The 57,671-nt window shown below is 60.4% G+C and carries 32 protein-coding genes, 3 rRNA genes and 1 pseudogene (1 of these 36 cut by a window edge); 11 read left to right on the top strand and 25 right to left on the bottom strand.

Features of this window, described 5'->3' with window-relative positions; all coding sequences use genetic code 11:
- Positions 1–26 precede the first annotated feature (26 nt).
- The 18 genes from J2Y90_RS06840 to J2Y90_RS06755 all read right to left on the bottom strand — a co-directional run bounded on the left by J2Y90_RS06840 (position 27) and on the right by J2Y90_RS06755 (position 20,884).
- Complete coding sequence (locus J2Y90_RS06840) at positions 27–1,469, bottom strand: efflux transporter outer membrane subunit (protein WP_253497777.1); 1,443 nt, start codon at positions 1,467–1,469, stop codon at positions 27–29.
- Positions 1,466–2,353, bottom strand: coding sequence for an efflux RND transporter periplasmic adaptor subunit (locus J2Y90_RS06835; protein WP_253497774.1), 888 nt, complete (start codon positions 2,351–2,353; stop codon positions 1,466–1,468). The genes J2Y90_RS06840 and J2Y90_RS06835 overlap by 4 nt, the downstream gene beginning before the upstream one ends.
- The gene (locus tag J2Y90_RS06830; RefSeq protein ID WP_016772264.1) at positions 2,350–2,559 is read right to left on the bottom strand and encodes a DUF1656 domain-containing protein; all 210 of its coding nucleotides are present in this window, start codon (positions 2,557–2,559) and stop codon (positions 2,350–2,352) included. The genes J2Y90_RS06835 and J2Y90_RS06830 overlap by 4 nt, the downstream gene beginning before the upstream one ends.
- Positions 2,556–4,619, bottom strand: coding sequence for an FUSC family protein (locus J2Y90_RS06825; protein ID WP_253497771.1), 2,064 nt, complete (start codon positions 4,617–4,619; stop codon positions 2,556–2,558). Before J2Y90_RS06825 ends, J2Y90_RS06830 begins: the two co-directional genes overlap by 4 nt.
- Positions 4,616–5,044, bottom strand: coding sequence for a MarR family winged helix-turn-helix transcriptional regulator (locus J2Y90_RS06820; RefSeq protein ID WP_016772266.1), 429 nt, complete (start codon positions 5,042–5,044; stop codon positions 4,616–4,618). The genes J2Y90_RS06825 and J2Y90_RS06820 overlap by 4 nt, the downstream gene beginning before the upstream one ends.
- 189 nt (positions 5,045–5,233) lie before the next feature.
- Positions 5,234–6,703 (bottom strand): Fic family protein, encoded by a 1,470-nt coding sequence (locus tag J2Y90_RS06815; protein ID WP_253497768.1) that lies wholly within the window; start codon positions 6,701–6,703, stop codon positions 5,234–5,236.
- A gap of 178 nt (positions 6,704–6,881) precedes the next feature.
- On the bottom strand, positions 6,882–7,127 hold the full coding sequence (locus J2Y90_RS06810; RefSeq protein WP_253497765.1) for a type II toxin-antitoxin system prevent-host-death family antitoxin: 246 nt from the start codon (positions 7,125–7,127) through the stop codon (positions 6,882–6,884).
- Between the two features lie 88 nt (positions 7,128–7,215).
- A complete protein-coding gene (locus tag J2Y90_RS06805) occupies positions 7,216–7,461 on the bottom strand; it encodes a DUF2789 domain-containing protein (RefSeq protein ID WP_253497762.1) in 246 nt (81 codons plus the stop codon).
- 77 nt (positions 7,462–7,538) lie between these two features.
- Positions 7,539–9,107, bottom strand: coding sequence for an efflux transporter outer membrane subunit (locus tag J2Y90_RS06800; protein WP_253497759.1), 1,569 nt, complete (start codon positions 9,105–9,107; stop codon positions 7,539–7,541).
- Positions 9,104–10,171 (bottom strand): HlyD family secretion protein, encoded by a 1,068-nt coding sequence (locus tag J2Y90_RS06795; RefSeq protein WP_253497756.1) that lies wholly within the window; start codon positions 10,169–10,171, stop codon positions 9,104–9,106. Before J2Y90_RS06795 ends, J2Y90_RS06800 begins: the two co-directional genes overlap by 4 nt.
- 27 nt (positions 10,172–10,198) lie before the next feature.
- A complete protein-coding gene (locus tag J2Y90_RS06790; protein WP_253497753.1) occupies positions 10,199–11,737 on the bottom strand; it encodes an MFS transporter in 1,539 nt (512 codons plus the stop codon).
- Positions 11,738–11,936: 199 nt separating this feature from the next.
- On the bottom strand, positions 11,937–12,854 hold the full coding sequence (locus tag J2Y90_RS06785) for a LysR family transcriptional regulator (RefSeq protein ID WP_016772273.1): 918 nt from the start codon (positions 12,852–12,854) through the stop codon (positions 11,937–11,939).
- A 132-nt stretch (positions 12,855–12,986) separates the two neighbouring features.
- Complete coding sequence (locus J2Y90_RS06780) at positions 12,987–13,853, bottom strand: ABC transporter permease (protein ID WP_253497750.1); 867 nt, start codon at positions 13,851–13,853, stop codon at positions 12,987–12,989.
- Positions 13,854–13,873: 20 nt separating this feature from the next.
- Positions 13,874–14,734 (bottom strand): ABC transporter ATP-binding protein, encoded by an 861-nt coding sequence (locus J2Y90_RS06775; RefSeq protein ID WP_253497748.1) that lies wholly within the window; start codon positions 14,732–14,734, stop codon positions 13,874–13,876.
- Positions 14,735–14,751: 17 nt separating this feature from the next.
- On the bottom strand, positions 14,752–15,648 hold the full coding sequence (locus J2Y90_RS06770; RefSeq protein WP_253497745.1) for a TauD/TfdA dioxygenase family protein: 897 nt from the start codon (positions 15,646–15,648) through the stop codon (positions 14,752–14,754).
- A 336-nt stretch (positions 15,649–15,984) separates the two neighbouring features.
- On the bottom strand, positions 15,985–17,352 hold the full coding sequence (locus J2Y90_RS06765) for an HlyD family type I secretion periplasmic adaptor subunit (protein ID WP_253497742.1): 1,368 nt from the start codon (positions 17,350–17,352) through the stop codon (positions 15,985–15,987).
- Positions 17,342–19,498, bottom strand: a complete 2,157-nt coding sequence (locus tag J2Y90_RS06760; protein ID WP_042610144.1) for a type I secretion system permease/ATPase — start codon at positions 19,496–19,498, stop codon at positions 17,342–17,344. The genes J2Y90_RS06765 and J2Y90_RS06760 overlap by 11 nt, the downstream gene beginning before the upstream one ends.
- A 33-nt stretch (positions 19,499–19,531) precedes the next feature.
- Positions 19,532–20,884: a TolC family outer membrane protein gene (locus J2Y90_RS06755; protein WP_253497739.1), complete on the bottom strand. Its 1,353-nt coding sequence runs from the start codon at positions 20,882–20,884 to the stop codon at positions 19,532–19,534.
- 360 nt (positions 20,885–21,244) lie between these two features.
- Between J2Y90_RS06755 and J2Y90_RS06750 the strand changes: the two genes are divergently transcribed.
- Both J2Y90_RS06750 and J2Y90_RS06745 read left to right on the top strand, forming a co-directional pair.
- Positions 21,245–36,283 (top strand): LapA family giant adhesin, encoded by a 15,039-nt coding sequence (locus J2Y90_RS06750; protein WP_253497736.1) that lies wholly within the window; start codon positions 21,245–21,247, stop codon positions 36,281–36,283.
- Between the two features lie 143 nt (positions 36,284–36,426).
- The gene (locus J2Y90_RS06745; RefSeq protein ID WP_042610141.1) at positions 36,427–36,765 is read left to right on the top strand and encodes a hypothetical protein; all 339 of its coding nucleotides are present in this window, start codon (positions 36,427–36,429) and stop codon (positions 36,763–36,765) included.
- Between the two features lie 190 nt (positions 36,766–36,955).
- Here the strand turns inward: J2Y90_RS06745 and lapD are convergent, their stop codons facing one another.
- Together lapD and lapG are read right to left on the bottom strand one after the other, a co-directional pair.
- The gene (gene lapD / locus J2Y90_RS06740; RefSeq protein ID WP_253497733.1) at positions 36,956–38,908 is read right to left on the bottom strand and encodes a cyclic di-GMP receptor LapD; all 1,953 of its coding nucleotides are present in this window, start codon (positions 38,906–38,908) and stop codon (positions 36,956–36,958) included.
- Between the two features lie 14 nt (positions 38,909–38,922).
- Positions 38,923–39,615: a cysteine protease LapG gene (lapG, locus tag J2Y90_RS06735; RefSeq protein ID WP_253497730.1), complete on the bottom strand. Its 693-nt coding sequence runs from the start codon at positions 39,613–39,615 to the stop codon at positions 38,923–38,925.
- A 197-nt stretch (positions 39,616–39,812) separates the two neighbouring features.
- On the opposite strand from lapG, the gene J2Y90_RS06730 reads away from it, so the two are divergent.
- The 5 genes from J2Y90_RS06730 (at position 39,813) to J2Y90_RS06710 (ending at position 46,818) form a co-directional block, all read left to right on the top strand.
- Entirely contained in the window at positions 39,813–40,523 is a 711-nt protein-coding gene (locus J2Y90_RS06730; protein ID WP_253497727.1) for a GntR family transcriptional regulator, read from the top strand.
- Positions 40,524–41,222: 699 nt separating this feature from the next.
- Positions 41,223–41,999 carry a DUF3050 domain-containing protein gene (locus tag J2Y90_RS06725; RefSeq protein WP_253497723.1) on the top strand — a complete coding sequence of 259 codons (777 nt, stop codon included), beginning with the start codon at positions 41,223–41,225 and terminating at the stop codon, positions 41,997–41,999.
- The gene (locus J2Y90_RS06720; protein WP_253497720.1) at positions 41,996–42,925 is read left to right on the top strand and encodes a diiron oxygenase; all 930 of its coding nucleotides are present in this window, start codon (positions 41,996–41,998) and stop codon (positions 42,923–42,925) included. Before J2Y90_RS06725 ends, J2Y90_RS06720 begins: the two co-directional genes overlap by 4 nt.
- 10 nt (positions 42,926–42,935) lie before the next feature.
- Positions 42,936–46,328 (top strand): amino acid adenylation domain-containing protein, encoded by a 3,393-nt coding sequence (locus J2Y90_RS06715; RefSeq protein WP_253497717.1) that lies wholly within the window; start codon positions 42,936–42,938, stop codon positions 46,326–46,328.
- A 22-nt stretch (positions 46,329–46,350) separates the two neighbouring features.
- Positions 46,351–46,818 carry an SRPBCC family protein gene (locus J2Y90_RS06710; RefSeq protein WP_253497714.1) on the top strand — a complete coding sequence of 156 codons (468 nt, stop codon included), beginning with the start codon at positions 46,351–46,353 and terminating at the stop codon, positions 46,816–46,818.
- Positions 46,819–46,949: 131 nt separating this feature from the next.
- Here the strand turns inward: J2Y90_RS06710 and J2Y90_RS26705 are convergent, their stop codons facing one another.
- Positions 46,950–47,735 carry a methyl-accepting chemotaxis protein gene (locus J2Y90_RS26705; RefSeq protein ID WP_429462265.1) on the bottom strand — a complete coding sequence of 262 codons (786 nt, stop codon included), beginning with the start codon at positions 47,733–47,735 and terminating at the stop codon, positions 46,950–46,952.
- 69 nt (positions 47,736–47,804) lie between these two features.
- A pseudogene (locus J2Y90_RS26700) lies at positions 47,805–48,830 on the bottom strand (HAMP domain-containing protein); the annotation flags it as partial.
- A 311-nt stretch (positions 48,831–49,141) separates the two neighbouring features.
- Between J2Y90_RS26700 and J2Y90_RS06700 the strand changes: the two are divergent.
- From J2Y90_RS06700 to J2Y90_RS06685, 4 genes are all read left to right on the top strand, one after another.
- Entirely contained in the window at positions 49,142–49,642 is a 501-nt protein-coding gene (locus J2Y90_RS06700) for a sigma-70 family RNA polymerase sigma factor (RefSeq protein WP_253497709.1), read from the top strand.
- A complete protein-coding gene (locus J2Y90_RS06695; RefSeq protein WP_253497707.1) occupies positions 49,642–50,643 on the top strand; it encodes a FecR domain-containing protein in 1,002 nt (333 codons plus the stop codon). The genes J2Y90_RS06700 and J2Y90_RS06695 overlap by 1 nt, the downstream gene beginning before the upstream one ends.
- 87 nt (positions 50,644–50,730) lie before the next feature.
- On the top strand, positions 50,731–53,235 hold the full coding sequence (locus tag J2Y90_RS06690) for a TonB-dependent siderophore receptor (RefSeq protein WP_253497705.1): 2,505 nt from the start codon (positions 50,731–50,733) through the stop codon (positions 53,233–53,235).
- Between the two features lie 74 nt (positions 53,236–53,309).
- On the top strand, positions 53,310–54,488 hold the full coding sequence (locus J2Y90_RS06685; RefSeq protein WP_253497704.1) for a PepSY-associated TM helix domain-containing protein: 1,179 nt from the start codon (positions 53,310–53,312) through the stop codon (positions 54,486–54,488).
- A 66-nt stretch (positions 54,489–54,554) separates the two neighbouring features.
- Here the strand turns inward: J2Y90_RS06685 and rrf (J2Y90_RS06680) are convergent.
- The 3 genes from rrf (J2Y90_RS06680) to J2Y90_RS06670 form a co-directional block, all read right to left on the bottom strand.
- Positions 54,555–54,670 (bottom strand): 5S ribosomal RNA (gene rrf / locus J2Y90_RS06680).
- Between the two features lie 105 nt (positions 54,671–54,775).
- Positions 54,776–54,891 (bottom strand): 5S ribosomal RNA (gene rrf / locus J2Y90_RS06675).
- A 167-nt stretch (positions 54,892–55,058) separates the two neighbouring features.
- Positions 55,059–57,671, bottom strand: a 23S ribosomal RNA gene (locus J2Y90_RS06670); it runs 281 nt beyond the window's last position.

Genomic DNA, 57,671 nt, shown 5'->3' with positions numbered 1-57,671 from the left:
CAACACTTCAAAGCATAGCAATGGCCTCAGGGTTTGCTGACGTCCGAGGTGTTCGTTCGTCCGCTTTCCCAGCCACCGCCCAGGGCAAGGAACAAATCGATCTGGCTCATCGCAACCTGGGTATTGGCGGCGGCCAGTTGCGCGGTGACATCGGTGTAGGTGCGGGTTGCTTGCAGGTCGGCAAGGAACGACTCGCGGCCAGCCTGGAAGAAGCGGTGCGTCTGCTCGGCAGCAAGCTTGGCCGACTGCTCGGCTTCGGCCAGCGCATCGCGGCGCTGCAGCAACGCGCTGTACTGGGCCAGACCGGTCTGGGTCTCGCGAATGGCGTTGAGCACCACGCCGTCGAAATGCGCCAGCGCGCCCTGGGTGTTGGCTTCAGCTTCACGAATCCGCGCGCGGGCGCCGTTGGTCGGCACTTTCCAGCTCAGCGACGGGCCGAAGCCCCAGCGGTTGGTCGAAGGATCGCCTAAATCGTCGATCAGACCGACAGTGCCAATCGTCGCGCCGATGCTGATGTCCGGGTACAACTCCCCAGTGGCGATACCGATGCCCGCCGTTGCTGCCGCGAGACGGCGTTCAGCCTGACGAATATCCGGGCGACGCTTGAGCAGCGCAGCACCGTCCCCCACCGGCACCCGTTGCGCGATCTTCGGCAACTCGGCGCAACTGGCCGTGCCCGCCGGCAATTGCTCGACCGGTTTGGCCAGCAGCATCGACAAACGGAACAGCCCGGCCTGACGCGCCGCTTCATAACGCGGCAAGTCGGCGCGCAGGGATTTGAATTGGGTCTGCGAACGGGTGACCTGGGTTTCGTCGCCACGCCCGGCGTCACGCAGACGCTGGATCAGCGTGGTGCTTTGCGACTGCAGATCGAGAGAGTGCTCGGCGATTTCGCGCTCTTCGTTGGCGGCGCAGACCTGAGTGTAAGCGCGAACCACGTCCGCCACCAGCGTAATGCGTGCGGTATCGGCGGCGGCTTGGGTCGCGTCGGCATTGGCTTTGGCCGCTTCGATGCCGCGCTGCAAGGTGCCCCACAGGTCAAACTGATACGAGGCACTGATGCCGATGTCGCCGACGTTATCTACCGGCACTTTCTCCGGCAGCAGGAACGCCTGACCGGATTCCTGCAGACGTTGGGCGCCCATCTTCACCCCGCCGCTCCAACCGCCAGCGGCCTCGGCTTCATCCACCTGAGCGCGCGCCCGCGACAGATTGGCCGCCGCCACGCGCAAGTCGGTGTTGGACGCCATGGCCTGCTGCACCAGTTGATCGAGGCGCGGGTCTTTATACAGGCGCCACCAGTCCGCCGGCACCGGCGCCGAGACCACCGGTTTGCCAGCGATTGCCAGCTCGCCCTGAATATCCTTGCGCTGAGCCGCGGCGTCGGCGGGCACCTGATAATCCGGGCCGACCATCTGACAGGCCGAGAGCATCACGCCCAAACCGGCGATCAACCAGGCCCTGCTCATGGCTGCGGCTCCTCATGCTGATCGTCGATGATCGACACAGTGGCAGTACGCCCGGCGATCATGCGGAAGTCGGCCGGTACATCATCGAAGGCGATGCGCACCGGAATCCGCTGCGCCAGACGCACCCAACTGAACGCCGGGTTGACGTTCGGCAGCAGGTTGCTGCCACTGGTGCGATCGCGGTCTTCGATGCCGGCGACGATGCTTTCGACATGCCCGCGCAACCTGGCGCGGTCACCGATCACGCGGATATCCACCGATTGTCCGACGTGAATGCCGTCGAGTTTGGTTTCTTCAAAATAACCGTCGATGTGGAAGGAATTGCTGTCGACCACCGACAACACCGGACGCCCCGCAGTAACGAACTCCTGCGCACGCGGCGCGCGGTCGTTGACGTAACCGTCGACCGGACTGCGGATCACCGAACGATCGAGGTTGAGCTGCGCACTGTCGACCGCCACCAACGCTTCGGCCAGCGCCGATTGCGCACGGGCCACCCGCGACTGGCTCTCTTCCAGTTGCTCGGCCGGCACCAGGTTGCCGAGGCCACGGTTACGCTTGGCTTCACGCTGCGCCTGGGCGAGGGTTTCCTGGCGATCGGCAACGGCGGCCCTGGCCTGGCGCAGGGCCAGTTTGAAGCGGTCCTGGTCGATGCTGAACAGCACCTGGCCGCGCTTGATCAATTGGTTGTCCTTCACTTCGACCTGCTGGATCAGCCCGGACACGTCCGGGGCGATCTGGATGATGTCGGCACGAATGTGGCCGTCGCGGGTCCACGGCGCGAACATGTAATACATCACCATGCGCCAGACGAGGACAACGGCAAAAGTCACGATCAGCAGGGTCAGAACCACGCGACCGATAGTCAGAAACGGTTTTTTCATGTCATCAGGTATCGACTGAGTGAGTCCACGCCGTACAGCAGCACGGCATAGAGCGCCACGTTGAACAATGCCCGGTGCCAGACCAGACGGTAAAAGTGCAGGCGTTGCAGCACGCCATGCACCAACAAAAACAGCACGTAAGTGATGCCCATCAGCACCAGCAGGGTCGGCAGGAAGATGCCGCTGATATCCAGATCACCGATCATAGGGGCGCTCCATCGGGCAGCGGTTCTTCGGGCTCGGCGCTGGAGACGAATTCGACGCCGGGCAGCAAGGCCAGACGCAAACCGCTCAAGGCGTGCAACAGATGCAGACGGGTTTCATCGTCGCCTTGGCCGTTCAGCGCACGGCGGGTGCGATCCAGAGTCATCAGCAGACCGCTCGGCGCCGGCAGGCGTTCGTCGGCTTTGAGGCAGGCGCGGAAATACTCGCCAACCTCGGCCACCACTTGTCGCAACAAGACGTTTGGCACGCCAGTGACGCGCGGGGTGTAGGCGAGCAAATCGAGCATATTCAGACCGACGCGCACTTCGCGCATGGCAATGCCGGTGTCCTGGCCGGTCAGGGCCAGGCGCGGCAGGTGCTGCATCAGCCGATCGAGCAACTGCACGCCCAGTTGCCGATGCTCGGCGAGGCTGGCCGGTTCGGTCATGCTGACGATGTCTTTCCAGCTGAACCGGGTCAGGCGCTTGGCAGCCAGCTCGGCACCGAACGGTCGCGCTACCAGCGTCCAGATAAACGCGAACAACAGCCCCAGCGGTCCAGCCAGATTGGAGTTGGCGAAGGCGAAAAAGTCCGCGTCGTAGGCACCCTGAATACTGATGAACGACGAGGTGTTGACCAGCGTCAGCAGCATGCCCAGATAGAAACGCGGCTGCACCGTCAGCGTGCCGATGCAAATGAACGGCACGGCAAACGCCAGCACCAGCATCGGGAAATCGTGCAGGTTGGGCAGAATCAGAAACAGGTAAAGACTGGCGAACAGCACCGACATCCCGGTCCAGAAGAAGAACCGGTAAATCTGCGGCGCCGGGTCGTCCATCGAGGCAAAGAAGCTGCACGCAACCGCCGCCAGAATCACCGCACTGCCGCCATCCGGCCAGCCGAGCAGGATCCACAGCACCGAAGCAACGATGATCGCCAGGATGGTCGAGGCCACCGAATACAACATCAGCCCGCGATCGATGAACGGCGTCAACCGGCCGAGGCGCCAATGCCGGTACACCGCGCGCCAGCTGTCCTGACGCTCGCAGAGAATCGCATCCTGCAGGCTGCGGCAGTCCTGCCACAGATCGATGAATTCACCGAGGCGGTAGATCGCGTTGGAGAACAGCAACTGTTTACGCTCCTCCAGCGCTTCGGCACTTGGTTGCAACGCGTCGAGTTGATCGCGCAGTGCTTGCCAGCGGTCAAGATTGGCATCCGCATGGCTCAGCCATTCACGGGTGGCTGCGAGCAACGGCTGGAATTTCTCCACCAGTTCCGGGGTGCGCCGTTCGAGGGCGTACAGCGAATCCTCAAGGGCATCGATCACCGGCAACAGGTGGATCATGCGCCCGCGCAGTTCCTTGGTATTACGCACGGTTTGTGGCCGCGCGCCTTCGTGGGGCAACTGGCCGATCATCAACTCGAGGCTGTTGAAATTGGCGACCATGGCCATGCGCAGCGCGGTAACTTCTTCCGGCTGCACATCGCGGCTGAGAAACTTCAGGCTGTAGCTCGTTGCATCGGCGAACCACTTGCTCACCGCATCGTTGAACACCGGCGCCAGCCGTCGCGGCCAGAACATCGCACCGACCACCGCAGCAACAGCGATGCCAAGGAAAATCTCCTCGGTACGCGCCTCGGCCACATCCCACACCGCCAGCGGATTATCCACCACCGGCAGGGCAATCAGCGGCAAGGTGTAGCCGGCCAGCATCAGTGCATAGCTGTTGGCCGTGCGCAGATGCAGGGACATGAACAGCAGAATGCCGGTCCACAACGCGATCACCACCACGAGCACATAGGGGCTCTGCACGAACATCGGCACGAACAGCACCGCCGCCGCCGCGCCGAGAAATGTACCGGCCGCGCGGTACAGCGCTTTGGAACTGGTCGGGCCGAGAAACGGGCTGGAGACGATATACACCGTGGCCATCGCCCAATACGGACGCGGCATTTGCATGAGCAAGGCGATGTACAGCGCAATCATCGACGCTGCAAAGGTACGGACCCCGTAAAACCAGTCACGGGCCGGCGGCATGCCGGTGAAAAAACCGTTCAAGAATTGACCACCACAGGCGAACTCGCCGCCTCAAAAGCCCTGAGTACCCGAAGCGTAGCTTCCAGATCACTGCGCTCGATGCCTTCCAGCACCTCATGCCGCAAGCGCACCAGCTCAGCCTCCACCGCCTGCACCAGCTCGCGACCGGTATCGGTCAGGCTCAGACACTTGGCGCGGCGATCCTGGGCATCTTCGGTGCGGCAGACGTAACCGGCATGGCACAGCTGATCGAGCAAGCGCACCAGCGACGGACTCTCCATCCCCGCAGCCTGGGCGACTTGCACCTGGCGCACGCCCTCGCCCAAACGCCCGATCATCAACAAGGGCACGGCGCAGGCTTCGGAAATTCCATAGTTGACCAGCGTGGTCTGGCAGATCTTCCGCCAATGCCGGGCGGCCACCACCATGGCGCTGCTGATGTTCATCTGGAGACTGTCGAGGGAATCGGACACGGGATAACGGACACTGTTAGTTTGCTAACTATCAATATCGCATTGGAGGGGAATTTCAGTCAAGTTTTGAAACAAATCTTTGAAATACTCGCGGCGAACACCCTGATCAAGCGTCTGCCACAACATCCGGCATGGCCCAAGCGCTTGGTCAAAGCAGAATCGTCAGCCGCCATAGCCTGAGGACATTTCCTCGATGTAGTCGAACACCTCCTCCGGCACGCTGTACTGAAATTGCTTGCGGCGATGCTTTGAAACCTTGTCAGCGTTGTCCAGGCACATCATTACCAACTTCGAAAGATCGCTTCCCCGAACATCGAAACGGTCATTCACCGCTTTGATGACGAAATCGTATTTTTCAAGAAACGCGGTCTCCTCGCGTAGCTCCACTTCCAGTGCCCGCAAGGCCATCTGCAAAGTAAATTCTGCGCATTGAGTAGCATCCCAGAATCGGTAGATAGCGTCGTGACCGACGAAATCGAACGTCATCTCATCGGAATCCAGCCAAGTGACATTCCAGAACTCTCTAGCTGGTTTGGAGAACTCCTTCAGCGCTTCCAGATAGCTGGATTCCTCATGCTTCATCGCCACGGAGACGGGTAACAACAAACCGTTATGCAGAGCACCGGACTGGCAAAGAGTCTGGTGAATCAGAAAGCGTGAGAGCCGACCGTTGCCATCCATGAACGGGTGAAGAAAAACAAATCCAAACGCCACAACCGCAGCTGCTATGAGCGGATCCACCTGCTTCGCCGAGTGATTGGCGAAAGCCATCAAATCCTCCATCAACTCACGACACAATTGCGGAGCTGGCGGCACATAACTGACTCCGGCGGCGCCTCTCAAGCCATTGTGCAAATGATTCTGTTGATGACGGAAGAGCACTGCCTTATCGAAGGGATTCGAGACCGTGCTGTTTTGCAACTCGACCATATAGTCCTCGCTCAGCTCTGTACGCTCGTGAGCTTGACGCAGAAGTCGAACAAAGCGCCGCGACTTTTCTTCGCTGGGCTCTTCTTTTTCTATAGCGAAGGAATCGCGAGTCTCATGCAGGTAGGCCCAATTGATTGCCCGATCCATCATCTCCGGCGGCAACGTCGTCATGAAAACCTGGGCTCGTCCAATGATGTCCAGATCGATCAGCTCCTGTAGCTTCACCGTTCGCTCAACGGTGGCGCAGTAATGCAATGACCCCAAACCATTGAAATCGACTCGCCAGCGACTATTCCGAACAGCTGGTCCGGTCACGTAGCGTTTGGGGTCGAACAAGGCGACGACGCTACCTCGAACCGGAACGGAGTAATCCAACTGTTTGCCAGTGAAGGTTTCCCATAGAAAACAGGCTTTACGGATGTATACCCCGTTCGGGGATCTGCCAAGCTCACTTAACAGATCGCTCGCTTCAACAGATTCCAAGGCCTGGGCAAGAATGCACAGGTTTATTCCTTCATGTTTTAGCGCAAACAGAATGTGCTCGAGCGTTGATCCCTGTGCAGGCGCGACGGCGGCTGGAACAGCAAGACAATCACCGATCAAGGTAATTCGGGTGACCGGTTTGATCATCGCAACGCGCTTGGGAGCAAACGCCTTGAGCTTTAAAGCGTCCCGCAGGTTGGCATATCCGACAGTTGGCATCGTCATCTTCCACAGAAAAAATCTACTGCGACGATTAAAGCCCAGTTTTTTTTACAGTAGGCATGTTTTTTTTACATTTCGGCCTTTTCCTACAATTTTTTTTACACGGCAAGTCTCTTTCGGGTATTGCTCGGGCGACCAATGACGCAGTTTGTTTCCAGACGACAGAAACTCAAGCTTATAAGTCATGCAGATTTACCGGCATGGGTGTTTCGTGATCTCGAGAACGCGCAATCTGCATAAGCTCAAGATCATCAAGCCGCTCGACCAACGCTTCGTAAACGTCGGCAGACACCATATAGCCCATGACCCGGTTGTGATTGAGTATTGCCACAGCACCGGCGTTTGCGCCTTTAAGAACGGCAGAAGGATTTTTCTTCAGTTCGGAAATACTGACAGCCATATCGGCGAAAACTCTTTGCACGGTAAGGACCTCGAATGCGATCGAAATTTCGGTCGATATCGAAGCTTATCAATTGCTGCCGTGACAGAGTCGCAAAGGTTCAGCCTGATCATCCCACCCGCCCCTTCCGCAACATCACATTCAACTGATCCACCACCTCCGCCCAATCCGCATCATCCAGAATCTCTTCGCGCAGAAACTGCGCCTGACTTTCCGTCCAGAAAAACGCGTCGGCGAGATGCAACTGCGGTTTCAGCGGTGAATGGCTGGCGATGAATTGGTCGATGCTGATCGCGTCGTGAGGGAGGCCGAGTTGTTTGAACAGGGCCGGTAGGCTGTGCTGCGGATGTTCCATGATGCAACTCCTCTGCAATTCAGGCCGGCGTTACGCCGTTTGCTGCAGTGGAGTTGATCATAGCTGTCGCTGTGGGTTCAGGGCCTGGCGACGTCCGGCGAGCCTGCGGCCAGTTGCGCTGCCGGATAGACCGACTGCCATCCGCCGCCCAACGCCTTGTATAAACCGACCATCGCCAGGGAAACGCCGGTCGAGCTTTCCACCCATTGCTCCTGCGTGGCGAGCAAGGCGCTCTGCACGGTGAGGACGTTGACGAAATCGACCACGCCTTCGACGTACTGCTGCTGCGCGGTGCGCAGGGCGATCTGGTTCTGGCGCACGGCTTCGGCGAGGCTGTCGCGCCGGCGCTGGCTGGCGTTGTACGCGGTCAGTTGATCGTCGATTTCATGCCAGGCGTGCAGAACGGTCTGCTGGTAGGCGATGGCCGCTTCCTGTTGTTGGGCTTCGCGCAACTGCAGCATGCCGCGCAGGCGACCGCCGTCGAACAGCGGCAGGCTGAATTGCGGGCCGATACCAAAGGCGCGCGAGCCCCATGAACCGAAATCGCTCAGTTGCATCGCTTGCGAACCGAGGTTGCCCGATAGGGTGATGCGCGGATAGAAATCGCCCTTGGCCACGCCGATACTGGCGGTGGCGGCGTGCAGACGCGCTTCGGCCTGGCGGATATCCGGGCGGCGCTCGGCCAGTTCCGACGGCAGGCCAATCGCGACTTGCAGTGGCGACTGCGGCACTGCCGCGTCTATCGACAACTCACGAGTGAGGGCTTGCGGCGGTTCGCCCATCAACAGACTGATCGCGTTGATCAGTTGCGCCTGACGCTGCTCAAGCGCTGGCAGCCGCGCTTCGATGGCGGCGACTTGCGCGGCGGCTTCGGCGACGTCGAGATCGGTCGCCACGCCATCGGCCAGCCGCAGTTGCGAAAGCTTCAGGCTGTGCCGGGCGACGTCGAGGTTCTGCTCGGTGACGGCACGGGTGTTCTGCACGCCGCGCAGCTGAATGTAGTTTTGCGCGGTGTCGGCCAGCACGGTCAGCAGCACACCGCGACGATCGTTTTCCGCCACTTCGAGGTTGGCATCCGCGGCCTCGGTTTCACGACGCACGCGGCCCCAGAAATCCAGCTCCCATGAAGCCGAGAAACCGGCATCCCACAGGTTGAAGGCCGAATCGCCGTTGTTTCCCGATGGATCGTTCAAGCCTCTGCCACTGTTGCGTTTGCGTGCGTAGCTGCCGGTGGCGGCGCTGTTCGGATAACGCTCGGCGGTGATCACCTGGCGCGCGGCGCGGCTTTGTTGCAGGCGGCTGCTGGCCAGTTGCAGGTCGAGGTTGCTGTTCAGCGCGCGCTGGGTGAGCGCGGACAGCTGCGGGTCGTGGAAGGTTTCCCACCAGCGTTCGTTCAAGGGTTCGCTGACGGCCTGGCTTGGCGCAGATTGACCCGGTTTGGCCCATTCGGCAGGTTGAGCCGCTTCGGGTTTCTGGAAGTCTGGGCCGACGGTGCAGGCGGCGAGACTCGTTGTGAGCAAGGCACTGAAGGTTAGCTGCTGCCACTGGCGTTTTCGCGAGCAGGCTCGCTCCCACATTCTGGAGTGCGTTGCCCCAGTGGAAGCGAGCCTGCTCGCGAACGCGACAGCCGATTCAACACCGATCATCGCTGCGTCACCTCGCGCCCGGACGCCTTCGAGCGGGCGGTATCAATACTCGCCTCCACCGACATCCCCACCCGCAACCGCTCGGCCAGTGGCTGGCCCGGCTCCAGCACGATCTTCACCGGGATCCGCTGCACCACTTTGGTGAAGTTGCCCGTCGCGTTATCCGGTTTCACCGCCGCGAAGGTCACGCCCGTTGCCGGCGCAATGCTCTCGACACGGCCAGTCAGGGCTTCACCACCGAGACTATCTACTCGCACTTGCACATCCTGCCCCGGCTGCACGTCGGTCAACTGGGTTTCCTGAAAATTGGCGACCACATAGGCCTGCTGCAACGGCACCACCGCCAGCAGCTTGCTGCCCGGGGTGACGTAGGCGCCGACACGCACCGCACGCTCGCCGATCATGCCGTCCTGCGGCGCGGTGATGCGCGTGTACGACAGGTTGAAGCTGGCGATTTCCAGCGCCGCCTGCGCGTGTTTCAGAGTGCCTTCGGCGGCGTTGCGCTGGGCAGTGAGAATTTCGACTTGTTTGCGTTCGGCCGCCAGTTTCGCCGTCGCGGTGTCGAGACGCGCCGAAGCCTGATCAATGCGCGTGCGTGCCTGTTGCGCGTTCTGCACGGTGCCAGCGCCGACCCCGGCGAGGTGGTTATAGCGGTTCAGTTCCTGCTGCGCGAAGGCCATTTGCGCTTTGGCCGAGACCACTGCAGCCTGCGCCTGAGCAATCAGCGAAGCCTGCCGTTCCAGAGTCGCGTTGGCGTTCTGCAATTGCGCCCGCGCGACCAGGGTTTGCGCATCCGCCGCTTCCGCCGCTGCGCGCAAATCGCGGTCATCGATCAGCGCCAGCAACTGCCCGGCCTTGACCTGCTGGTTGTCTTCGACCAGCACCTGCTTGATAAACCCGGCAACGCGGGGCACCACCAGCGTGTAGTCGGCGGAGACGAAGGCGTCATTAGTGGTTTGCTCGGTGCGTTGGCCGAACAGCCCTGGCATCGCCAGATATACCAACACGCCCACCGCCAGCGCGGCAGCCACGGCCACCGCGAGTTTTTGCTTGGATTGAGTCATATAAAACCTTCAGTTTCAGTGCAGCGATCAGGTCGGCGCGCGCGGCGGATAAATCCGCGTTGGCAGCCAGAAAATCAGCAGAATCAGCGTTAGGGCGACGCCGGCCATGCACAGGTAGAGATCGGAGGAAGTCAGCACCACCGCCTGCTCGTGCACGCGGTGAGCGAGGCCCGAATCGCTGTGATCGGCCAGCGGCGAATTGCCGAGGCTGTCGACCAACATGGTCGAATGGAAATGCAGGCGCGCGGTGGTCAGCGCTTCGATCACGCCGGTGGCGACCACCGCGGCGAGACCTTTGACGGTGTTGAACCACGCCGACGCGAACGGCCCTTCCATCGGCGTGATACTGCCGGTCGACAACATCAGCAGCGGCAACACCGCCATCGGCTGGCCGAAAATCTGCAGCCATTGCAGGACGTAGAAATCGTCGCGAATCCACGCAGAGGTCAGGTGCGAACCGCCCAGGCAGGACAGCGCGAGCATGCTCAGGCCAATGCCAAGCACCCAGCGACAATCGACCCAGCGCAAGTTGCACAGCGCTGCCACCAACGGTAGCGCAATCAGCTGCGGCAACGCGGCAATGAGCATGATCGGCGCGGTTTGCGCCGGACGATAACCTTGCACCTGGGCCAGATAACTCGACGGAATCAACACCACCGCCAGCAGCACGATCAACACCCCGGCGAGGGTGATCAGGGCGAACAACAAGTTGCGGATGCCGAGCATCTGCAGCTTGAAAAACGGAATCGGTTGCGACCATTCATTGATCAGAAAAGCCACCAGCAGCAGCGAACCGGCGCCGAGTAATCCACAGATCAGATTCGACTCGAACCAGTCAAGTCGATTGCCCTGCAACAGACCGATCACCAGCATGCAGATCGCCGGAAAGCCCAGCAGCAGGCCTTTCCAGTTGAATGACTTGAGGCGTTCCAGGCGCAGCGGATCCTGCGGCAAGCCGTAGGCCACCGCGGCCATGGCGATCAGGCACGGCACGATGATCTGCCAGAACGTCCATTGCCAGCCGACGTATTCGGTCCACAGACCGGCCAGCGGCGTGCCGAGTCCCGGGCCGAACGTCGCGGTCAAGGCGTAACCGGCCAGTCCGTAGAGTTTGATGTTGGCGGGCAAAAAGCGCAGCGCAACGGTCATCAGCATCGGCGGCAGCGCGCCGCCGGCCAGGCCCTGAAGGATGCGCATCAACAACAGACTTTCGTAATTCGGCGCGAACGGGCACAACACGCCGAGCACGGTAAACAGTCCGATGGCGCAGAGGGTGAAGCGGCGCAGCGAGAAGGTCACCGAGCACCACGGCGCGAAGGCCATGGCTGCGACAGACGTGGCGGTGTAACTGGCGACCAGCCACGTGCCTTCGTCATAGCCGATGTGCAGCGCGCCACGAATATCGGCGAGTGCGACTTTGGTGACCATCTCGTTGAGGCCCGAGACCAGCACGGCCAACAGCACGCCGACCAGACCAATGATGATCCGCGCCCCGAACACCGGTGGCGCAGCCGCCGTCGCCGGGCTGGCCGCGGCGAGGGTCGCCGTGACCGTCAGGGATGTCATGAATGAAAACTCCGGGGGTGGAAATACCGGAGCATTTTAGTGGGGCTTGATGCTGACGAAAATTGACTTATCGGCAGGTTATAAGTGCATCAGACACAAATATCAAAAGCAAAAGATCGCAGCCTTCGGCAGCTCCTACAGGGGAAATGCATTCCAGTGTAGGAGCTGCCGAAGGCTGCGATCTTTTGCTTTGCTTTTTTTAAGGCTGTGCGGCCAGCCACGTTTCATCGCAGCAGGTCTTGAGGGTTTCGCGCAGCCAGCGGTGGGCCGGGTCCTTGTCGAAACGCGGGTGCCAGGCCTGGGTCAGCATCAGCATGGGCAGCGGAATCGGCAGGTCGAATGAACGCAGTTTCAGCCCCAGCCGCCGTACGCTGAGCAGGGCCTCTTTAGGCACCGGCAGGATCAGGTCGGAGTCGGGCAAGGCAAACATTGCTGCGTGGAAACTCGGCGCGATCACCGCCACCCGGCGCTCCAGCCCCAGAGCATTCAGCGCCGTATCGATCGGGCCGCGAGCAATGCCCCGGCGCGACATGCTGATGTGGGAAAATCCGGCGTAGCGTTCGGCAGTGATTTCGCCATCGAGCAACGGATGGTTCTCGCGCACCAGGCCGACGAAATGCGTGGAGAACAGGTTCTGTACCTTAACCTCCGGCGTGAGCGGCCGGGTGTTGCTGACGCTCAGATCGATGCGTCCTTCGCGCAGCGCCTCATCGTCGCCGTCGCCTTCCGGGACGAAGCGCAGTTCGCAATGCGGGGCGAGCTGGTCGAGGGTGTCGAACAGCTTGCCGCCGTAGACGCCGACGAAAAAATCATTGGCACGGATGCTGAAACGCCGGCGCAAGGTGCCCAGCTCGACGCTGTCGGCGGAGCGAAAGAGCAGCGCTGCCTGCTCGACCACATCGCGCACCTGTTCGCGTAACTCGAGGGCTTTGGGGGTCGGCACCAGACCACGCCCGGCGCGGACCAGAATCGGATCGCCAATGGCTTCGCGGATCCGCGTCAGGGTACGGCTCATGGCCGCCGGGCTGAGATTCATCCGCCGCGCAGCGCCGACCACGCTGCCCTCGTCGAGCAAGGCATCGAGGGCGACCAGAAGGTTCATGTCCGGGAGTTGCATGCTGAGCACTCATTGCTGATCTGGATTGATCCGAGCGCAATGCTAGCAGATCAAAAGATCGCAGCCTGCGGCAGCTCCTACAGGGGATTGTTTTCCCATGTAGGAGCTGCCGAAGGCTGCGATCTTTTCAGGTCAGCGCTGCATACCCCAACGCTTGACGGTCATACGCTCGAGGGTATCGAACACCAGATTCTCCGCCAGCAAGCCAATCAAAATCACCACCGCCAATCCGGCAAACACCTTGTCGGTGTACAGCTCATTGCGATTCTGAAAGATGTACCAGCCCAGCCCACCCTTGCCACTGGTCGCACCAAATACCAACTCGGCGGCGATCAATGTGCGCCACGCGAACGCCCAGCCAATTTTCAGACCCGCGAGAATCGACGGCAGCGCCGCCGGGATCAGGATGAACAAGACCAGGCGCAAGCCCTTCAAACCATAATTGCGCCCGGCCATGCGCAGCGTCTCGGAGACGCCGAGGAATCCCGCATAAGTATTCAGCGCCAGCGCCCACAACACCGAATGCACCAGCACGAAAATCAGGCTGTTCTGCCCCAGCCCGAACCAGAGCAAGGCCAGCGGCAGCAGGGCAATCGCCGGCAACGGGTTGAACATCGAAGTCATCGTACTGAGCAGATCACGTCCCAACTGGGTCGAGACCGCCAATGTCGTCAGGGCGAACGCGAGGATGATGCCGATCAGGTAGCCCTTGATCAGCACCACTAAAGATATCCACACCTTGGCCAGCAGCTCGCCACTGAGCAGCCCGTCGAACAAGGCATGCGCAGTTTGCAGAAAACTCGGCAGCATCAGGTCGTTGTTCTGAATCCGCGCGACCACTTCCCAGATAATCGCCAGCACGATGAGGATCAGGCTTTTGCGCAGCCAGCCCTGTTGCCACAGGCGCGTGCCGAGCGGCAATTCACGCTCGACCGGCACTGCGGTCAGCGGCTTGAGCACGGTTTCGAATTCTTCACGCACGGATGATGAATGGCTCATCGGGTAGTCCTCCTGGCCGTTCAATAGGCGATGCGAATGTCGTTGAAGTCATGCTCACGTTCGGTCTCCGGCGCCTGGCCTTCATCGAACAGCAGACGATGAATGCGCCGTGCCGATTCCTGAAACGCCACGCCACCAAGGCTGTGCAGATCGTATTGATGGCTGTGTACTTCGGCGCGCACCCGCCCCGGATGCGGTGACAGCAACAGGATGCGATTGCCCACCACCAAAGCCTCTTCGATCGAGTGGGTGACGAACAACAAAGTGAAGCGCACCTCTTCCCAGAGCAGCAGCAACTCCTCCTGCATCTTGCGGCGGGTCAGCGCATCGAGTGCAGCGAAGGGTTCATCCATCAAGAGGATTTTCGGCTGCATGGCCAAGGCCCGGGCGATCGCCACCCGCGCCTTCATGCCGCCGGACAAGGTGTGCGGATAGGCGTCGGCGAACGCCGCCAGGCCGACCTTTTGCAGATAATGCAACGCACGCTCTTCAGCGTCTTTCTTGTTCAAAGTGCGCGAGGCGAGCAGCGGGAACATCACGTTCTGCTTCACGGTTTTCCACGGCGGCAACTGATCGAATTCCTGGAACACCACAATGCGGTCCGGCCCCGGCGCATCGACGCGCTGGCCTTGCAGACGGATCTCGCCTTCGCAGGGCTGGATGAACCCGGCGACCGCTTTGAGCAGGGTGGATTTACCGCAACCGGACGGGCCGAGCAGGACGAAACGATCAGCCGGATCGATGGCGAAACTGACCTGATGAGTGGCGCGCACCACGCGTTGCGGCGTACGGTATTCGAGGCTGACGTGATCGACGGCCAACAACGCTTCGCTGTGGGCGATCGGGTTGCTGGCCGCGTGGCCTGGCAAAGGGGCGTTCATGGTCGATCTCCGGCGAATCAGAAAGGCGTGTCGCCCTGGATGGTCGTGCGATACAGCTTGCGGCGCAGATGCGCGGGGCAGCCGGCGGCGAGGTGGATCAGCGAACGGTTGTCCCAGAACACCAGGTCATGCGGTTCCCACTGATGGCGGTAGATGTTTTGCGGCAGCACGCTGTGGGCGAAGAGTTCGGCGAGCAGCTGGCGACTTTCGTCTTCCGGCAGGCCGACGATGCGCGTGGTGAAGCCTTCACTGACGAACAAGGCCTTGCGGCCGTTTTCCGGGTGGGTGCGCACCACCGGATGCACTACTTCTGCGACCTGGGCCAGTTGTTCCGGGGTCAGGGTCGGGCGCCAGTTGCCTTCGAATTTGGTTTCGCTGTAGCGCGCGGTGTAGGAATGCGCGGCGGAACGCCCTTCGACCGCATTGCGCAACGCAGCGGGCAAGTCGTCCCAGGCTTTGTGCATGTCGGCAAACAGCGTGTCGCCGCCCTCGGAGGGCAACTCTTGGGCGTGCAGCATCGAGCCGAGACTCGGCAGCTCTTTATAGGAAAGATCGGAATGCCAGAACTTGCCGGCGTCACCGAGACCGATGTTCTGGCCGTTCTCGATGATGTTGGAAACGATGAGAATTTCCGGGTGATTGGCCAGCAGGAACTGCTTGAGCACGTGGATCTGCAACACGCCGAAGCGACGGCTGAAATCGATTTGCTGTTGCGGGGTGATCTGCTGATCGCGAAAGACCACGACGTGGTGATCCAGGTGCGCGCGGTGAATGCGCGCGAAGTCCTGATCATTGACCGGTCGGCTGAGGTCGAGGCCAACGATCTCGGCGCCGACGGCACCGCTGAATGGACGAATTTCGAAAACTTGTGGCGCGGCAGTTGCGGCGCTTTCGGTGGCAGTAACGGCGGACATCAATCATCTCCCACTCACGGCGCGCTCACGGACGCGCACGTCGATCAGACACTCACGCTGGATTGCGTGTCGGTTCAGGTCGTGCGGCGCGCCGATTGGTCGGCAGGTACGCAGGTGGGTGACTTTATAGCTATAAGAATTGGAAATTAAATACCGTTAATGAATAACGATATGACGAAGGGTGAGTGGGCGTGGAGTGACGATTTTTGTCACTTCCCGACGGATATGTAGAGTCTGAGCGGACGCCTTCGCGAGCAGGCTCGCTCCCACAGTTGAAATGCGATCTCCTGTGGGAGCGAGCCTGCTCGCGAAGGGGCCGTCAGCAGCGCTGAAGATCTAGCGCTCGTGCAACGCTTCAGCTCGCGCCCGAATGATCGGCTTCAGCAAATAGCTCAACACCGATTTCTTGCCGGTAATGATATCCACCGACGCAACCATCCCCGGAATGATCAGCAATGGCTTTTCATCCGTGCCCAAATGACTGCGCTCGGTGCGCACCTTGATCACGTAATAGGTGGTTTTCTTGTCTTCGTCGGTGATGGTGTCGGCGCCAATCTGTTCCAGCTGCGCCTTCAGCCCGCCATAAATGGTGTAGTCATAGGCGGTGAATTTGACGATCGCTTCCTGCCCCGGGTGCAGGAAGGCGATGTCCTGCGGACGGATCTTGGCTTCGACCAGCAGGGTGTCGTCCAGCGGCACGATTTCGACCATGTCGCTGCCCGGCTGGATCACGCCGCCGATGGTGTTGACCAGCAACTTGTTGACGATGCCCCGCACGGGTGAGGTAACCAGCGTACGGCTGACGCGGTCCTCCAGCGCCTTGCCGGTGGCCTGGGCCTTGTTCAGATCGGTGCGCGCTTCGTTGAGCTGGGTCAGCGCTTCGCTGCGGAATTTGCCGCGGGTTTCGTCGATCTTGCGCTGCACTTCCTTGATCGCCGATTCCGCGCGCGGGATCGCCAGCGTGGTCGCGTCGAGCTGGCCACGGGTCTCCACTTCGGCACGCTTGAGGCGCAACACTTCTACCGGCGAGACCGCGCCCTGCGCCACCAGCGGCTCGGACATGTTGATTTCCTGGCGCTGCAAGCCGAGTTGCTGACGGTACTGCGCTTGTTTGGAGCTGAACTCACGGAGCTCTTGCTGACGCTGGATCAACTGCTCCTGCAGGCCGCCGATTTCGTCGTGCAATTGCTGACGGCGGCTGATGTACAACGACTCTTCGCTTTTCGCCTGGCCCGGCACGGCTTTAAGCACGTCTTCGGGGAAATCCAGCGGACGATCATCGACTTCCGCGCTCAGGCGCTCTACCCGCAGCAGCATCGACAGGCGATCGGCCTCGGTTTCGCCAACATTGGAGGCAAAACGCGTGTCGTCGAGACGAATCAGCGGCGCGCCGGCCTCGACGATCTGGCCTTCCTTGACGAACAGTTCGGAGACGATACCGCCCTCCAGGTTCTGGATTTTCTGGATTTTCGAAGAGGGAATTGCCTTGCCGTCGCCCTTGGTCACTTCGTCGATCACCGCGAAGTGGGCCCAGAGCATCAGGAACACGAAGAAGCCGATGATCGCCCAGATGGTCAGGCGCACGACGCGCGGGGCGTCTTCGATCAGCGCCTTGTTGACCTCCGGCAGCGGCTGGCCCTGCAGCGAGGCAGAGCCCTTGAAGTAGCGACGGATCGACTCCTTGACACCGGACTTAAGCAACACTGATCTGCCCCTTCTTCAACGCTTCCATCACGGCGGCTTTCGGGCCGTCGGCGAGAATCTGCCCGCGATCGATCACCAGCAGGCGGTCAACCAGCGACAACAGCGATGCCCGGTGCGTGACCAGCACCACGGTCTTGTTTTCAACCACCGCCGCGAGGCGTTGCTTGAGGCGTTCTTCGCCGGTGTTGTCCATCGCACTGGTCGGCTCGTCCATCAGCAGAATTGGCGGATTGAGCAACAGCGCCCGGGCCAGGGCGACGTTCTGCCGCTGGCCGCCAGAGAGGTTCTGCCCGCGCTCGCCGACTTGCAGTTCATAGCCTTGCGGGTGCAGACGGGCGAATTCGTGGACGCCGGCCAGTTCGGCCGCCTGCAGGACAAGCTCGTCTTCGACATAACGGGCGCCGGACACCAGGTTGTCGCGCAGGGTGCCGGACAGCAGCTGAATGTCCTGCGGCACGTAACCGATGTTGTAGCGCAGTTCGCTGACGTCGATCTGGCGGATGTCCACGCCGTCGACCAGCAAGGCACCGTCGTCCGGTTGATACAGGCCGACCAGCAATTTGGCCAGCGAGCTTTTGCCCGAGCCGCTACGGCCGATGATGCCGATCTTCTCGCCGGGCCGGATCACCAGGTTGATGTTCTTCAGCGCGGGGTTCTGTTGATCCGGGTAGGTGAAACTGAGCTGCCGGCATTCGATCGCACCCTGCAGAACCTTGCGGCTCAGCGGACGCTCTTCGAAATTGCGCTCCTGCGGCAGCTCCATCATCTGGTCGACGGAGGTCATGGTCACCCGCGCCTGTTGATAGCGCGTGAGCAGGCCGGACAGCGACGCCAGCGGGCTGAGGGCGCGGCCACTGAGCATGTAGCAGGCGATCAGCCCGCCCATGCTCAGGTTGCCGGCGATGATCTGGTACACGCCGAATACGATCATGATCACCCCGGCCAGTTGCTGGATCAGCAAGGTGATGTTCATCGCCAGACCGGAGAGCATTTTCACTCGCAGCTCGAGGCGGCTGAGGGTGCCGATGGTCTGTTCCCACTGATACTGGCGCTCGCTTTCGGCGTTGTTGACCTTGACCGCGTCCAGACCCGCGAGTGTCTCGATCAGGCTCGACTGACGCTCGGCGCCCAGGGCCATGGTGCGCTCCATGGTCGCGATCAGCGGCTTCTGCAAGGCGTAGCCGATCAGCAGGGCAATCGGGAATGCCAGCACCGGAATCCATACCAGATGCCCGCCGAGAATGGCGATGACGATGAAAATCAGAATGGTGAAAGGCAGGTCGATCAGGCTGGTCAGGGTCAGCGAGGCGAGGAAGTCGCGCAGGCTCTGAAATTCATGGATGTTCTGCGCAAAACTGCCGACCCGCGCCGGGCGGTATTTCATTGCCATGCCGACGATGCGTTCGAACAGCGTGGCGGAGATGATCAGGTCGGTTTTCTTCCCGGCCAGGTCCAGGCACAGACTGCGCAGGCTCTTGAGGATCAGGTCGAAGATGTAGGCGCCGGTGATGCCCAGCGCCAGCACCCACAGGGTTGCTTCGGCCTGGTTCGGCACCACGCGGTCGTAGACGTTCATCACGAACAGCGGCGCGGCCATGGCGATGATGTTGATCAGGAAACTGGCGGCGATCGCGTCGGCGTAGAGCCAGCGCGAACGCTTGAGGGTGTCGCGAAACCACGAGCGTGCCCGCGGGATCAGCGTGCCGTGGTTGACGTCGAATTTGTGCTGTGGCTGGGCGAAGAACACTTTGCCGGTGTAATCGTCAGTCAGCAGTTCGCGGCTGACCACCGATTCGCCGCCATCGCTTTCGCTGAGCAGCACCCGCGCATCGTTTTCGCCCTGCCAGCCGAGCAGGACGGCACTGCGGCCATCCTTGAGCAACAACAGCGCGGGCATGGCGATCGCCGGAATCTCTTCGAGCTTGCGCTGCAACACCCGCCCCTGCAGGCCGGCGCGAGCCGCTGCGCGCGGCAGCAACTCGACACTCAAACGTTGTTTGGGCAGCGGCAGGCCGGTGGTCAGCATCGCTGCGCTGGCAGGCTTCTGGTGCAGCATGCACAGGGCGAGCAGACCATCCAGCAACGGATCGTCATGCAACGCGCGTGGATCATGGCTGAGTTGAACTCGACTGACTTCTGATTCCACGCTCGACACTCTTTAACAGTTGAAAGGGATAACTCAGTTCATCCCAGGCAGCTGGACCTTGGGCTTCACGTCGTTCTGCACAACGGATGCCAACGGTGCGACCACTCCCTGGCTTTTGAGCAATTGGCCCATGGTCGCCTTGATTCGGTACTGAGTAAATAACTGAATGTTCTTGATTTCCGCCAGACGCCGCGAGGCGGTGAACAGTTCGTTTTCGCTGTCGAGCAAGTCCAGCAGGGTGCGTTCGCCGAGGCTGAATTGACGCTGGTAGGCGGTACGCACCGAGGTGCTGTGATCGACGTACTGCTGGGCAATCGGCACCTGGGCGTTGGCGTTGTTCAGCGCGTTCCAGGCCAGGCCAAGCTCTTCGTTCAACTGACGCAGGGCGTTGTTGCGGATATCCAGCGCCTGGTTGGCCAGGTACGACTTGGCTTCCAGATCAGCTTTGTTGCTGCCGCCGGAATACAGGTTGAAGCGCATGCGCAGCATGGCCTGCCATTCGTTGTTGTGGCCGTTCTGGCCGTCGAGATCGTTATCCGCGGTGCGGCCCAGTTCGGCGTCGAAGCGCGGGTAGAAGGTCGATTTCGCGGTGGCGAACTGCTTTTCGGCAGCGGCGATGTCCGACTCGGCGGAGCGCAGGATCGGGCTGTTTTCCAGCATCTGCGCGCGGGCCTCATTGAGGTTGGCCGGCATCATCGCCATGAACGGCGCCGGCCGCTCGAGCTGGTCTGGCATCTGGCCGACGGCGCTGAGGAAGTTGGTTTCCGCATCGGCGAGGTTGGTCTGTTCGGTGATCAGGTTGTTGCGGGCCTGGGCCATACGGGCTTCAGCCTGATCAAGGTCGGCACCGCTGCCGACGCCGCGCTGGGTGCGCAACTGGATCTGGTCGTAGATGCGCTGGTGGCTCTTGAGGTTTTCCTCGGCCAGACGAACGAATTCGCGGCGGGTCAGTACGTCCAGATATACCTGGGCGACGGTCAGCGCGGTGCGCTCGGAAGTGCCCAACAAGGAATAAGCACGGGAGCTGACGTTGGCTTGTTGACGCGCCACTTCGTTGGACGTCGCAAATCCGTCAAAAACCATTTGCGAGAGACGTAAACTTGACTCGCTGCGGTTCAAAGTCTCCCAGTGATTGCCGCCACCGTTCGCTCGGGTCGTCACGCTGTCAGTGCCTTCACGGCCATAGCCGCCCAGCAGATCGACCTTGGGCAGGTATCCCCCTTTCGCCGCCTTTAATTGATAATCCGCCGCCAATCGACTGTTGACCCCCGCCTGAATCTCCGGATGGACATCCAGCGCCTGTTGCATGGCTTCTGGTAAGGATTGTGCTTGTGCAAAAGAGGCGGCGAGAGCGAAGGGTGCGGCAAGGAGCAAAAGCGAACGCATGGTTGGAATTTTCCCGGAACTTCTTGTCTTGAATCACAGCAGAAACGTGGCGCTGCGTCGGATGATGGCAACCCGAATGACCGTATGTCGGAAAGTTCAAAAGAGGAACTGGATGACACGCTGAAGGACAGGTCGCCGCGGAAATATCAATGTGACATTAGTGGGGCGATTGTTTAGGATGGCTCCCAGAAGGTCAATAGTTTGGCATAAAGTTAATCGCGAAAATATATAGCCAGATTATTGACGAAATGCAGCGTCAACAAGTTATCCATTTTATCGAAAGTACGTCCAGACTGAAGTGGCGCCGACGCCCGTCAGGTCCATGGAAGTCAACTGAATGTGACACCCGGAGAGTCTTCAATGAGCAGTGTTGTTGCCGTCGTCAAAAGCATTGTCGGTCAGGTTTTCGTGGTGTCCCCAGAGGGCGTGCGTCGCGTACTCGTTGAAGGCGATCGCCTGTATGTCGGCGACCAGATCGATACCGGTCTGTCTGGCGCAGTGTCGCTGGAACTGGCCGATGGCCGCACGCTCGATCTGGGCCGCGACACCCAGTGGAGCGCCAACTCGCCTGACTCCAGCACTGACCTGGCCGAAGCCACCGCGCAGGCGGCACCTTCTGTTGAAGAACTGCAGCAAGCCATCGCCGCCGGTGTCGACCCGACCACCGCACTCGAGTCCACCGCGGCCGGCCCGACCGCCGCAGGTACCGGCGGTGCGGCCGGTGGTGGTCACAGCTTCGTCATGCTCGACGCAACCGCTGGCCGCGTCGATCCGACCATTGGCTTCCCCACGGCGGGCATCAATTCTGCCGGGCAAGTCGCGCAGGACACCACGGGCGGCCTGACCACCGACACCACCACCAACGCACTGCGTGACTCGACCCTGAGCCTCAGCGCCACGCCGACCATCACCGAAGCCGGCGGCGTGCTGGTGTACACCGCGACCCTGACCCAGGCACCGCTGACCGACCTGACTATCACCCTGTCCAACGGCGCAGTAATCGTCATTCCCGCCGGCGCCACCACCGGCACCGTCAACGTGCCGCTGGCGCCGAACGACACGGTCTATAACGACCCGACCCAGATCGACGTGACCGTCACCGGCACCAGCGGCGGCAACGGCATCACCGTGACCCCGCCGACTATCCCGGCGACCACGCAAGTCACCGACACCGTCGACACCACTACCGTTACCTTGACGGCTGGCTCGAGCGTCACCGAAGGTGGGCAGATCACTTACACCGCGACATTGACCAACCCGGCGCAAACCCCGGTAACCGTAACCCTGTCCAATGGCTCGACTATTACTATCGGCGCTGGCCAGACTACCGGCACCGTCAACGTGCCGACTGCGGCCAATGACGTTTACAACAACGGCAGCACCGTCAGCACCACGATCACTGGCGCAACCGGTGGCAACTTCGAAAACCTGGTGCCGAACCCGACGCCAGCAGTCACTACGATTGCCGACTCAGTCGATAACACCGGTCTGACCCTGACCGCGACCAACAACATTGTTGAAGGCGGCCAGATCACTTACACCGCGACCCTGACCAACCCGGCGCAGACGCCGGTAACCGTCACCCTGTCGAACGGCTCGACCATCACCATTGCGGCCGGCGAAACCGTCGGCACCGTCAACGTGCCGACTGCGGCCAATGACGTTTACAACAACGGCAGCACCGTCAGCACCACGATCACTGGCGCTACCGGTGGCAATTTCGAAAACCTGGTGCCAAGCAACACGCCAGCGGTCACCACCATCACCGACTCGGTCGACAACACTGGCCTGACCCTGACCGCGACCAACAACATCGTTGAAGGCGGCCAGATCACCTACACCGCGACCCTGACCAACCCGGCGCAAACCCCGGTAACCGTCACCCTGTCGAACGGCTCGACCATCACCATTGCGGCTGGCGAGACTGTCGGCACCGTCAACGTGCCGACTGCGGCCAATGACGTCTACAACAATGGCAGCACCGTCAGCACCACGATCACTGGCGCAACCGGTGGCAACTTCGAAAACCTGGTGCCAAGCAACACGCCAGCGGTCACCACCATCACCGACTCGGTCGACAACACCGGCCTGAGCCTGACCGCGACCAACAACATCGTCGAAGGCGGCCAGATCACCTACACCGCGACCCTGACCAACCCGGCGCAAACCCCGGTAACCGTCACCCTGTCGAACGGCTCGACCATCACCATTGCGGCCGGCGAAACCGTCGGCACCGTCAACGTGCCAACCCCGCCTAACGACGTCTATAACAACAGCAGCACCGTTACGACGACGATCACCGGGGCCAATGGTGGCAACTTCGAGAACCTGGTGCCGAATCCGGCGCCAGCAGTCACTACGATTGCCGACTCAGTCGATAACACCGGCCTGACCCTGACCGCGACCAACAACATTGTTGAAGGCGGCCAGATCACTTACACCGCGACCCTGACCAACCCGGCGCAAACCCCGGTAACCGTCACCCTGTCGAACGGCTCGACCATCACCATTGCGGCTGGCGAGACTGTCGGCACCGTCAACGTGCCGACTGCGGCCAATGACGTCTACAACAATGGCAGCACCGTCAGCACCACGATCACTGGCGCAACCGGTGGCAACTTCGAAAACCTGGTGCCAAGCAACACGCCAGCGGTCACCACCATCACCGACTCGGTCGATGATACTGGCCTGAGCCTCAGCGCCACCGGCACTGTGGCCGAGGGCGGCCAGATCACCTACACCGCCACGTTGACGAATCCGGCTGGCACTCCGGTAACCGTGACCCTGAGCAACGGCTCGGTGATCACCATTGATGCCGGCAAAACCACCGGCACCGTGACCCTTCCAGCGCCTGCAGATGACGTCTACAAAGACGCCGGCCAGGTCGAAGTCAGCATCAAGGAAGCCACCGGCGGCAACTTTGAGAGCCTGGTCCCGAGCACCACCCCGGCGGTGACCGAAATCACTGACACCGTCGACACCTCGACAGTGAAGCTGACCGCAGACACCTCGGTTGCCGAAGGCGGCACCGTGACTTACACCGCCACCGTCGGCGCGCCAGTCACCGGCTCGCCTGTGGTCGTGACGTTGGCCAACGGCCAGAACATCACCATTGCCGTCGGCCAGACCACTGGCTCCATCACCTACACCGCACCGAACGATGCCTTGACCGGCAACGCTCCGCTGACCAATTCGATCACTGGCGTAACCGGTGGCAACTACGAAAACCTGGTTGCGGACAAAACTCCAGTTTCGACCACCGTCACCGACGTTGCCGACACCACCAATCTGGCGCTGAGTGCGACCGCTTCCATGGCTGAAGGCGGCCAGATCACTTACACCGCTACCTTGACCAATGCTGCTGGCTCGCCAGTGACCGTGACCTTGTCGAATGGTGCCGTGATCACCATCAAGGCTGGCGAAACCAGCGGCACTGCGACCGTTCCTGCACCATCCGATGACGTCTACAAAGACGCCGGTTCCGTCCAGGCAACGATCACCAGCGCTACCGGTGGTAATTTCGAGAACCTTGTTCCGAGCACCACGCCAGCGGTCACTCAAGTCACCGACACCATCGACACCTCGACGGTCAAATTGACCGCTGACACTTCGGTCGCCGAGGGCGGCACCGTCACCTACACCGCCACTGTCGGTGCGCCCGTCACCGGCTCGCCTGTTGTCGTGACATTGGCCAACGGCCAGAACATCACCATCGCCGTCGGCCAGACGATCGGCAGCGTTACCGCCCCCGTATCGAATGACGTGCAGATCGGTCACGCACCGCTGACCAACTCGATCACCAATGTCAGCGGTGGTAACTACGAGAATCTGGTGGCCGACAAGACTCCGGTCAGCACCACCGTAACCGACACCGTCGACACCACCAGCGTCGCGCTGACTGCCACCGGCAATGTCAACGAAGGCGGGCAGATCACCTACACCGCGACGCTGAGCAATCCGGCCGGTACGCCGGTTACCGTCAATCTGAGCAACGGCTCGGTCATCACCATTGAAGCGGGCAAGACCACCGGCACCGTGACCGTTCCGGCGCCGGCCGATGACGTCTACAAAGACGCCGGCAAAGTCGAAGTGACCATCAAGGACGCCACCGGTGGCAACTTCGAAAATCTGGTGCCGAGCACTACGCCTGCGGTGACCAATGTTGCCGACACCGTCAACACCACGCACCTGACCCTCAGCGCGGAAAGCTATGTGCTCGAAGGCGCTTCGATCACTTACACCGCAACGCTGACCAACGCCGCGCAGACCCCGGTGACGGTCAACCTGAGCAATGGCCAGACCATCACTATTGAAGCGGGCAAGACCAGCGGTTCGGTGACGATTGCCGCACCGACCGATGACGTCTACAAGGACGTCAGCAAGCTCACCGTGACCATGACCGATGCCAGCGGCGGCAACTTCGAAAAGCTCGACGTCAGCAAGACTCCGGTCAGCACCACAGTCAACGATACCGTCGACACAACCGCCCTGACCCTGACTGCCAGCGATACCGTCAGCGAAGGTGGCCAGATCACCTACACCGCGACCCTGAGCAACCCGGCCGGCACCGCGATGACTGTGACCCTGGCCAACGGCGCAGTGATCAATATCGCAGCCGGCGCCACCAGCGGTTCGGTGAATTTCCCGGCGCCTGCCAACACGCCTTACATCGATGGCAGCAACGTGCGGACGGCAATCGCCAGCCACAGCGGCGGCAATTTCGAGCGCGTCGAGGCCGATCGTTCGGCAGTGGTGACCAAAGTCACCGACGCCGTCGACACCACCGATATCAGCCTGAGCGCCACCGGCAGCGTTGCCGAGGGCGGCTCGATCGTCTACACCGCAACCCTGAGCAATCCGGCCGGCACTGCCATGACCGTGACTCTGAGCAACGGAGCGGTGATCAACATTGCCAAGGGTGCGAGCACCGGCAGCGCAACCGTCGCCGCGCCCGCCGATGACGTATACAAGGACGCCGGCAAGGTCGATGCGAGCATCACCAAGACCAGCGGTGGCAACTTTGAAAACCTGGTGGTCGACAAGACCCCGGCAGTCACCAATGTTACCGACACCATCGACAACAGCACCGTTTCGCTGACCGCCAGCGCCAGCGCGGTAGAAGGCGGCGTGGTCGTCTACACCGCTTCGGTGACCGCACCGGTCACTGGTTCGCCGGTAGTAGTCACCCTGTCCAACGGCCAGACCATCACCATTCCGGTCGGCGCCAGCAGCGCCAGCGTCAACTTCACCGCGCCGAACGATGCACAGGCCGGCGGCAACACCTTGAGCGTGAAAATCGACGGCGCCAGCGGTGGCAATTACGAAAATCTCGTGGCCGACCAGACCCCGGCGGTGACCTCGGTGACTGACGTCGCCGATACCACCTCCCTGTCGTTGTCCGCGACCGGCGCCGTGGCCGAGGGCGGTTCGATTGTCTACACCGCGACCCTGAGCAACCCGGCCGGCACCCCGGTTACCGTGAATCTGAGCAACGGCGCGGTGATCACCATCGAGGCTGGGAAAACCACTGGCACCGTCACCGTTCCGGCACCTGCCGATGACGTCTACAAAGACGCCGGCAAAGTTGAAGTCACGATCAAGGATGCCACCGGCGGCAACTTTGAAAACCTGGTGCCAAGCACCACGCCAGCGGTCACCGATGTCACCGACACCGTCGACACCTCGACGGTCAAACTGACTGCCACCGATACAGCGGCCGAAGGCGGCATGGTCACCTACACCGCCACGGTTGGCGCGCCGGTCACCGGTTCGCCTGTGGTCGTGACCCTGGCCAACGGTCAGAACATCACCATCGAAGTCGGCAAGACCAGCGGCAGTGTCAGCACCACCGCGCCGAACGACGTCCTCGCCGGCCACGCGCCGCTGACCAACTCGATCACCAATGTCAGCGGCGGTAACTTCGAAAACCTCGTCGCCGACAAAACTCCGGTCAGCACCACCGTGACCGATACCGTCGACACCACCAACCTGTCGCTCAGCGCCACCGGTGCGGTAAACGAAGGCGGCCAGATCACCTACACCGCGACCCTGAGCAACGCCGCCGGCACACCGGTCACCGTGACCTTGAGCAATGGCGCGACGATCACCATCGACGCCGGCAAAACCACTGGCACCGTGACTGTCGATGCGCCGAAAGACGACGTCTACAGAGACGCGGGCAGCGTTGAAGCAACCATCCAGAGCGCAACGGGCGGTAACTTCGAAAAACTCGTCACCAGCACAGCGCCAGCGGTGACCACGGTCAACGACACCATCGATACCTCCACCGTATCGCTGAGCGCCACCGCGAACGTCGCCGAAGGCGAAACCGTGGTCTACACCGCGACCGTGGGCGCGCCAGTGACCGGTTCACCGGTGATCGTCAGCCTGTCTAACGGCCAGACCATCACCATCGCGGTCGGCGAAACCACCGGCAGCGTCAACTACGTCGCGCCGAACAGCCCATTGGCGGGCGGCAGCTCGTTGAGCGTGACCATCGATGGCGCCACAGGCGGCAATTACGAAAAACTGGTGGTCGACGGCAAGTCCGCCGACACCGTGGTATCGGACACCACCGACACCACCAACCTGAACCTGACCGCCAGCGATTCGGTCGCCGAAGGCGGGCAGATCACCTACACCGCGACGCTGACCAACGCCGCAGGCTCGCCTGTGACCGTGACCCTGTCGAACGGCGCCACGATCACCATCGACGCGGGTAAAACCACTGGCACCGTGACCGTTGCGGCACCTGCCGATGACGTCTACAAAGACGCCGGCTCCGTGCAGGCGACGATCACCAGCGCCACCGGTGGCAACTTCGAAAACCTGGTGCCGAGCACCACGCCAGCAGTCACTACAGTCACTGACACCATCGATACTTCGACCGTCAAACTGACGGCCGATACTTCGGTTGCTGAGGGCGGCACCGTGACTTACACCGCCACGGTTGGCGCTCCGGTCACCGGCTCGCCTGTCGTCGTGACTCTGGCCAATGGTCAGAACATCACCATCGCTGTTGGCCAGACCACAGGCACCGCAACCTTTACCGCGCCGAACGATGCGCTGACTGGCAATGCTCCACTGATCAACTCGATCACTGGCGTAACCGGCGGTAACTTCGAAAATCTGGTGGCGGATAAAACTCCGGTTTCGACTTCTGTCACAGATGTTGCCGACACCACCAACCTGTCGCTGAGTGCGACCGGTTCTGTGGCGGAAGGTGGCCAGATCACGTACACCGCGACGCTGACAAACGCCGCTGGGTCGCCTGTGACCGTGACTTTGTCGAACGGCGCAGTGATCACCATCAAGGCTGGTGAAACCACCGGCAATGTGACCGTTCCGGCACCCTCCGATGACGTGTACAAGGACGCTGGTTCTGTCCAGGCGACGATCACCGGCGCCACCGGTGGCAATTTCGAGAACCTTGTTCCGAGCACTACGCCAGCCGTCACTCAAGTCACCGATACCATCGACACTTCGACGGTCAAACTGACCGCCGATACCTCGGTCGCTGAAGGCGGCACCGTGACTTACACGGCTACCGTGGGCGCGCCTGTTACTGGTTCGCCTGTCGTCGTGACTCTGGCCAACGGCCAGACCATCACCATCGCTGTAGGCCAGACTTCCGGCACTGCGACCTTCACCGCACCGAACGATGCGCTGACCGGCAACGCTCCACTGACCAACTCGATCACTGGCGTAACCGGCGGTAACTTCGAAAATCTGGTGGCGGATAAAACTCCGGTTTCGACTTCTGTCACGGACGTTGCCGACACCACCAACCTGTCGCTGAGTGCGACAGGTTCTGTGGCGGAAGGTGGCCAGATCACGTACACCGCGACGCTGACAAACGCCGCTGGCTCGCCTGTGACCGTGACCTTGTCGAACGGCGCCGTGATCACTATCAAGCCTGGTGAAACCAGCGGCACCGCAACCGTTGCTGCCCCGTCCGACGACGTCTACAAAGACGCCGGCTCGGTGCAGGCCACGATCAAAACCGCCACCGGTGGCAATTTCGAGAACCTTGTTCCGAGCACCACGCCAGCCGTCACTCAAGTCACCGATACCATCGACACTTCGACGGTCAAACTGACCGCCGATACCTCGGTCGCTGAAGGCGGTACCGTGACTTACACGGCTACCGTGGGCGCGCCTGTTACTGGTTCGCCTGTCGTCGTGACTCTGGCCAACGGCCAGACCATCACCATCGCTGTAGGCCAGACTTCCGGCACTGCGACCTTCACCGCACCGAACGATGCGCTGACCGGCAACGCTCCGCTGACAACTTCGATCACTGGCGTAAGCGGCGGTAATTTCGAAAACCTGGTGGCGGATAAAACGCCAGTTTCGACTTCCGTCACAGACGTTGCCGACACTACCAATCTGTCGCTGAGCGCGACCGGTTCTGTGGCTGAGGGCGGTCAGATTACGTACACCGCGACACTGACCAACGCTGCAGGCTCGCCTGTGACCGTGACCTTGTCGAACGGCGCCGTGATCACTATCAAGGCTGGCGAGACCACCGGCACTGCGACCGTTCCGGCACCGTCCGATGACGTCTACAAAGACGCCGGCTCCGTCCAGGCAACGATCACCGGCGCTACCGGTGGCAATTTCGAGAACCTTGTTCCGAGCACTACGCCAGCGATCACCCAAGTCACTGACACCGTCGACACTTCGACGGTCAAACTGACCGCTGATACTTCTGTAGCAGAAGGCGGCACGGTCACTTACACCGCAACCGTCGGCGCACCAGTTACTGGTTCGCCTGTGGTTGTGACCCTGGCGAACGGTCAGAACATCACCATCGCCGTCGGCCAGACCACTGGTTCCATCACCTACACTGCACCGAACGATGCGCTGACCGGCAACGCTCCGCTGACCAACTCGATCACTGGCGTAAGCGGCGGTAATTTCGAGAATCTGGTGGCGGATAAAACCCCGGTTTCGACTTCCGTCACAGACGTTGCCGACACTACCAATCTGTCGCTGAGTGCGACAGGTTCGGTGGCCGAGGGTGGCTCGATTGTGTACACAGCGACGTTGACCAACGCCGCAGGCTCGCCTGTGACCGTGACCTTGTCGAACGGCGCTGTCATCACCATCAAAGCAGGCGAAACCAGCGGCACTGCGACCGTTCCGGCACCGTCCGATGACGTCTACAAAGACGCCGGCTCCGTCCAGGCAACGATCACTAGCGCCACCGGTGGCAATTTCGAGAACCTTGTTCCGAGCACCACGCCAGCCGTCACTCAAGTCACCGACACCATCGATACTTCGACGGTCAAATTGACCGCCGATACCTCGGTAGCAGAAGGCGGCACCGTGACTTACACGGCTACCGTGGGCGCGCCTGTTACTGGTTCGCCTGTCGTCGTGACTCTGGCCAACGGCCAGACCATCACCATCGGCGTCGGTCAAACTACCGGCACTGCTATCGCTGTTGCTTCGAACGATGCCCTGACCGGCCATGCGCCGATCACCAATGCGATCACCAACGTCAGCGGCGGCAACTTCGAAAACCTCGTCGCCGACAAGACTCCGGTCAGCACCACCGTGACCGACACCGTCGACACCACGAGTCTGTCCCTGAGCGCGACAGGTTCTGTGGCCGAAGGTGGCTCGATCATTTACACCGCTACGCTGACCAACGCCGCTGGCTCGCCTGTAACCGTGACCCTGTCGAACGGTGCCGTGATCATCATCAAGGCTGGCGAAACCACCGGCACTGCGACCGTTCCGGCACCGTCCGATGACGTCTACAAAGATGCCGGCTCCGTGCAGGCGACGATCACCAGCGCTACCGGCGGTAATTTCGAGAACCTCGTTCCGAGCACTGCTCCAGCGGTGACGACTGTCACCGACACCATCGACACGTCGACGGTCAAATTGACCGCCGATACATCGGTGGCTGAAGGCGGCACCGTGACTTACACCGCGACAGTTGGCGCTCCGGTCACTGGTTCGCCTGTGGTCGTGACTTTGGCCAATGGCCAAACCATCACCATCGGCGTCGGCCAAACTACCGGCACTGCAACCGCTGTTGCTTCGAACGATGCATTGACCGGCCACGCGCCGATCACCAATGCGATCACCAACGTCAGCGGTGGCAACTTCGAAAACCTCGTCGCCGACAAGACTCCGGTCAGCACCACCGTGACCGACACCGTCGACACCACCAACCTGTCCCTGTCGGCGACCGGTTCTGTGGCCGAAGGTGGCCAGATCACGTACACCGCGACCCTGACCAACGCCGCAGGCTCGCCTGTGACCGTGACTTTGTCGAACGGCGCCGTAATCACCATCAAGGCTGGCGAAACCAGCGGTAATGTGACCGTTCCTGCCCCGTCCGACGACGTCTACAAAGACGCCGGCTCGGTGCAGGCCACGATCAAAACCGCAACCGGTGGCAACTTCGAAAACCTGGTACCGAGCACTGTTCCGGCCGTGACGACAGTCACTGACACCATCGATACTTCGACGGTCAAGCTGACCGCTGATACTTCGGTGGCTGAAGGCGGCACCGTGACCTACACCGCCACGGTTGGCGCTCCGGTCACCGGCTCGCCTGTCGTCGTGACTTTGGCCAACGGCCAGACCATCACCATCGGCGTCGGCCATACTACTGGCACTGCAACCGCTGTTGCTTCGAACGATGCGCTGACCGGCAACGCTCCAATCACTAACTCGATCAGTGGTGTAACCGGCGGCAACTTCGAAAACCTCGTTGCCGACAAGACTCCGATCAGCACCACCGTGACCGACACTGTCGACACCACCAACCTGTCGCTCAGCGCGACCGGTTCCGTGGCAGAAGGTGGTTCGATTGTTTACACCGCGACCCTGACCAATGCCGCAGGCTCGCCTGTGACCGTGACCTTGTCGAACGGTGCCGTGATCACTATCAAGGCTGGCGAAACCAGCGGCAATGTGACCGTCCCGGCACCGTCCGACGACGTCTACAAAGACGCCGGCTCAGTGCAGGCCACGATCAAAACCGCGACCGGTGGCAACTTCGAAAACCTGGTGCCGAGCACCGCGCCAGCAGTGACCAGCGTCACCGACACCATCGACACCACCACCGTAAAACTGAGCGCAACCGCCACAGCTGCAGAAGGCGGCAATGTCGTCTACACCGCGACCGTCGGCGCACCAGTCACCGGTTCGCCAGTTGTCGTGACGTTGGCCAACGGCCAGAACATCACTATCGCGGTCGGCCAGACCACCGGCACCGTGACCGCCGTCGCACCGAACGATGCACTGACCGGCCACGCTCCGATCACCAATGCGATCACCAACGTCAGCGGTGGCAATTTCGAAAATCTGGTCGCCGACAAGACTCCGGTCAGCACCACCGTGACCGACACCGTCGACACCACCAACCTGTCGCTCAGCGCGACCGGCTCGGTAGCCGAAGGTGGCCAGATCACCTACACCGCGACCCTGACCAACCCTGCCGGCTCGCCGGTCACCGTGACCCTAAGCAACGGCGCTGTCATCACCATCAAAGCAGGCGAAACCACTGGCACCGTGAACGTTCCAGCACCCGCCGACGACGTCTACAAGGACGCCGGCTCGGTACAGGCAACGATCACCAGCGCCACCGGTGGCAGCTTCGAAAATCTGGTACCGAGCAGCACGCCGGCGGTGACCAGCGTCACCGACACTGTCGACACCACTACCGTCAGCATCAGTGGCAGCAGCTCGGTGGCCGAGGGCCAGACCGCCAGCTACACCGTCAGCCTCAATCACCCGGCGCAGACCGAAGTGACCCTGAAAATCGTCTACAGCGGCACCGCTGCCGACGGTTCGGATTTCACCGGTGTGTACACCGTGAAGATTCCGGCGGGCGCCAGCAGCGCGCAGTTCAACGTCGCCACCCTCGATGACAAGATCACCGAAGGCACCGAGAACTTCGTGGTCAAGATCGATTCGGCTACCGGCGGCAACTTCGAGAACCTCGCGGTCAGCAGCACCAATGGCAGCGTCAGTACCTCGATCATCGACAACGATGCACCTCCGGTACTCGATCTGGACGCCAACAACTCCAGTGGCGCGACCGGTGCCGATTACAAAGTGACGTTCACTGAGAACACCCCGGGCGCCGGCGTGTCGATCGCTGACACCGACCTCAGCATCACCGACCCGGACAGCACCATGCTGACCGGCGCCACCGTGGTGCTGACCAACCGTCAGGACGGCGATGCGCTGAACCTTGGCAACAGCGTCAACGGCATCACCATCAATGCCAACAGCACCAACGGCACAGTGACTTTGACCCTGTCGGGTAACGCGACGCTGGCCGATTACATGCAGGCCATCAAGAACATCAACTTCACCAATAGCAGCGAAAACCCGAGTACCGTGCCGCGCGTCATCACCGTGACGGTGACCGATGGTGGCAACTACTCGAACACCGCGACCACCACGGTCAACGTGGTGGCGGTCAACGATGCACCGGTCGCCGCGCCGAGCAATGTCACCGGCAGCGAAGACACGCCGCTGATCCTCGGCTGGTCGACCTTCGGCGTCAGCGATGTCGACAGCCCGGCGAGCAGCCTCGGCATCAAGATCACTCAGCTGCCGGGCGAGGGCAAACTGCAGTATCTGGACGGCTCGACCTGGAAAGATGTCGCCAACAACCAGACCTTCAGCAAGGCCGACATCGACGCCGGCAAACTGCGCTTCCTGCCGGATGCCAACGAGTCGGGAACCAACGGTTACGGCGGCACCGGCCTGGGCAACAATCAGGCGGACTACGCGCAAATCAAGTTCCAGCCTACCGACGGTCAACTGCTGGGCAATACCGGCACCGTGAAGATCGACATCACGCCAGTGGCGGATGCGCCGACCGTGGCCGTGGCCGACAACAGCGTTAAGTCCACTGGCCTGATCAAGGAAGTCTGGACCGGCCTCTCGGGCTTGGGCACTGACGGCAGCGGCGCGAACTCGACCACCCTGAAAAACGTGATCGACGCGGCCGGCAAACCGAATTCCAGCGGCAATGTCACCAACGTGCAGTCCGACGGCAGCGTCGCCGCCGGTACGGCGTCGAAGACCTCTGGCCTGATTTACCTGGAAGCCGGCAAGACCTACAGCTTCAGCGGCATCGCCGATGACAGCCTGCTGATCACCATCGGCGGCAAGAGCGTGGCTTCGGGTACCTGGGGCGCGGGCGGTGCAATCAATGGTTCGTTCACCCCGACCACCAGCGGCTACTACACCCTCGACATCTACCACCACAACCAGAGCGGCCCGGGCAGCTACGACGTCAACCTGTCGGTCAACGGCAGCACACCGATCGACCTGAGCAACGCTGGCGTGCCGATCTACACCGGTGTGCAGGATCTGATCAACTCGGGCGTCACCGTCTCGGATCTGCACGGCACTAACGGCGAAGGTTATTACGACGGCTACAAGCTCAACACCGGCGCCGAAGGCACCACGGTGAAACTGTCGGCGATCAGCACCGCGCTGACCGACACCGACGGCTCGGAAACCCTGAGCGTGAAGATCAGCGGCGCACCGGTCGGTTCGGTGCTCAGCGATGGCGCGGGCCATTCCTTCACCGTTACCGCGAGCAATGGCGAAGCCAACGTCACCGGCTGGAACCTCGGTTCCCTGACCGTGACTCCGCCGACCTACTACAACGGTCAGTTCAACCTGACCGTGACTTCGACGTCGACCGAACAGGTCGGCGGCTCGGCGAGCAGCACCGCGACCATTCCGGTGACGGTAGTGCCGGCGGTGTACAACGCCGTCACCGCCACCTCGGGTGACGACACCGTCACCGGCACCGACGGCAACGACATCATCGTCGCTGACATCGGCGGCCTGACCGTGGTCCCGGGCACCAACTACAACATTGCGTTCATGGTCGACAGCTCGGGAAGCATGAGCGCTGCATCGCTCAATGCCGCGAAGGACTCGCTGACTTCGGTGTTCAACAGCCTCAAGCAAAGCCTGGGCGGCAGCAACTCGGGCACGGTGAACATCTTCCTGGTGGACTTCGATACCCAGGTCAACAAGTCGGTGTCGGTGAATCTCAACGACCCGAACGCGCTGGCGCAACTCAAAGCCGTGCTGGACTCGATGGGCTCCGGCGGCGGCACCAACTACGAGGACGTGTTCAAGACCACGGCCAACTGGTTCCAGAGTGCCGATGCCGTGGCCAACACCGGGGCGAAGAACCTCACCTACTTCATCACCGACGGCCAGCCGACCTACTACCAGAGCGGTGAGCAAACCAACCCGACGCTTTATGGCAACGTGAAGCTCGATGACGTGGTGAAAACCAGCAACTACAAGCCGGGCGACACCTTCAGCACCTACATCGACAACACCCATGCGTTGACGATCAACAGTGCCGGCACTGTGACTCTGCAGACCTACAGCTCATGGTGGGGCTGGAGCAGCAGCAATCTGGGCACCATCCATGCGCAGGGCGACGGCACTTACGAGTTGTCGAACCTGGCAGGTACCGGTAACAGCACCAACTCTTCGACGAGCAGCAACTCGGCCAGCGGCTTTGCCTTGCTCAGCGGCCTGTCGAACGTTGAAGCCATTGGTCTGAACAGCGGTGTCACTCTTGATGACCTGAAACCGTACGATTCGGATAAAACGCCGCAAACCAACATCGATCCGAAAGACCTGGCCAACTCGATCATCGGCCATACCGAAGCGACGCTGCCCGGTAGCGACACCGTCAACGGTGGCGAAGGCAACGACATCCTGTTCGGCGATCTGGTGAGCTTCAACGGCATTGCCGGCGAGGGTTACCAGGCGATGCAGGCGTTCGTCGCCAAGGAAACCGGCGTCGAAGTAAGCAAAGTCAGCACCAGCAACGTGCACCAGTACATCACCGAGCACTATCAGGCGTTCGATGTGTCCGGCGCACACGACGGTAATGACACGCTGCTCGGTGGCGCAGGCAATGACATCCTGTTCGGCTCGGGCGGCAACGACCTGCTCGACGGCGGCAAAGGCAATGACATCCTGCTCGGTGGCAGCGGCAAAGACACGCTGATCGGCGGTCAGGGCAACGACATCCTCATCGGCGGTTCCGGTGGTGACACCTTCGTCTGGAAATCGGGCGACACCGGTAACGACGTGATCAAGGATTTCAAAGCCAGCGAAGGCGACCGCATCGACCTGCGCGACCTGTTGCAGGGCGAGACCGGCAGCACCATCGACAACTTCCTGAAAATCACCACGGTCGATGGCACGTCGTCGCTGCAAGTCAGCTCGGCGGGCAAATTCAACTCGGCCGATGCCGCTGCGGCGACGCCGGACGTGACGATCAAACTGGAAGGCAACAACTGGGCGAGCGCCAACCTGCACAACCTGATTGCCGGCAGCGACCCGACCATCAAGGTCGATCACAACAACAGCTGAGGCTGAAACGGCCGCCTCCGCTGAGGCGGCCGTCGCGTTTGCCGGCAATGCAGCGGTGACGATTTCATCGGCGCCCCGCATACTGGCGCGCAGTTGGCTATGCTGCTGACAGCATGACGCTGTTCATTTGTGAGGGATGCTCAATGTTTTACGTGCAACGCGATGCGCAAGGCCAGTTGATTCGCGTGGAAGCTGCGGCGTACGCCGAGGCCACGGAAACGCTGCCCGCCGACAACCATGAGATTCAGGCGTGGTACGCCAACGAAGCCGTGGAAAACAGCCTCAGACAGCTCAAGCAGAGCGACTTTGAAATGATTCGGGTGCTCGACGACCTGATTCAGGTGCTGACCCAGAAAGGCGTGATCCGCGTCACCGACCTGCCGGCGGCGGCCCAGGCCAAACTGATGGACCGCACCCAGGCGCGTGAAGCGCTGGGCGGGTTGAGCCAGTTGATCGATGAGGATGAGGGCGGGTTGATCTGATCCTGGATCTTCACCGACTGGACTGGCCCTTTCGCGAGCAGGCTCGCTCCCACAATGATCGTTCCCACGCTCCGCGTGGGAATGCATCAAGGGACGCTCCGCGTTCCGACCGCAACTCAGTTATCACGGCCCGTCACCGTTGTGACGCAGAGCGTCACGGGCTGCATTCCCACGCAGAGCGTGGGAACGATCAGTTCAGGCCCCAAGGCTTCGGCTCACCGAGCAACTGCCCCTGCACGCCATACAGGCCCATCTCGCGAATCACCGACAACTCCCCTTCGGTCTCGACCCGTTCGGCAATCAGCGGCAGATCGATGCTGTGCGCCGCGCGCTGGATCGCTTCGATGAACAGACGCTTGTCGCTCTCCTGATCGATCGCCCGAATGTAGCTGCCATCGATCTTCAAATACGCCAGACCCAACCGCGCCAGGTTGCCGATCATACTGAAGCGCCCGCCGAAGCGCTGCAGGCTCAGCGAGAAACCCAGCTCGCGCAGGCGTCGGGTCAACTGTTCCAGCACTGCCTGTTCAGGCAATTGCTCCTCACCGATTTCCAGGGTCAGGCGCGCGCCGAGGTTGGAGTGCGCGCGCAGAATCTCGAAGACTTTGTTCAACGCCTGCGGATCGGCCAGCGTCGCCGAGGACAGGTTCAGCGCCAGCGAATCTTCGTGCCCTTTCATCTGCTCGAGCACGCGTTCGAGCATCAGCCGATCAAGCCGCGCGGTCCAGCCGAAGCGCTCCAGCCACGGCAGAAAGCGTCCGGCAGGAATGGTCTGGCCCTGCTCGTCGAGCAAGCGCGACAGCACTTTGTAATGCAGCACCAATTGAGTGTCCTGCGCGGCGACCACCGGCTGGAAGTACAACTCGAAACGCTGCTGACTCAAGGCCTGATCCAGCAGTCGATGCCAGGCGTGATGATCGTCGCCGACCTCCGCCACCAGACTCTGATCGATGCACGCCCAATTCTGCTCGCCCTGGCCTTCGGCCTGCGCCAGTGCCTGATCGCCCAGGGTCAGCACTGCTTGCGGCGAATCACCATGGGTGAACGGCGCCAGCCCGATGGAAGCCACCGCCGGCACATCGGTCGCGCCGGTGGCATGCAGGCTGCTCAAGGCATTGTCGAGATTCTGCGCCAGTTGCAGCGCTTCCTCACGCACCAGCCCCGGCGCCAGCACGGCGAACTCACCGCCGCGAATGCGCGTTACCAAGTCTTGAGTTTGTGGATATCGGGCGCACTCGCGGGATAATTGCTCGCCCACGGCCTTTAGCAACTGGTCGGTGCGCTGGCCGCCGAGACGCTGGTTGAGGCCGGCCAGATCCTTGACCCGCAACAGCAGTAGATAACCGGAACTGGCCTGCTCCGAGTTGCTCACGCGATTGTTCAGTTGCATCTCGAAATAGCGGCGGTTGGCCAGGCCTGTGAGGTTGTCCTGATAGGACTCGGTGCGCAGCTTTTCGCTGCGCTCGGCCTGCTCCTGAAACAGCGTCTTGAGCTTCTCGACCATCTGATTCATCGCCTGCACTACCCTGCGCAACTCAGGCGTGCGCGGCAGATCCGGCAGGCTGAGAAACTCGCGACGGGCGATGGCATGGGACTGCTGGACCATGTAATCAAGCGGCTTCAACTGCCGACGCAGCAGCAGCGCGCCGAGCACCGCGCTCAGCGCACCGCAGATCAACAACCAGCCGAGGCTGCCTAGCGCGCTCTGCCACAGCTTGGCCACGGCGAACATCGGGTGGCTGACCACTTCGACCCGTGCCGCCTGCTCCCAGCCGCGGCTGACCAGCGCATCGCCACCGGCCGGCTCGAGGCCGATCAGTCTGACGAACCAGTCCGGCACATTGCTCACCGCCGGAGTGCCGCTGCGCTCGACAATGGTCTGCTCGGTCTTCACGTCGACCACGCGAATGCTCGCGTAATAGCCGCTGTCGAAAATCGAACTGACCAGCAGCTCGACCATCGCCGGGTCGTCGATATTCGGCGTCAGCGACAACGCCAGCGCCGTCGCGGCGTCCTGCGCGTGGGAGCGCAACTGATTGACGTACTGGGTGCGCGAGCTCTCCAGGCTGACCATGAAGCTGCCGGTGAAGGCCACGACCAGGAACAGACAGATAGCGATCAACAGCTGTTTGAACAAAGACATCTGAGCGCGTGCTCCTAGTTAGTCGTCTCGACCGGAAAACCTTCGGCCTGCATTTTTTTCAGCACATCCTGCCAGCGCGACAGGCGTTTGGTGTCGCCAACCTTTTTATTGCCTTTGGCGCCCGGCAGATACAAGCCTTCGGCATTGAAAGAGTAGACCGGCAGCAAATCGGTCCGCTGCGACGCCGGCTGGATCGGATCGATCAGGCTGTCGAGCACCAGCGGCATGGCATCGGGGGTCGCATAGTACGTCAACACCATGTGCGCGCGGTTCTGGCGCAGCGCCTTGACGTAGGTGATGCGCAGCTTGTCACTGGAAACCCCGAGATGGCGCAGGCTGAAATATTTGGCGATGGCGTAGTCTTCGCAGTCGCCGGCACCCTTCCACAGCGCTTCGATCGGGGTTTCCCAATAATCCACCTCGCGCCAGAGATCGATGTCTTCGACGTAGCGCACCTGCTTGTTGAAGAACAGGTTCACCAGCTTGAGCTTGTCCATCTCGCTGGCCTGCTTCTGCGTCGCCAGCAGATTCTGCCAGGCGTCGATGCGCTGCTGCCCGGCGCCCAGTGGCCCGTAAAGAGCAGTGGCCTTGCGGCTGATCGCGGAAAAATCCCAATCGGCGTGCAGACCGCCCAGCATGACGCCGGCCAGCAGCAATGCGCAGCCAAGCCAGCGCAAGGTCCGAGGGATCGCGAAACGTACCGCCACAGCAGGTTTCCAGAAGGGCAGAAAGGAAGCGTTTGATGGTGAAGCTTAGCCCGGCAAAAAACAATGGCACCGTGAGATCATCGAAAGACGCGCTAGACTTGAGATGGCAGCGTTATGTTTTACAAGGTTTGACAACCTGTAGAGCAATCACTAGTGTCATTTGGATCCAAATATTACGACCTACAGGGTGTGTTGTCGTGACTCAGAAGCCCAAACCGCTGCACAGCATTAAAGTCGAAGGACCGATTCCTGCGCATCTGGCCCGGTCGGTAATTGAAGAAACCCTGCGCTCGGCCATCCTCGATGGACGCCTGCCCTGTGGCACTGCGTTGCGCCAACAGGATCTGGCCGATCTGTTCGGGGTCAGCCGTATGCCGGTGCGCGAGGCCTTGCGCCAGCTCGAAGCGCAGGAACTGCTCAGCGTCACTACGCACAAAGGCGCCGTGGTTGCGCCGCTGATCCAGGGCGATGCCACCGAAACCTACGAGTTGCGCATTCTGCTCGAATCCGAGGCATTGCGGCAGTCGATTCCGTTGCTGACTGACACCGAGCATCAACTCGCCGCCGGCTTCATCGACGAACTGGAAGCCCAGCACGACTACAACGAAATCGGCCGCCTCAACCGTCTGTTCCACATGGCCCTGTACAGCAAGGCGCCCAATCAGCGACTGCTGCGCCTGGTGGAGGACGGCCTCAACGAGGAAGAGCGTTTTCTGCGTTTCAACCTGGAAGCCATGGGCCTGGGCAAGCTGTCTCAGGACGACCACCGCGCCATGCTTCACGCCGTGGTCGAGCGAGACATCCCGCGTTCACTCGAACTGCTGGAGCAGCACCTCAACCGTGGCGTTGAGGTCATCACCCGCTACCTGGCGACCCCCGCCGCACAGAAGCGCCATACTGCGCGCTGATATCTCGCTCGCCGAATAATCCCCTTACAAATCTTCGCGACCGCTCTGCTGCCAGCTCTGGCAGCGGATCGGCGTGCGCGCGGCTGCCCGCCGCGCCCGGACCAACGCTTTGTCGCTCTATGGCAATGACCAATCGGTAATAGCCGTGACGGCAATTTACCCGCACTCTTCCAGCGCCAACCCTATAGAACGGGGACACGCCGCCCTGACGGCACAGTCTCCGCAACAGGAACCTACGGAAGGAGCCTTGTCACGGGAAACAGGAAGTCATGGCGCCGGTCCCGGCCAACTTTCGTCCCCCATCAATTCAATCAATCTCCTTAGTTGAAAGTTGCTTCGAGTGAGGCATTCACTCTTTTTATCAATTTTGGCCCTGATTAGCCGAAAGGAGCAACTTCGCCCAAATAAAACTTCATCTGAAAGTTTTATCGGCAACTCTCGTACTTGAAAAACAGCCAACTTGAAATAATTGAAAATAAACTTGTTAATTGCTTTTGCCCTGTATTAGCTTTCTCTCGCCAGGTTTGAACTTCGCTGTTCAGCGCGGCATACCTCACGTATCAAACGCAGCAACCGTGGCCCCGCAACGGCGCCAGAGCGCGATCAAGAAAGTGCCGGGATAACTTTCTCTCCAACTTTCTCGATCGCTTACAGCAACTGAAAAGAACTGTGCACTTCATAGCACTGATAAAGGACATCATGATGCCCACCAAGCAGCAACTCGCCCTGAAGAAAGCCGAACTGAGTATTCACCCGATCTTCTCCGAGATTACTTCGTTATCGGTATTACGCCGTTTCATGGAAACCCATGTATTTGCCGTATGGGACTTCATGTCGCTGACCAAGCGTCTGCAACAGGAACTGACTTGCACACGGTTGCCCTGGCTGCCGCCGCGCGATCCTCACGCGGCGCGGTTGATCAACGAGATTGTGCTGGGGGAGGAATCGGACGATCGCCTCGATGCCGGCCACTACAGCCATTTCGAGTTGTACCTGGATGCGATGCGCGAAATCGGCGCGAGCACCACGGCGGTGGAGCGTTTCGTCGCGTTGCAGCAGGAAGGCGTGAGTTATGACATCGCGTTGCAGAGCGTCGACGTCGACCCCGCGGCCGCGCAGTTCGTCCGCGATACCTTGCGCATTGCCCTGGAGGCGCCGGGACATAGCGTCGCCGCCGCATTCCTGCATGGTCGCGAAAGCGTCATTCCCACCATGTTCCAGCGCATCCTCAATGATTGGGGCATCGGCATCGAACAGGCGCCGACGTTCCGGTATTACCTGCAACGGCATATCGAAGTGGATTCCGAAGACCACGGCCCCGCCGCCGAACACTTGCTGGAGCGTCTGGTCGATGGCGATCCGCAGCGCGAGGCCGAGGTCTACGCCAGTGCCATCGCCGCCGTGGAAAGCCGCATCGCCCTGTGGGACGGGCTGCGCCTGAGCATGGGCGCAGAAGTTGTCGAGGTGGTCCAATGAACGCCGCCGACTATCAATCCTTCGCCGAGGCCTGGGAAACCCGCGCGACCATCCGCACCCGTCCGCGACGAGTTCTCGAAGACGATCAGCGCCTGATCTACCCGCTCAGCCGCCAGCCGCTGGTGCTCAGCGAAACCTTCCTGCGTGAATGCCCGCAACAGCGTGATTTCGCGCTGGTGCAGACGCTGTACAAATTCATCAATGACGTAGTGATTTTCGAGACTGAAATCGTCGACAAGACCGCCCGCAGCATTGCCAAGAATCGCTTCGCCGTGGCGTTCCCGTTCGCCTGTCGCTACGACGCGATGACCGTGGTGGTCGATGAGGATTATCACGCGCTGGTGGCCATGGATTTCATGCAGCAAACCGTCGCGCTGACCGGTATCGAACCAATTCAGTTGCCCGACGATATCGAACTGAGCCGGGCGATTCCCGCCGCCGTTGCACTGGCACCGGAGCACCTGCGCAGCGCGGTGGAATTGATTTGCGTGGCGATCGCCGAAAACACCGTGACCGGCGACGTCGCCGCGTTCGCCCGCGACGATTCGGTCAAGCCGTCGATCAAGGGCCTGATGGCCGACCATTTGCTCGACGAGGGTCGCCATTCCAGTTTCTGGGCGCGGATGGTGCGCATCTATTGGCACACCGCCAGCGACGCGGACCGCGAAACCATCGCGCAGATTCTGCCGGTATTCATCGGCCATTACCTGACCAACGACATCCAGAAGTCCTTCGACCTGCGCCTGATCGATGCACTGCCGGTCAGCGAAATCACCCGGCGTTCACTGCGCGAGGAAATCGCTGGATTGGCCTTCCCGATCAACCGCCACCACCCGTTGGTGGGCAACATCGTCAAGTTTTTCCACAACAGCTCGCTGCTCGACACACCGTGTGTGCAGCACGCCCTGCGCGACTATCTGGTTTGAGGAGGCCGACATGAAACGTCTCGACATTTTGCTCACCGGCGCCAGCCAGGCCATGACCGATCTGGCGCAGGAACTCGAACAACACGGCCATGCACTGACCCGCAGCGCGGCGACACCAGCGGCTGTGGATCTGATCATTGACGATGGCTTTATCGGCGCCGGCGACTTCTGCGCGATCCCCCATCTGCACCTGCGCCTGGGTGTCGCTGCGCAAGACCATGGCGGCCTGCCGATCCTCGATTTGCTGTGTTTCCTCGGCTCGTCGCTGATCAGCCGCGTGCCGATCGGCGATGAGCCGTCCGGCAATGGTCAGTCCTTACGCCAGCGAGCGCTCGCTCATGTGGTCGACGAAGTGGCGTTGCTGGTCAGCCGCTTTTCCCGCGATGGCGATTATTTCCGCCATGCCCCTGCGCTGAGCGCGCCGGATTTCGAACGGCTGGAAGATCTGCTGTTTCTCGACAAACTGGCGTACGTCCACCGCCTCAACAATACGGCGAAACCTGCACTGCTGCAGCAAGCGCAGACCCCGCTGATCGAGCGTCTGCAACAGAGCCTGATCGAGCATGCCGAACGGCCGGCGCTGTACCTCGGCGGACAGACCATCAGCTACCGCCAGTTGCACGCCCACAGCCGCGCGATTCAACAGCGACTGCTGCCCTTGCTCGAGCAACATCCGCAGCCGTGGGTGGTCGGAGTCTGCCAAGGCAAGGACCCGGCGTTGTTCGCTTCGATCCTGGCGATTCTCGGCAGCGGCGCGGTGTACTTGCCGCTGGAGCCGAGTCATCCGCTGCAGCGTCAGCAATACATCCTGGAAAACGCCGGCGCTGTGTTGTTGCTCCACGATGGGCAGCAGGCGCTCAGCGAATCGATAACCGGGCTGGATGTCAGTGGCATCGAGGCGACCGACGCCGATCTCGATCGGCCGCTGATGCTGCACCCGCCCGAGCTTGATGCGCCGTGCATGGCGCTCTACACCTCGGGCACCACCGGGCATCCGAAAGGCGTGCTGCTCAGCCAGGCCAATCTCGCTCACTTCACTGCGTGGTACGCCGACTATGTGCGATTGCGCGCCGAGAGTCGGGTATTGCAGTTCTCGTCGCTGAGCTTTGATTCGTCGCTGATCGACATCTTTCCCAGCCTGCTCGTCGGCGCGGAGCTGGTGGTGCCGGACGACACCCAGCGTCGCGATCCTTTGCAACTGGTTGCGCTGATTCGCCGTCGGCAACTGACCCACGCCTTCCTGCCGCCGGCGCTGTTGAGCATTCTGCCGCTGCAACACCTTGAAGGCGTTCAAGTGATGACCGGCGGCGATGTCTGCGAGCCGTTTGTCATCGAGCAACTGACCCGCCAAGGCAGCCTGCACAACCTTTACGGCCCGACCGAAGCCACCGTACTGATCACCGCGCGCCAGCTGAAACCGGGCGACAGCAACCGCACGCTAGGAGGGCCGATCGCCAACAGTCGGGTGCTGATTCTCGACGACGATCTGCAACCGGTGCCCGATCAAACCGTCGGTGAGCTGTTCATCGTCGGCCCCGGTGTCTGCCTCGGTTACCTGAACAATCCGCAGCAGACCGCCGAGCGTTATCTGAGCCTGTCACTGCCCGGCGGCGATACCTTGCGCGCCTACCGCAGCGGCGACATGGCCAAGTGGGGCGAGCACGGTATCGAGCTGTGCGGGCGGCGCGACAACCAGGTGAAAATCCGTGGCTTTCGCGTCGAGCCGGAAGAGATCGAACGCTGCCTGCGCGAGAGCCGCTTGTATCGGCAGATCGCTGTGGTCATCGACAGTCAGCGGCGCATTCTAGCGTTCCTCGCCCAGCCACAGACCGAGACTGCCCGGGACGAATTGAAAGCCCACGCCCGGCAGTTTCTGCCGGACTACATGCAACCCGTGGCATGGACCGAATTGCCGCATATGCCGTTCGCCAGCAACGGCAAAGTCGATCGTAATGCGCTGCTGGCATTGCCGGTGACCGTGCAAGACAGCGCCGCGAAATGCTTGCCGGCGAATGCCGACGAAGCGCTGTTGCTGGAGATCTGGGCCGAGTTGCTGGAACTGCCGACCAGCGACATTTCCACCGACGAAAGCTTCTTCAATCTCGGCGGCCATTCGATTCTGCTGTCGCGGATGTTGCTGCGCTTGCGCGAGGAATTCGGCCGAAGCATTTCGATCAATCGCTTCATCGAACAACCGACCATCACCAAGCTGGCGACGCTGGTGCGCGGTACCGATGACAGTGCGGTACTCAGCGCCCAGGCCATGGCCGACGCCGAGCGCGCGCTGGAGATCGAGCCGCTGCCAATCAGCCGCATGGGCGATGTACACAAGGTCATCGTCACCGGTGCCAACAGTTTTGTCGGCGTGCACATCGTCGAAGCGCTGCTCGGTTGGGGCGCCAGCGAGGTCGCCTGTCTGGTGCGCGACGGCGCCGGGCAAACGGCGGCGCAACGCTTCGCTCAGGCCCTGCGGGAAAACCGTCTGGAGCACCTCGATCTGAGCCGTGTGCGGGTTTACGCAGCGGATATCAGTCGCCCGCAACTGGGCCTGGGCAATGACGATTATCAACGCCTGGACTGCGAGTTCGGCGCGCTGGTGCACAACGCCGCCAACGTCAACCACGTACTCGATTACGAGTCCCTGGCAGCGGACAACGTCGAGCCGATCTTTGCCCTGCTGAAGCTGTGCGAAGGGCGGAGCAAAAAGATCTTCAATTTCGTCTCGACCCTGTCGGCCTCCAGCACCGTGGATGACGCCGGTCGAGTGCTCGAGTTGCCCGCCGCCGCGACGCCGCCGATCTACATTCGCAACGGCTACAACCTGTCGAAGTGGGTCGGCGAACGCATCCTCGAACGGGCACGCGAGCGCGGTGTGCGGGTCAATCTGTATCGCCCCGGCAACATCAGCTTCAACAGCCTGAGCGGCGTTTGTCAGCCGCACAAGAACCGCTTGATGCTGATGCTCAAAGGCTCGATCCAGCTCGGTCAAGTGCCGGCCTTTGCGCTGAATTTCGACCTGATGCCGGTGGACTTTCTCGCCCGTTTCATCGCCTTCCATGCCAGCCGTTATTCAGCGGAGCGGGCGGTGTTCAATCTGCACAACCCCGAGCCGCTGAGCTGGGATGCCTACGTGGCTTCGTTCCGCGAAACCGGCAGCGAGTTCTCGCTGGTCAGCGTTACCGATTGGCAGCAGCAACTGAACCGGGTCGACGCCGACAACGCGCTGTTCGGCGTGCTCGGTTTCTACCTAAACGGCTTCGAAGAGGACATCGGCGATATCTCGCTGATCGGCCACGCCAACGCCGAGGCCGGCGTGCAGCAGATGGGCGCGCACTACCCGCAGAAATCCCCGGCGCTGCTGCGTCGCGGCTGCGATTACCTGAAAGAGATCAACTTTCTCTGACTCATCAACAAGGAGCAACACCATGAGCAATCTGCAACCCGACACCCTGATCAAGAACCCGCAAGGCTGCCACGTCGTGTCATCGGTGGAAGTGCCGGCGGACGCGGCAAGAGTCTGGGCCGTAGTGGGCGATTTCGCCGGCTTCGATCGATTCATTCCGGCGCTGTCGCACACCGAAATGACCGGCGAAGGCGTGTCTTCGCTGCGCAAGAAAATCTTCAAGGACGGCAACGTCGTGGTCGAACAACTCAACTCTCATGATGAACACGCGCGGCGCATGACCTGGACGACGATTTACAACACCTTGGGGGTGGCGAATCTGTGGGCGGCGATGCAGGTGGAATCGCTGAGCGAAGGGAAATCTCGGGCGACCTGGACGATCATCGCCAAGCCGGCTGCGGGTGGGGATGAAGCGTTGCCGGGATTCAAGGATTTCGTGCAGGGGTTTGCCGATGATGCGATGGGCAATGTCTTGAAGCTGTTTGTTTAAGGCTTCGGATTTGCGGTGGATGTCACACCGCTTTCGCGAGCAGGCTCGCTCCCACATTTCGATTGCATTCCTTCTATAGGAATGCGGTCACCCTGTGGGAGCGAGCCTGCTCGCGAAGAACGATAACGCGGTCAGATCTTGAAGCTGTCGACCAACTGCTTCAACCGGTTCGCCTGCTGCGACAACGCATCACAATCCTTCAACGTTTCGTTGAGGTTGGCCACACTCTGCTGATTCAACAGGTTGATCTGGTTGACGTCAACGTTGAGGGTTTCCACCACCGCAGTCTGCTCTTCGGTCGCAGCTGCCACCGACTGGTTCATACCGTCGATTTCGCCGATGCGCTGGGTCACGCTGACCAGGCGCAAACCGGCCTGATTCGCCACTTCCACGCTCTGCTCGCTGGACACCTGGCTGGCGTTCATCGTGCTCACCGCTTCACGCGAACCGACCTGCAGCGAGGTGATCATCTTGTGGATCTCTTCTGCCGATTCCTGGGTGCGATGCGCAAGGTTACGCACCTCGTCTGCAACCACGGCAAAACCGCGTCCGGCTTCACCGGCACGGGCGGCTTCGATGGCCGCGTTGAGCGCCAGCAGGTTGGTCTGCTGCGAGATGCCTTTGATCACATCGAGAATGTGGCCGATGTTGTCGGTGCTGGCGTTCAAGGTCTCGATCTGCGTGCACGACAGGCTGATCTTCTGCGACAACTCGGTCATCGCCTGAATCGTCTGCTCAACCACCTGACGCCCGTCATCGGCTTGCTCGGAAGCACCGCTGGCGTGCTGCGACGCATCCGCCGCGTTGCGGGCGATTTCCTGAGTGGCCGCGCCCAATTCGTTGATCGCGGCAGCGACGCTGTTGGTGCGTGCACTTTGCTCGTCGGAACCTATGATCGAAGCGTTGGACGATGCCATCACCCGTTGCGACAGATCATGGACATGGCGGGTGGCGGAAGATACTTCGGAAATCGACGCGTGAATCCGTTCAACGAACTGGTTGAACGCGCTGCCCAATTCACCGAACTCGTCTTTGCTCTCTACCACCAGACGTCGGGTCAGATCGCCTTCGCCCTGAGCGATATCTTTCATCGCGCGGCCCATAGTGGTCAGCGGACGCATCAACACGTTGATCAACAGGCTCAACAGCAACGCAATCGCCGCGACCGCGACAAACATGGCGATCAGCGCCGAGGTGCGGAACTGGCTGAGTGCGGCGTAGGCCTTGTCGCGATCGATCGACAGACCGATGTACCACTGCGCATTCGGCAGATCGCTGACCGGGGTGAACGACAGAATGCGGTCCTGGCCGTTGAGCACCACGTTCTGATTGCCCTTCTCGATGCGCACGTTGGTGTTCGGGTAGATGTCCTTGAGGTTTTTCATCACCTGATCTTTGTCCGGGCTGACGATCACCTGGCCGTCACCGCTGACCAGAAACGCATGGCCGAGGCCACCGAAATCCACCGAATTGATGATCTTCACCAGGGTTTCCAGACTCAGGTCACCACCGACCACACCGAGCAACTCGCCGTCCTTTTTCACCGGCATGGCGATGGTCACCACCAGGCCACCGACCGCTGCCATGTACGGCGGCGTCAGCATGGTTTTGTCGGCGGCTACTGCCTGCTTGTACCAAGGGCGCTGACGCGGATCGTAACCATCCGGCATCTTCGCATCGGGACGTTGGGTGAAGACACCGTTGGCCTGTCCCACGTAAGTGAACTGAAAGTTCGACGTGAAGGCCGGCTGATCGACGAGGCCCGGGAAGTCGGCATTCTTGCCTTGGTGAGCAACGTTCTGCGCGAGGTTTTCCAGCACCAGAATCCGCCCGCTCATCCAGTTCTGCACGCTGCTGGCGGTGAGATCACCGGCCTGTTGCACAGAGGACTGCAGATTCTGGCGAATGGTGTTTCGCTGCAAGTAATCGTTGTAGAGCGTGAACAAGGCGAACGCCAGGACGACGACGCCCGAAGCGGCCAAGAGGATTTTATGGCTGAACTTGAGATTCATTTCAGAGGACTTCTTATGCCAAAAGTGGGTATGCGTTCCGGATGCAACATTCCATGTACAGCGCAGGCAGCATTCTTCTGGCCGCTCTACTTTGGTGCACGCATTTCTCACCAGTCTGTCGGCCAGTCGGCGATAAATCTTAGGGTCGCGTAGGAAATGGATGAGATTCGTGGCTGATTCCCGCCGAACGGCGTGCCAGAGCGGCTGAGATGAAGTTTTTTTCAACGACACCGGAGCGGCAGTTGCAAAATCTGTAACCCTTGATGACAATGCGACTAATTATCATTTGTGACGTTCGGGCTGGCGTGGTCATGTCTTCACCTGAGTTGGTCGTACAGGCGCTTTACGGTAGTCATCACGGCTGGCTCAACGCTTGGCTGCGCGCAAGGCTGGGCAATGCAGCGGATGCCGCCGATCTGGCTCAGGACACTTTCCTGCGCCTGTTGCAACGCACCGAACGCCTCGAACTGAAAGCCCCCCGCGCTTTCCTGCGGACCATCGCGCGCGGCCTGGTGATCGATCATTGGCGCCGCGAGGAAATCGAGCGCGCCTATCTGGAAACAATCGCTCATCTGCCTGAAGGCGAAGCACCCGACGCCGAATCCCGAGCGTTGGTGCTGGAATTGCTGGAAAGCATTGCGCGCATGCTTGAGGGACTGAAGCCGAAAGTACGTCAGGCGTTTCTGCTGGCGCAGTGCGAAGGTTTAACGCACAAACAGATCGCCGAGCAACTCGGCGTGTCGGTTCGCTCGGTGGAACGCTACGTCGCCGATGCGCTGTATCACTGCTATGTGTTGCGGTATGAAAGCTGATGCCTGTGGATAACTTCTCACTCGGTCGCCGTGTCGAGCCGCGCCAACAGGTGGTCAAGCAAGCGATTCACTGGCTACTGCGGCTGCGCAACAATCATGGCAATCCCCGGCTGACCCGCCAGTGCGAGCAGTGGCGCGCCGAGCATCACGAACATGAAATCGCCTGGCAGCGGGTGCAGTCGCTGCAAGCCGAATTGAGCTCCAGTCTGCGCGCCGTGCCTGGTGCGCAGGTCGCTTTCAACACCTTGGAAAACAGTGCGCAGGGATTGGGCCGACGCCAGGCCTTGAAGTTATTGTCGGGCACGCTGTTGATGGGCTCCGCCGCGTGGCTGGCCAAGGACAGCGCCCCTTGGCAGCAATGGAGCGCCGACTACGCGACGGCGACCGGCGAACGGCGCGGCTTCCAGTTGCCCGACGGCACGCGGATCGAGCTCAATACCGCCAGTGCCGTGGATCTCGATTACACCGCCCGGCAGCGCCTGATCAAACTGACCCGCGGCGAAATCATTGTTACCTGCGGCGGCTCTGACGAAGGCGCGGCGACGAACCGACCGCTGCGCGTACAGAATCGCCACGGGAGTTATGAGCCGTTCGCGGCGCGTTTCATTTTGCGTCAGGAAGATCAGTGCACGCGGCTCAGCGTTACCCGCGGCCGGGTCGTGGTTCACGCTGGTGGCCATGCGCTTGAAGCGCTGGCAGGACAGAGCTTTCTGGTCGATCGAGGCGGTTTGCGCGCGGCACCGACGCTGGATATGGATGCGGGCGCCTGGCTCGATGGCTTGATTGTCACGCGCAATATGCGGCTGGGCGACTTTCTTGCTGAAGTCGCCCGTTATCGCCCGGGGTTTCTGAGTTGCGCGGCGGATATTGCTGAGCTGCGCTTGTCCGGTGTGTTCCGTCTGGAGGACACCGACAGGCTGCTGGCGGTCCTGCCGCAGACGCTGCCGGTGCAACTGCGCTACCGCACCCGTTGGTGGGTGACCCTTGAGCGCGCGGTGTGAAATTTTTTTGGCGGGTTTTTCCAGGCAGTCCGGCTTAGTCAGTAAGCACTTCAACTCAGCCCTCGCGACTGCCTACGGAAATCCATGATGACTGTCCGCGCTACTTGTAAGAACCCTCTGAATTTCACTGCAGAATCGACACTGCTGCGCCATGCGGTGCGGGCAGCCCTGCTGTCCACCGCGCTGGGCGTCAGCGTATTACCGAGCCTGAGTCTGGCCGCCACCACTGCTGGCACCGAGGTCAGCCACCGCTACAACATTACTTCCGGGCCATTGGGCGAGGCGTTGAATCAGTTTGCCCGGCAGGCCGGCATCACCCTGGCGATGACGCCCCAACAAACCCAAGGTCGGCAATCCCCGGGCGTGCAGGGTGAATATTCGACCGATCAGGCCTTGAGCCATTTGCTCGGCGGCTCGGGACTGGAAGCCGTCAGCCAGGACGGCAGCAGCTACATCCTGCGCCCGCTCGCCGAAAGCGAAGCACTGGCCTTGCCGACTACCGACATCAAAGGTTTTGCCCTCGGCAATGCGCTGGGCAGCATGGCCGGCTACAACGCCACGCACAGCCAGATCGCCACCAAGACCAGTACCGCGTTGCTGGAAACCTCGCAGAGCGTATCCGTGGTCACGCGCGAGCAAATGGATGACCAGGGCTCACAAACCGTGTCGCAAGCGATGCGCTACACCCCGGGCGTGCTGACCAATCCGTACGGCGCCACGCACCGTTACGACTACGTGGCGATGCGCGGTTTCAACGACGGCTCGGTGGACAACATCTATCTCGACGGCCTCAAGGTGATGGGCGACAGCGGCACCTACAGCACCATGCAAGTCGATCCGTATTTCCTCGAACGCGTGGATATTCTCAAGGGCCCGTCATCCGTGCTGTACGGCCGCAGCTCGCCCGGCGGTCTGGTCGCACTGACCAGTAAAAAACCCTTGTACGAGGCGTACCGCCAGGTCCAGGCCATGGTCGGTACCCAAGGTCAGCGCGGGGTTGGTTTTGATTTCAGCGGCCCGGTCGATGACGACAAGCGCATTGCCTATCGTCTGACCGGACTGAGCGACCAGTCCGACACGCAATTCGACCACAACAAGGAAAAGCGCTTCGCCCTCGCCCCAACGCTGAGCATCGATTTCAGTGAGGATACCTCGCTGACCCTGCAGGCCTATCTGCAGCACGATCCCGATGGTGGTTACCATGCCGGTGTTCCGGCTGTTGGCTCCCTCCATCAGCGCAATGGCGACCGTATCTCGCCGCGTTTTTTCGAGGGTGAGCCGGGAATCGATGGTTTCTCCCGTGACCAGCAATCGTTCGGCTACCAGTTCGAACATCGCTTCAACGACGTCTTCACCGCCCGGCAGAACTTCCGTTATCTCGATTCCAAAGTGAACATGGATCAGGTCTACGCCTATGGCTGGACCACACCGACCAGCAATGAACTGAATCGCTATTACACCGGCGGTGATGAGCGGCTGCATGCGTTTATCGTCGACAACATGCTGCAGGCCGAATTCTTCACCGGCGCGACCAAGCACACGGTGCTGATGGGCGCGGATTATCAGCGGCGCAAAACAGTGGTCGACTGGACCAGCGGTGGACTGGCACCGATCAATGCGTTCAATCCGGTGTACGGCAACTCGGCGATCGAGATGTACGGTGAGACCAGCTATTTGCGTCGCCTCGAACAGACCGGTGTGTACCTGCAAGACCTGATCGAGATGGACAAGTGGCGCTTCTCGCTGGGCGTGCGTCAGGATTGGGTAGAGACCTCCGATGAAAACCGCATTGCTGAAGCGGGGCGTCCTGTTGGTACAGAGATCAATGATCGACGCACGAAACTCACTGGGCGCGCCGGCGCGTTATACCTGTTCGATAACGGTTTGGCGCCTTACATCAGCTACTCCGAGTCGTTTAATCCGAACTCCTATGCCGACAGCGCCGGCAATCCACTGGCACCCACCGATGGCACGCAGTGGGAAGTCGGTTTGAAGTACCAGCCACCGGGCACCGACAACCTGTTCACCGCCTCGCTGTTCCGCATCGATCAGGAAAACCTCGCGACCAAACTGCCCCAGGAGAACTTCTATCGCGCGGTCGGTGCCGTGCGCTCGCAAGGTCTGGAGCTGGAAGCGCATACGCAACTGACCGACAACTTGAAAGTGCTCGGCAGTTACACCTTCACTGACATCGAATATTCCAAATCGATGATCAGCACCTTGAGCACGCCGACCGATGTAATCGAGAACAAGGGCAACTCGCCGACTCAAGCGCCGCGCCACATGGCCTCGGTGTGGGCTGACTACAAGTTCGACAGTGCCGCACTTGATGGTCTGCGCCTGGGTGGCGGTGTGCGCTACGTCGGCTACAGCTGGGCCGATGCCGAGAACACCATGAAGGTGCCGTCTTACACGCTGTTCGACGCCTCGATTGGATATGACCTGGGCAAGGTTGGCTTGAAAGGCGTGGATGTGCGGCTCAATGCAAACAACTTGACCAACGAATCCTATGTCGCGTCCTGCGCCAGCCTGAACTTCTGCTACATGGGCGAAGAACGCAACGTAGCGGCGACCGTCAGCTATCAGTTCTAAAGCGTGTCCTGTGCATAAAAAAGCCAGCCCCTGATGTCAGGGGCTGGCTTTGTCGTTTCTTCGGGGTGTCTTACATGCGTGCGTTTCTGGTTTTGTTGCATCGTTACATCGGATTGGCTACAGCGGTGTTTCTATTGTTGGCCGGGCTGACCGGCAGTGTGCTTGCGTTCAATCATGAACTGGATGAGTGGCTGAATCCGCAGTTCTACGAGGCGACGTCAGTGGGTGAGCGCCTGCCACCCGGTGCTTTAGTGGATGCGGTGCAGACTGCACATCCGAAACTGCAGATCTGGTACATGGAGTATCCGCATGAGGCGGGGCACACGGCGCTGCTGGCGGCAGTGGCGCGGAGGGATCCGGCGACGGGCCAGCCGTTCGATGAACGCAATCAAGTGTTCTATCTGGACCCTGTCAGCGCAGAACAGACAGGCACGCGTTACTGGGGTGATTGTTGTTTCCAGCGGGAGAACTTCATTCCGTTCATTCTGGAGTTTCACTACAACCTGACATTGCCCGGTAACTGGGGATTGCTGTTGATGGGCCTGGTAGCCATCGCTTGGGTGATCGACTGTTTCGTCGCGTTGTGGCTGACCCTGCCGCGTGGCAAGCCATTCTGGAAGAAATGGGCTACTGCGTGGAAGGTGAAAGGCGGGCATGCCTACCGCTTGAACTTCGACTTGCACCGCGCCGGAGGATTATGGCTGTGGCTGCTGCTCTCACCGATCGCCGTCAGCAGCGTGGCGATGAACTTGCCGAGCCAAGTGTTCAAGCCCGCTGTCTCGTTGTTTTCGCCGATAGAGCCGAGCGTTTATGAAGCCAGAGGGCGAATGCCCGCCGATGAACTGGGGACGACACAGTTGAGCTATCAACAGGCGTACGAAAGGGCATTGCAGGAGGGGAAGCGATTAGGACTGACGGCGGCAATCGGCGAGTTGTATTACAGCTTTGAGTACAACTTCTACGGCGCCGGATTTGGGCAGCACGATACGGACGCACACGGTAAATCCTGGTTGTTCTTTCACGGTACCGATGGCCGATTATTAGGGCAGGAAATAGCAGGACAGGGCACGCTTGGGGAGCAGTTCTATCGACTCCAGTTGCCGATACATGGGGGACGGATCATCGGGGTGACAGGGCAGGTAATGATCGCAGTATTGGGTGTGTTGATTGCGGGGTTGTCAGGGACGGGGGTTTATATCTGGTGGCGCAAGTGGCAGGCAAGACGCAGCAGCAAGATCCGCAGAACAGCCTGATCTTTTGCACACGCTTAAATGACAAAACCCCTGTCTGCGTTAGCAGACAGGGGTTTCGGAATTCAATCTTGACGATGACCTACTCTCACATGGGGAAACCCCACACTACCATCGGCGATACATCGTTTCACTGCTGAGTTCGGGATGGGATCAGGTGGTTCCAATGTTCTATGGTCGTCAAGAAATTCTTTATCTGGCCCGTCAACACGGTAACAAGCCAGCAAAAACAGGAACTTCTACTAAAACAAAACCCCAACTGCTTTCGCAATTGGGGTTTCGGAATTTAATCTTGACGATGACCTACTCTCACATGGGGAAACCCCACACTACCATCGGCGATGCATCGTTTCACTGCTGAGTTCGGGATGGGATCAGGTGGTTCCAACGCTCTATGGTCGTCAAGAAATTCGGGTACTGAGTCGTGACCAGATGGCCTCGCTTCAGCAAATTGGGTATGTGACAGCTAGGTGTTTGTGCGTTTCGAACTTTCGGTTCGTTTCGTCTTCACACACCGCAATCTGGTGCTCTCTCGCTTTTCAGCTTGAAGCATGCAAATTGCTTGGGTGTTATATGGTCAAGCCTCACGGGCAATTAGTATTGGTTAGCTCAACGCCTCACAGCGCTTACACACCCAACCTATCAACGTCGTAGTCTTCGACGGCCCTTCAGGGAACTCAAGGTTCCAGTGAGATCTCATCTTGAGGCAAGTTTCCCGCTTAGATGCTTTCAGCGGTTATCTTTCCCGAACATAGCTACCCGGCAATGCCACTGGCGTGACAACCGGAACACCAGAGGTTCGTCCACTCCGGTCCTCTCGTACTAGGAGCAGCCCCTCTCAAATCTCAAACGTCCACGGCAGATAGGGACCGAACTGTCTCACGACGTTCTAAACCCAGCTCGCGTACCACTTTAAATGGCGAACAGCCATACCCTTGGGACCGGCTTCAGCCCCAGGATGTGATGAGCCGACATCGAGGTGCCAAACACCGCCGTCGATATGAACTCTTGGGCGGTATCAGCCTGTTATCCCCGGAGTACCTTTTATCCGTTGAGCGATGGCCCTTCCATACAGAACCACCGGATCACTAAGACCTACTTTCGTACCTGCTCGACGTGTCTGTCTCGCAGTCAAGCGCGCTTTTGCCTTTATACTCTACGACCGATTTCCGACCGGTCTGAGCGCACCTTCGTACTCCTCCGTTACTCTTTAGGAGGAGACCGCCCCAGTCAAACTACCCACCATACACTGTCCTCGATCCGGATAACGGACCTGAGTTAGAACCTCAAAGTTGCCAGGGTGGTATTTCAAGGATGGCTCCACGCGAACTGGCGTCCACGCTTCAAAGCCTCCCACCTATCCTACACAAGCAAATTCAAAGTCCAGTGCAAAGCTATAGTAAAGGTTCACGGGGTCTTTCCGTCTAGCCGCGGATACACTGCATCTTCACAGCGATTTCAATTTCACTGAGTCTCGGGTGGAGACAGCGCCGCCATCGTTACGCCATTCGTGCAGGTCGGAACTTACCCGACAAGGAATTTCGCTACCTTAGGACCGTTATAGTTACGGCCGCCGTTTACCGGGGCTTCGATCAAGAGCTTCGCGTTAGCTAACCCCATCAATTAACCTTCCGGCACCGGGCAGGCGTCACACCCTATACGTCCACTTTCGTGTTTGCAGAGTGCTGTGTTTTTAATAAACAGTCGCAGCGGCCTGGTATCTTCGACCGGCATGAGCTTACGGAGCAAGTCCTTCACCCTCACCGGCGCACCTTCTCCCGAAGTTACGGTGCCATTTTGCCTAGTTCCTTCACCCGAGTTCTCTCAAGCGCCTTGGTATTCTCTACCCAACCACCTGTGTCGGTTTGGGGTACGGTTCCTGGTTACCTGAAGCTTAGAAGCTTTTCTTGGAAGCATGGCATCAACCACTTCGTCACCCAAAGGGTAACTCGTCATCAGCTCTCGGCCTTAAGATCCCGGATTTACCTAAGATCTCAGCCTACCACCTTAAACTTGGACAACCAACGCCAAGCTGGCCTAGCCTTCTCCGTCCCTCCATCGCAATAACCAGAAGTACAGGAATATTAACCTGTTTTCCATCGACTACGCTTTTCAGCCTCGCCTTAGGGACCGACTAACCCTGCGTCGATTAACGTTGCGCAGGAAACCTTGGTCTTTCGGCGTGGGTGTTTTTCACACCCATTGTCGTTACTCATGTCAGCATTCGCACTTCTGATACCTCCAGCAAGCTTCTCAACTCACCTTCACAGGCTTACAGAACGCTCCTCTACCGCATCACCCGAAGGTGATACCCGTAGCTTCGGTGTATGGTTTGAGCCCCGTTACATCTTCCGCGCAGGCCGACTCGACTAGTGAGCTATTACGCTTTCTTTAAAGGGTGGCTGCTTCTAAGCCAACCTCCTAGCTGTCTAAGCCTTCCCACATCGTTTCCCACTTAACCATAACTTTGGGACCTTAGCTGACGGTCTGGGTTGTTTCCCTTTTCACGACGGACGTTAGCACCCGCCGTGTGTCTCCCATGCTCGGCACTTGTAGGTATTCGGAGTTTGCATCGGTTTGGTAAGTCGGGATGACCCCCTAGCCGAAACAGTGCTCTACCCCCTACAGTGATACATGAGGCGCTACCTAAATAGCTTTCGAGGAGAACCAGCTATCTCCGAGCTTGATTAGCCTTTCACTCCGATCCACAGGTCATCCGCTAACTTTTCAACGGTAGTCGGTTCGGTCCTCCAGTCAGTGTTACCTAACCTTCAACCTGCCCATGGATAGATCGCCCGGTTTCGGGTCTATTCCCAGCGACTAGACGCCCTATTAAGACTCGCTTTCGCTACGCCTCCCCTATTCGGTTAAGCTCGCCACTGAAAATAAGTCGCTGACCCATTATACAAAAGGTACGCAGTCACAGAACAAAGTCTGCTCCCACTGCTTGTACGCATACGGTTTCAGGATCTATTTCACTCCCCTCTCCGGGGTTCTTTTCGCCTTTCCCTCACGGTACTAGTTCACTATCGGTCAGTCAGTAGTATTTAGCCTTGGAGGATGGTCCCCCCATATTCAGACAAAGTTTCTCGTGCTCCGTCCTACTCGATTTCATTGACAAGAGATTTTCGCGTACAGGGCTATCACCCACTATGGCCGCACTTTCCAGAGCGTTCCGCTAATCTC

Source organism: Pseudomonas koreensis (assembly GCF_024169245.1).
GTDB classification, from domain to species: domain Bacteria; phylum Pseudomonadota; class Gammaproteobacteria; order Pseudomonadales; family Pseudomonadaceae; genus Aquipseudomonas; species Aquipseudomonas koreensis_F.
The sequence above is the reverse complement of the archived record's forward strand: the minus strand, read 5'-3'. Positions and strand labels throughout refer to the sequence as shown.

What these genes read in the sequence shown, in the direction of transcription:
- J2Y90_RS06770 (WP_253497745.1), bottom strand. Translation starts at nt 15,648, where the DNA reads ATGTCCGCCGTTACTGCCACCGAAAGCGCCGCAACTGCCGCGCCACAA.
- J2Y90_RS06700 (WP_253497709.1), top strand. Translation starts at nt 49,142, where the DNA reads ATGTCTTCACCTGAGTTGGTCGTACAGGCGCTTTACGGTAGTCATCAC.
- J2Y90_RS06725 (WP_253497723.1), top strand. Translation starts at nt 41,223, where the DNA reads ATGATGCCCACCAAGCAGCAACTCGCCCTGAAGAAAGCCGAACTGAGT.
- J2Y90_RS06755 (WP_253497739.1), bottom strand. Translation starts at nt 20,884, where the DNA reads ATGCGTTCGCTTTTGCTCCTTGCCGCACCCTTCGCTCTCGCCGCCTCT.
- J2Y90_RS06835 (WP_253497774.1), bottom strand. Translation starts at nt 2,353, where the DNA reads ATGAAAAAACCGTTTCTGACTATCGGTCGCGTGGTTCTGACCCTGCTG.
- J2Y90_RS06685 (WP_253497704.1), top strand. Translation starts at nt 53,310, where the DNA reads ATGCGTGCGTTTCTGGTTTTGTTGCATCGTTACATCGGATTGGCTACA.
- J2Y90_RS06690 (WP_253497705.1), top strand. Translation starts at nt 50,731, where the DNA reads ATGACTGTCCGCGCTACTTGTAAGAACCCTCTGAATTTCACTGCAGAA.
- J2Y90_RS06815 (WP_253497768.1), bottom strand. Translation starts at nt 6,703, where the DNA reads ATGCCAACTGTCGGATATGCCAACCTGCGGGACGCTTTAAAGCTCAAG.
- J2Y90_RS06720 (WP_253497720.1), top strand. Translation starts at nt 41,996, where the DNA reads ATGAACGCCGCCGACTATCAATCCTTCGCCGAGGCCTGGGAAACCCGC.
- J2Y90_RS06775 (WP_253497748.1), bottom strand. Translation starts at nt 14,734, where the DNA reads ATGAACGCCCCTTTGCCAGGCCACGCGGCCAGCAACCCGATCGCCCAC.
- lapD (WP_253497733.1), bottom strand. Translation starts at nt 38,908, where the DNA reads ATGTCTTTGTTCAAACAGCTGTTGATCGCTATCTGTCTGTTCCTGGTC.
- J2Y90_RS06780 (WP_253497750.1), bottom strand. Translation starts at nt 13,853, where the DNA reads ATGAGCCATTCATCATCCGTGCGTGAAGAATTCGAAACCGTGCTCAAG.
- J2Y90_RS06695 (WP_253497707.1), top strand. Translation starts at nt 49,642, where the DNA reads ATGCCTGTGGATAACTTCTCACTCGGTCGCCGTGTCGAGCCGCGCCAA.
- J2Y90_RS06830 (WP_016772264.1), bottom strand. Translation starts at nt 2,559, where the DNA reads ATGATCGGTGATCTGGATATCAGCGGCATCTTCCTGCCGACCCTGCTG.
- J2Y90_RS06800 (WP_253497759.1), bottom strand. Translation starts at nt 9,107, where the DNA reads ATGATCGGTGTTGAATCGGCTGTCGCGTTCGCGAGCAGGCTCGCTTCC.
- J2Y90_RS06750 (WP_253497736.1), top strand. Translation starts at nt 21,245, where the DNA reads ATGAGCAGTGTTGTTGCCGTCGTCAAAAGCATTGTCGGTCAGGTTTTC.
- J2Y90_RS06785 (WP_016772273.1), bottom strand. Translation starts at nt 12,854, where the DNA reads ATGCAACTCCCGGACATGAACCTTCTGGTCGCCCTCGATGCCTTGCTC.
- J2Y90_RS06840 (WP_253497777.1), bottom strand. Translation starts at nt 1,469, where the DNA reads ATGAGCAGGGCCTGGTTGATCGCCGGTTTGGGCGTGATGCTCTCGGCC.
- J2Y90_RS06745 (WP_042610141.1), top strand. Translation starts at nt 36,427, where the DNA reads ATGTTTTACGTGCAACGCGATGCGCAAGGCCAGTTGATTCGCGTGGAA.
- J2Y90_RS06710 (WP_253497714.1), top strand. Translation starts at nt 46,351, where the DNA reads ATGAGCAATCTGCAACCCGACACCCTGATCAAGAACCCGCAAGGCTGC.
- J2Y90_RS06795 (WP_253497756.1), bottom strand. Translation starts at nt 10,171, where the DNA reads ATGACTCAATCCAAGCAAAAACTCGCGGTGGCCGTGGCTGCCGCGCTG.
- J2Y90_RS26705 (WP_429462265.1), bottom strand. Translation starts at nt 47,735, where the DNA reads ATGGCATCGTCCAACGCTTCGATCATAGGTTCCGACGAGCAAAGTGCA.
- J2Y90_RS06805 (WP_253497762.1), bottom strand. Translation starts at nt 7,461, where the DNA reads ATGGAACATCCGCAGCACAGCCTACCGGCCCTGTTCAAACAACTCGGC.
- J2Y90_RS06820 (WP_016772266.1), bottom strand. Translation starts at nt 5,044, where the DNA reads ATGAACATCAGCAGCGCCATGGTGGTGGCCGCCCGGCATTGGCGGAAG.
- J2Y90_RS06715 (WP_253497717.1), top strand. Translation starts at nt 42,936, where the DNA reads ATGAAACGTCTCGACATTTTGCTCACCGGCGCCAGCCAGGCCATGACC.
- J2Y90_RS06790 (WP_253497753.1), bottom strand. Translation starts at nt 11,737, where the DNA reads ATGACATCCCTGACGGTCACGGCGACCCTCGCCGCGGCCAGCCCGGCG.